49 protein-coding genes, 10 tRNA genes and 1 rRNA gene are annotated in these 55,795 nt (G+C 45.5%); 52 read left to right on the top strand and 8 right to left on the bottom strand.

Annotated elements, in window-relative coordinates:
• The 11 genes from rrf to AC58U0_RS34235 form a co-directional block, all read left to right on the top strand.
• Positions 1 to 104, top strand: a 5S ribosomal RNA gene (gene rrf / locus AC58U0_RS34285); the annotation flags it as partial.
• Between the two features lie 51 nt (positions 105 to 155).
• A tRNA-Glu gene (locus tag AC58U0_RS34280) sits at positions 156 to 227 on the top strand.
• A gap of 7 nt (positions 228 to 234) precedes the next feature.
• Positions 235 to 310, top strand: a tRNA-Val gene (locus tag AC58U0_RS34275).
• A 15-nt stretch (positions 311 to 325) separates the two neighbouring features.
• Positions 326 to 402, top strand: a tRNA-Asp gene (locus AC58U0_RS34270).
• Positions 403 to 422: 20 nt separating this feature from the next.
• Positions 423 to 498, top strand: a tRNA-Phe gene (locus tag AC58U0_RS34265).
• Positions 499 to 572: 74 nt separating this feature from the next.
• Positions 573 to 648: transfer RNA gene (locus tag AC58U0_RS34260), tRNA-Thr, on the top strand.
• Between the two features lie 72 nt (positions 649 to 720).
• Positions 721 to 793: transfer RNA gene (locus tag AC58U0_RS34255), tRNA-His, on the top strand.
• A gap of 12 nt (positions 794 to 805) precedes the next feature.
• Positions 806 to 878, top strand: a tRNA-Lys gene (locus AC58U0_RS34250).
• Between the two features lie 21 nt (positions 879 to 899).
• Positions 900 to 979: transfer RNA gene (locus tag AC58U0_RS34245), tRNA-Leu, on the top strand.
• 58 nt (positions 980 to 1,037) lie between these two features.
• Positions 1,038 to 1,123 (top strand) — tRNA-Leu (locus tag AC58U0_RS34240).
• Between the two features lie 48 nt (positions 1,124 to 1,171).
• Positions 1,172 to 1,250, top strand: a tRNA-Leu gene (locus AC58U0_RS34235).
• A gap of 65 nt (positions 1,251 to 1,315) precedes the next feature.
• On the opposite strand, the gene AC58U0_RS34230 is transcribed toward AC58U0_RS34235, so the two are convergent.
• The gene (locus AC58U0_RS34230) at positions 1,316 to 1,528 is read right to left on the bottom strand and encodes a helix-turn-helix domain-containing protein (protein ID WP_497383181.1); all 213 of its coding nucleotides are present in this window, start codon (positions 1,526 to 1,528) and stop codon (positions 1,316 to 1,318) included.
• Positions 1,529 to 1,841: 313 nt separating this feature from the next.
• Here AC58U0_RS34230 and AC58U0_RS34225 point away from each other — a divergent pair, with 313 nt between their 5' ends.
• From AC58U0_RS34225 to AC58U0_RS34210, 4 genes are all read left to right on the top strand, one after another.
• On the top strand, positions 1,842 to 5,186 hold the full coding sequence (locus AC58U0_RS34225) for a response regulator (protein WP_497383180.1): 3,345 nt from the start codon (positions 1,842 to 1,844) through the stop codon (positions 5,184 to 5,186).
• 253 nt (positions 5,187 to 5,439) lie between these two features.
• The gene (gene nagZ / locus AC58U0_RS34220) at positions 5,440 to 7,101 is read left to right on the top strand and encodes a beta-N-acetylhexosaminidase (protein WP_497383179.1); all 1,662 of its coding nucleotides are present in this window, start codon (positions 5,440 to 5,442) and stop codon (positions 7,099 to 7,101) included.
• The gene (locus tag AC58U0_RS34215; RefSeq protein WP_497383184.1) at positions 7,101 to 8,294 is read left to right on the top strand and encodes an anhydro-N-acetylmuramic acid kinase; all 1,194 of its coding nucleotides are present in this window, start codon (positions 7,101 to 7,103) and stop codon (positions 8,292 to 8,294) included. Before nagZ ends, AC58U0_RS34215 begins: the two co-directional genes overlap by 1 nt.
• Positions 8,295 to 8,355: 61 nt before the next feature.
• Positions 8,356 to 8,898, top strand: coding sequence for a D-lyxose/D-mannose family sugar isomerase (locus AC58U0_RS34210; protein WP_497383177.1), 543 nt, complete (start codon positions 8,356 to 8,358; stop codon positions 8,896 to 8,898).
• A 13-nt stretch (positions 8,899 to 8,911) separates the two neighbouring features.
• On the opposite strand, the gene AC58U0_RS34205 is transcribed toward AC58U0_RS34210, so the two are convergent.
• On the bottom strand, positions 8,912 to 9,625 hold the full coding sequence (locus tag AC58U0_RS34205; protein WP_497383176.1) for a FadR/GntR family transcriptional regulator: 714 nt from the start codon (positions 9,623 to 9,625) through the stop codon (positions 8,912 to 8,914).
• Between the two features lie 114 nt (positions 9,626 to 9,739).
• On the opposite strand from AC58U0_RS34205, the gene AC58U0_RS34200 reads away from it, so the two are divergent.
• The 3 genes from AC58U0_RS34200 (at position 9,740) to AC58U0_RS34190 (ending at position 13,583) form a co-directional block, all read left to right on the top strand.
• Entirely contained in the window at positions 9,740 to 11,155 is a 1,416-nt protein-coding gene (locus tag AC58U0_RS34200; RefSeq protein WP_057304577.1) for an FAD-linked oxidase C-terminal domain-containing protein, read from the top strand.
• A gap of 1 nt (position 11,156) precedes the next feature.
• On the top strand, positions 11,157 to 12,482 hold the full coding sequence (locus AC58U0_RS34195; RefSeq protein WP_497383183.1) for a (Fe-S)-binding protein: 1,326 nt from the start codon (positions 11,157 to 11,159) through the stop codon (positions 12,480 to 12,482).
• 183 nt (positions 12,483 to 12,665) lie between these two features.
• A complete protein-coding gene (locus tag AC58U0_RS34190; protein WP_497383175.1) occupies positions 12,666 to 13,583 on the top strand; it encodes an NAD-dependent epimerase/dehydratase family protein in 918 nt (305 codons plus the stop codon).
• A 6-nt stretch (positions 13,584 to 13,589) separates the two neighbouring features.
• Here AC58U0_RS34190 and AC58U0_RS34185 read toward each other — a convergent pair whose 3' ends face one another.
• A complete protein-coding gene (locus AC58U0_RS34185; protein ID WP_497383174.1) occupies positions 13,590 to 14,420 on the bottom strand; it encodes a glycoside hydrolase family 191 protein in 831 nt (276 codons plus the stop codon).
• A 137-nt stretch (positions 14,421 to 14,557) separates the two neighbouring features.
• Here AC58U0_RS34185 and AC58U0_RS34180 point away from each other — a divergent pair, with 137 nt between their 5' ends.
• Genes AC58U0_RS34180 through pelG form a run of 6 tightly spaced genes read left to right on the top strand, consistent with a single transcriptional unit; the run spans position 14,558 to position 21,944 of the window.
• Positions 14,558 to 14,959 (top strand): response regulator, encoded by a 402-nt coding sequence (locus tag AC58U0_RS34180; RefSeq protein ID WP_497383173.1) that lies wholly within the window; start codon positions 14,558 to 14,560, stop codon positions 14,957 to 14,959.
• An 18-nt stretch (positions 14,960 to 14,977) separates the two neighbouring features.
• Positions 14,978 to 16,213, top strand: a complete 1,236-nt coding sequence (locus AC58U0_RS34175) for a hypothetical protein (protein WP_497383172.1) — start codon at positions 14,978 to 14,980, stop codon at positions 16,211 to 16,213.
• Positions 16,210 to 17,274, top strand: a complete 1,065-nt coding sequence (locus AC58U0_RS34170; RefSeq protein ID WP_497383171.1) for a tetratricopeptide repeat protein — start codon at positions 16,210 to 16,212, stop codon at positions 17,272 to 17,274. The genes AC58U0_RS34175 and AC58U0_RS34170 overlap by 4 nt, the downstream gene beginning before the upstream one ends.
• Positions 17,234 to 19,078: a DUF2194 domain-containing protein gene (locus AC58U0_RS34165; protein ID WP_497383170.1), complete on the top strand. Its 1,845-nt coding sequence runs from the start codon at positions 17,234 to 17,236 to the stop codon at positions 19,076 to 19,078. The genes AC58U0_RS34170 and AC58U0_RS34165 overlap by 41 nt, the downstream gene beginning before the upstream one ends.
• A complete protein-coding gene (gene pelF, locus AC58U0_RS34160) occupies positions 19,075 to 20,487 on the top strand; it encodes a GT4 family glycosyltransferase PelF (protein ID WP_497383169.1) in 1,413 nt (470 codons plus the stop codon). Before AC58U0_RS34165 ends, pelF begins: the two co-directional genes overlap by 4 nt.
• A complete protein-coding gene (gene pelG, locus AC58U0_RS34155; protein WP_497383168.1) occupies positions 20,487 to 21,944 on the top strand; it encodes an exopolysaccharide Pel transporter PelG in 1,458 nt (485 codons plus the stop codon). Before pelF ends, pelG begins: the two co-directional genes overlap by 1 nt.
• Positions 21,945 to 22,021: 77 nt before the next feature.
• Here pelG and AC58U0_RS34150 read toward each other — a convergent pair whose 3' ends face one another.
• Positions 22,022 to 22,879 (bottom strand): helix-turn-helix domain-containing protein, encoded by an 858-nt coding sequence (locus AC58U0_RS34150; RefSeq protein ID WP_497383166.1) that lies wholly within the window; start codon positions 22,877 to 22,879, stop codon positions 22,022 to 22,024.
• 144 nt (positions 22,880 to 23,023) lie between these two features.
• On the opposite strand from AC58U0_RS34150, the gene AC58U0_RS34145 reads away from it, so the two are divergent.
• The 3 genes from AC58U0_RS34145 to AC58U0_RS34135 are packed head-to-tail and all read left to right on the top strand — an operon-like array spanning position 23,024 to position 25,830.
• Positions 23,024 to 23,854, top strand: coding sequence for an amidohydrolase family protein (locus tag AC58U0_RS34145; RefSeq protein WP_497383165.1), 831 nt, complete (start codon positions 23,024 to 23,026; stop codon positions 23,852 to 23,854).
• Positions 23,851 to 24,795 carry an aldo/keto reductase gene (locus AC58U0_RS34140; protein WP_497383164.1) on the top strand — a complete coding sequence of 315 codons (945 nt, stop codon included), beginning with the start codon at positions 23,851 to 23,853 and terminating at the stop codon, positions 24,793 to 24,795. The genes AC58U0_RS34145 and AC58U0_RS34140 overlap by 4 nt, the downstream gene beginning before the upstream one ends.
• 21 nt (positions 24,796 to 24,816) lie before the next feature.
• Positions 24,817 to 25,830 (top strand): zinc-binding alcohol dehydrogenase family protein, encoded by a 1,014-nt coding sequence (locus AC58U0_RS34135; RefSeq protein ID WP_497383163.1) that lies wholly within the window; start codon positions 24,817 to 24,819, stop codon positions 25,828 to 25,830.
• A 354-nt stretch (positions 25,831 to 26,184) separates the two neighbouring features.
• On the opposite strand, the gene AC58U0_RS34130 is transcribed toward AC58U0_RS34135, so the two are convergent.
• Positions 26,185 to 27,072, bottom strand: coding sequence for a LysR family transcriptional regulator (locus AC58U0_RS34130; protein WP_497383162.1), 888 nt, complete (start codon positions 27,070 to 27,072; stop codon positions 26,185 to 26,187).
• Positions 27,073 to 27,187: 115 nt separating this feature from the next.
• Here AC58U0_RS34130 and tkt point away from each other — a divergent pair, with 115 nt between their 5' ends.
• The 4 genes from tkt to AC58U0_RS34110 all read left to right on the top strand — a co-directional run bounded on the left by tkt (position 27,188) and on the right by AC58U0_RS34110 (position 31,010).
• Positions 27,188 to 29,215: a transketolase gene (gene tkt / locus AC58U0_RS34125; RefSeq protein WP_497383161.1), complete on the top strand. Its 2,028-nt coding sequence runs from the start codon at positions 27,188 to 27,190 to the stop codon at positions 29,213 to 29,215.
• 35 nt (positions 29,216 to 29,250) lie between these two features.
• A complete protein-coding gene (gene fsa / locus AC58U0_RS34120; protein ID WP_029197441.1) occupies positions 29,251 to 29,907 on the top strand; it encodes a fructose-6-phosphate aldolase in 657 nt (218 codons plus the stop codon).
• A 178-nt stretch (positions 29,908 to 30,085) separates the two neighbouring features.
• Positions 30,086 to 30,409: a 2Fe-2S iron-sulfur cluster-binding protein gene (locus AC58U0_RS34115; protein WP_060648196.1), complete on the top strand. Its 324-nt coding sequence runs from the start codon at positions 30,086 to 30,088 to the stop codon at positions 30,407 to 30,409.
• Between the two features lie 109 nt (positions 30,410 to 30,518).
• Complete coding sequence (locus AC58U0_RS34110) at positions 30,519 to 31,010, top strand: NanQ anomerase/TabA/YiaL family protein (RefSeq protein WP_497383160.1); 492 nt, start codon at positions 30,519 to 30,521, stop codon at positions 31,008 to 31,010.
• Positions 31,011 to 31,033: 23 nt separating this feature from the next.
• Here the strand turns inward: AC58U0_RS34110 and AC58U0_RS34105 are convergent, their stop codons facing one another.
• Entirely contained in the window at positions 31,034 to 31,414 is a 381-nt protein-coding gene (locus AC58U0_RS34105; RefSeq protein ID WP_497383159.1) for a hypothetical protein, read from the bottom strand.
• A 108-nt stretch (positions 31,415 to 31,522) separates the two neighbouring features.
• Between AC58U0_RS34105 and AC58U0_RS34100 the strand changes: the two genes are divergently transcribed.
• From AC58U0_RS34100 to AC58U0_RS34080, 5 genes are all read left to right on the top strand, one after another.
• On the top strand, positions 31,523 to 33,292 hold the full coding sequence (locus AC58U0_RS34100; RefSeq protein WP_497383158.1) for a cache domain-containing sensor histidine kinase: 1,770 nt from the start codon (positions 31,523 to 31,525) through the stop codon (positions 33,290 to 33,292).
• A gap of 4 nt (positions 33,293 to 33,296) precedes the next feature.
• Positions 33,297 to 34,829, top strand: a complete 1,533-nt coding sequence (locus AC58U0_RS34095) for a response regulator (RefSeq protein ID WP_497383157.1) — start codon at positions 33,297 to 33,299, stop codon at positions 34,827 to 34,829.
• Between the two features lie 179 nt (positions 34,830 to 35,008).
• Entirely contained in the window at positions 35,009 to 35,971 is a 963-nt protein-coding gene (locus AC58U0_RS34090) for an ABC transporter permease (protein WP_497383156.1), read from the top strand.
• A gap of 56 nt (positions 35,972 to 36,027) precedes the next feature.
• Positions 36,028 to 36,921 (top strand): carbohydrate ABC transporter permease, encoded by an 894-nt coding sequence (locus AC58U0_RS34085; protein WP_497383155.1) that lies wholly within the window; start codon positions 36,028 to 36,030, stop codon positions 36,919 to 36,921.
• A 69-nt stretch (positions 36,922 to 36,990) separates the two neighbouring features.
• Positions 36,991 to 38,682: an ABC transporter substrate-binding protein gene (locus AC58U0_RS34080; RefSeq protein WP_497383154.1), complete on the top strand. Its 1,692-nt coding sequence runs from the start codon at positions 36,991 to 36,993 to the stop codon at positions 38,680 to 38,682.
• A gap of 55 nt (positions 38,683 to 38,737) precedes the next feature.
• Here the strand turns inward: AC58U0_RS34080 and AC58U0_RS34075 are convergent, their stop codons facing one another.
• Entirely contained in the window at positions 38,738 to 40,129 is a 1,392-nt protein-coding gene (locus AC58U0_RS34075; protein ID WP_497383153.1) for an MATE family efflux transporter, read from the bottom strand.
• A 205-nt stretch (positions 40,130 to 40,334) separates the two neighbouring features.
• Between AC58U0_RS34075 and AC58U0_RS34070 the strand changes: the two genes are divergently transcribed.
• The 15 genes from AC58U0_RS34070 (at position 40,335) to AC58U0_RS34000 (ending at position 53,983) form a co-directional block, all read left to right on the top strand.
• Positions 40,335 to 40,715, top strand: coding sequence for an ATPase (locus AC58U0_RS34070; protein ID WP_497383152.1), 381 nt, complete (start codon positions 40,335 to 40,337; stop codon positions 40,713 to 40,715).
• A 139-nt stretch (positions 40,716 to 40,854) separates the two neighbouring features.
• Positions 40,855 to 41,430 (top strand): TetR/AcrR family transcriptional regulator, encoded by a 576-nt coding sequence (locus AC58U0_RS34065; protein WP_497383151.1) that lies wholly within the window; start codon positions 40,855 to 40,857, stop codon positions 41,428 to 41,430.
• Positions 41,431 to 41,462: 32 nt separating this feature from the next.
• Positions 41,463 to 42,737, top strand: coding sequence for an HlyD family secretion protein (locus AC58U0_RS34060; RefSeq protein WP_497383150.1), 1,275 nt, complete (start codon positions 41,463 to 41,465; stop codon positions 42,735 to 42,737).
• Positions 42,738 to 42,745: 8 nt separating this feature from the next.
• Positions 42,746 to 43,966 carry an ABC transporter permease gene (locus AC58U0_RS34055; protein ID WP_497383149.1) on the top strand — a complete coding sequence of 407 codons (1,221 nt, stop codon included), beginning with the start codon at positions 42,746 to 42,748 and terminating at the stop codon, positions 43,964 to 43,966.
• Positions 43,967 to 43,990: 24 nt separating this feature from the next.
• Positions 43,991 to 45,286: a TolC family protein gene (locus tag AC58U0_RS34050; protein ID WP_497383148.1), complete on the top strand. Its 1,296-nt coding sequence runs from the start codon at positions 43,991 to 43,993 to the stop codon at positions 45,284 to 45,286.
• A gap of 172 nt (positions 45,287 to 45,458) precedes the next feature.
• Positions 45,459 to 45,746: an Asp-tRNA(Asn)/Glu-tRNA(Gln) amidotransferase subunit GatC gene (gatC, locus tag AC58U0_RS34045; protein WP_057305138.1), complete on the top strand. Its 288-nt coding sequence runs from the start codon at positions 45,459 to 45,461 to the stop codon at positions 45,744 to 45,746.
• A 28-nt stretch (positions 45,747 to 45,774) separates the two neighbouring features.
• The gene (gatA, locus tag AC58U0_RS34040) at positions 45,775 to 47,232 is read left to right on the top strand and encodes an Asp-tRNA(Asn)/Glu-tRNA(Gln) amidotransferase subunit GatA (RefSeq protein ID WP_497383147.1); all 1,458 of its coding nucleotides are present in this window, start codon (positions 45,775 to 45,777) and stop codon (positions 47,230 to 47,232) included.
• 33 nt (positions 47,233 to 47,265) lie between these two features.
• Entirely contained in the window at positions 47,266 to 48,717 is a 1,452-nt protein-coding gene (gene gatB / locus AC58U0_RS34035; RefSeq protein WP_497383182.1) for an Asp-tRNA(Asn)/Glu-tRNA(Gln) amidotransferase subunit GatB, read from the top strand.
• An 83-nt stretch (positions 48,718 to 48,800) separates the two neighbouring features.
• Positions 48,801 to 49,283 (top strand): GNAT family N-acetyltransferase, encoded by a 483-nt coding sequence (locus AC58U0_RS34030; RefSeq protein WP_497383146.1) that lies wholly within the window; start codon positions 48,801 to 48,803, stop codon positions 49,281 to 49,283.
• 75 nt (positions 49,284 to 49,358) lie between these two features.
• Complete coding sequence (locus AC58U0_RS34025; protein WP_497383145.1) at positions 49,359 to 50,066, top strand: MgtC/SapB family protein; 708 nt, start codon at positions 49,359 to 49,361, stop codon at positions 50,064 to 50,066.
• A gap of 60 nt (positions 50,067 to 50,126) precedes the next feature.
• Positions 50,127 to 50,729, top strand: coding sequence for an RNA polymerase sigma factor (locus AC58U0_RS34020; RefSeq protein ID WP_497383144.1), 603 nt, complete (start codon positions 50,127 to 50,129; stop codon positions 50,727 to 50,729).
• Positions 50,680 to 50,988: a hypothetical protein gene (locus AC58U0_RS34015; protein WP_497383143.1), complete on the top strand. Its 309-nt coding sequence runs from the start codon at positions 50,680 to 50,682 to the stop codon at positions 50,986 to 50,988. The genes AC58U0_RS34020 and AC58U0_RS34015 overlap by 50 nt, the downstream gene beginning before the upstream one ends.
• Before the next feature lie 22 nt (positions 50,989 to 51,010).
• Positions 51,011 to 51,589, top strand: a complete 579-nt coding sequence (locus AC58U0_RS34010; protein WP_497383142.1) for a hypothetical protein — start codon at positions 51,011 to 51,013, stop codon at positions 51,587 to 51,589.
• Between the two features lie 100 nt (positions 51,590 to 51,689).
• On the top strand, positions 51,690 to 52,124 hold the full coding sequence (gene perR, locus AC58U0_RS34005) for a peroxide-responsive transcriptional repressor PerR (RefSeq protein WP_171640648.1): 435 nt from the start codon (positions 51,690 to 51,692) through the stop codon (positions 52,122 to 52,124).
• Positions 52,125 to 52,246: 122 nt separating this feature from the next.
• Positions 52,247 to 53,983, top strand: coding sequence for a glycosyl hydrolase family 18 protein (locus AC58U0_RS34000; protein WP_497383141.1), 1,737 nt, complete (start codon positions 52,247 to 52,249; stop codon positions 53,981 to 53,983).
• Between the two features lie 47 nt (positions 53,984 to 54,030).
• Here the strand turns inward: AC58U0_RS34000 and AC58U0_RS33995 are convergent, their stop codons facing one another.
• Entirely contained in the window at positions 54,031 to 54,435 is a 405-nt protein-coding gene (locus AC58U0_RS33995; RefSeq protein WP_497383140.1) for a DUF2614 family zinc ribbon-containing protein, read from the bottom strand.
• 124 nt (positions 54,436 to 54,559) lie between these two features.
• Here AC58U0_RS33995 and AC58U0_RS33990 point away from each other — a divergent pair, with 124 nt between their 5' ends.
• Positions 54,560 to 55,429 (top strand): nucleotidyltransferase-like protein, encoded by an 870-nt coding sequence (locus tag AC58U0_RS33990; RefSeq protein WP_497383139.1) that lies wholly within the window; start codon positions 54,560 to 54,562, stop codon positions 55,427 to 55,429.
• The last annotated feature ends 366 nt before the right edge of the window (positions 55,430 to 55,795 follow it).

Raw genomic sequence — 55,795 nt, 5'->3', positions numbered from 1 at the left:
GCGGAGGGGACCCACGCGTTCCCATCTCGAACACGACCGTTAAGCCCTCCAGCGTCGATGGTACTTGAACCGCAGGGTTCTGGGAGAGTAGAACGTTGCCAAGCAGTACCCACTAGTTGGGTATTTTTTTTGCCGCCTCTTTTGCGCGGAAATAAGGCCCGTTGGTCAAGTGGTTAAGACACCTCCCTTTCACGGAGGTAACAGGGGTTCGAGTCCCCTACGGGTCATTAACATGAACGCTTAGCTCAGCTGGGAGAGCACTACCTTGACAGGGTAGGGGTCGGCGGTTCGATCCCGTCAGCGTTCACCATATCATGTACATTTTGGAGCTGTGGTGTAGTGGCCTAACATGCCTGCCTGTCACGCAGGAGACCGCGGGTTCGAATCCCGTCAGCTCCGCCATCTTTTTCAATATCAAGTAAGGCTCGGTAGCTCAGTCGGTAGAGCAGAGGACTGAAAATCCTCGTGTCGGCGGTTCGATTCCGTCCCGAGCCACCACTTCACCCCAAAAAGTGAAGTAGAGTCTAAGGTGTAGTTTCCGATTACTTTTCGGGGACCCCATAACTTAATAAGCCGTTGTAGCTCAACTGGTAGAGCAACTGACTTGTAATCAGTAGGTTGGGGGTTCAAGTCCTCTCGACGGCACCACAGTACCCCAAAAGTGAAGCGTTGTAATAACGCCGATTACTTTGTTGGGGCCCAGTAAGACTTATTCATATGGCGGTCGTGGCGAAGGGGTTAACGCACTGGTTTGTGGATCCAGCATTCGCGGGTTCAAGTCCCGTCGTCCGCCCATTCTTTTCAAGAGTCATTAGCTCAGTTGGTAGAGCACCTGACTTTTAATCAGGGTGTCGTAGGTTCGAATCCTACATGACTCACTTTGCCTTTTTTTACAGCATGCGCGTATGGCGGAATTGGCAGACGCACTAGACTTAGGATCTAGCGGGCGACCGTGGGGGTTCAAGTCCCTCTACGCGCATCCCAAAGTGACGAACTGGATGGTAGCTTAGTGATTCCAGTTCGGAGCTTTCCATTAAGCCGGAGTGGCGGAATCGGCAGACGCACAGGACTTAAAATCCTGCGGTAGGTGACTACCGTACCGGTTCAAGTCCGGTCTTCGGCATTATCTTAATTGCATGCGCGCCTTAACACATCAAGGCGCGCCACATAAGCCGGCATGGCGGAATGGCAGACGCGCTCGACTCAAAATCGAGTCCGAAAGGGTGGAGGTTCGAGTCCTCTTGCCGGTATCGTAGTATAAAGTAAAGTGGTTGAACAGGAAACTTTCCTGTTCAACCACTTTTTTTTGCATACATTACTTGGTACGGTACTGCATTCTGAATAATTTTGGCCTAGTGCCCGTATGTTTGGTAAAACAGCGGATGAAGTAGGGAAAAGAACCAAAGCCCGTTTCTTCAGCAATCTTACTGATGGCCTCATCCGTGTGAATGAGCAAAAGCTTCGCCTGTTCCAAACGATAGCTTGTGACATATTGAGTGGTGTGCAGCCAAACGTTTTTTTCATACATAAGGCAATATAATTGATGTGAAAATATAGCGCTTCTGCTAACTCTTTATACTTAACTTGTTCTTGATCATTCATCCGCAAGAACGCCGCGGCATCCTCTGCGATCTGAAGATATGGGTTGTTGTTTCCGGAGAAACCACCCTCCTCTTGAAGGTTTAGAAGTATGACATTCAAATATCGCTCTCCCCCAGCCCCAAAAAGCAGGAGGATGGTCGATCTTTTTTTACCACAGATTTACATGGCAATCAAGGATAACGTCAAATCATGTCGAATAAATGAATACACAGACGTTTTTTCATTTGGAGGCATTACCGATGATAAAGAGCTTTGCGCGTACATATAGTCGTTTAAGTCTACATAAACAAATCATTTTTCCATTTATATGTATACCCCTTATATTGGGAGCTATTTATTATCTTCAAGTCAATGGATTTACATCTAAAGTCACTGACAAAACCAATTTACGCGTCATCCATCATTTACAATCCGATATATTTAATCAGTTGGACAGCTATTTTAAACCGGCGGAGTATGTGAATAGTTTGAATGTCACATTAGAGGGAAATGGTTCTCTGAACTCAGAAGATGTCGATAAGTTGGGGAAGGTTTTTCTAGAAGAAGTTCGCAATAATGACTTTATTGACTATGCTTACTATGCGAATGAATCAGGCAAATTTGTATCATCTGGGGTAAATAATGGTGTTTTGGAAATTGCTTCATCGACGGGTGAACCTTCCAACAAAGTTATTGTTAATCGAGTAAATCAATTTGGTGATTTTATGAAGGAGCTTAAGGTTGTTCCGAGCTTTGACGCTCGAAAACAATCATGGTATGAGCAAGCGAAATGGACGGGAACTACGTATTGGTCAAAAGTGTATGGGGGTGTATTTGAAACTGGTCTTGGAATTACAACGTCCAAACCATTAATATCGGTTGATGGCAAAGTTATTGGGGTCTTTGGTACGGATATTTCTCTAGATAAGGTAGCTAGGCATATGCGAAATATTAATATTAGTAAAAATGGTCTGGCTTTCCTCATGGAGCCTACAGGAGAATTAATTGCAACTTCAACTGGAAATACCTTATTTACGAAAAAAGGGGATAACTACGAGAGAGTCAGAGCTGGCACATCAGAAAATAAAGTGATTAAAGAAAGTAATGGGTTGATCAAAGAGAAAGCTAATAATGAACTTCAGATTCGTTCGGGTAAGTTTCAAATTCAGGGTGAGAATTATTTTTTAGATGTTAGTAGATATTCGTTTAATGGGAATTTTGATTGGTACTTAGTCATTGCGATACCTGAGCACGATTTGACAGAAGACATTCATACTTTGCTTCTCAAATTTGGTATAGAGGCTCTGATTGTGCTAGTTATTTTGATCGCGCTAAGTCTCTTATTAACGAAATGGATCATTACACCTATTAAAATATTGAATGAAAAAGTGATTGATATCCGGAATGGGAATTTCGGAATTGTTATAGATAACTACCGCAAAGATGTTATTGGCGAGCTCACCAATGCATTTAATGAAATGTCGTCTAAGCTCAAGGAACGAAATCTAGAAGCACTTGATTTAGAAAAAGCAAATGTAAGTCTGATTCAAGAGTTATTGCAAGTGAATGAAAGCTTAGAGGAACGCATTGATAATCGCACTACGGAGCTTGAGGGCAATAATAAATTACTGATAGAGGCAAAAGAAGCGGCTGATGCCGCAAATCGCGCCAAAAGCGAATTTATAGCAAATATGAGCCACGAAATCCGTACACCCATGAATGCGATTCTTGGCTTTAATTACTTACTGCAGCAAACAGAGTTGACGGACCAGCAAAAGGATTACTTGGACAAAACGGTGCTATCCGCCAAGAGCCTGCTCTCCATCATTAGCGATATCCTCGATTTCTCGAAGATAGAGGCGAAGAAGATCGTCTTGGAACAAATCGATTTCGATTTGTATGAGGTGCTTAACAATATTTCGACGATGATGAGCTTTAAAGTGTTTGAAAAAGGGCTTAAGCTCCACTTCTCTGTTCATCACGCGGTTCCTCAGATGCTCAAGGGAGACCCGTTCCGATTAAATCAGGTACTGCTAAACCTGTGCAATAATGCGATTAAGTTCACGGAATACGGGGAAGTAGCGATTTCCGTCCAATTGCAATCGAAAAACGACCAAGGGATTGTGCTTCGTTTTAACGTTAGCGATACAGGGATTGGTATGACTAAGGAGCAGCAAAATCAACTTTTCCGAGGATTCACGCAAGCAGACATGTCGATGACCCGCAGATACGGGGGCACGGGCCTTGGGCTGGTCATTAGCCAAAAGCTGATCGAGCTTATGGGAGGGTCAATCGACTTAGAAAGCGAGCCGGAGAGCGGGTCATGTTTTACCTTTACCTCACGTTTTGATCACAGCACGGATGTATTTTTTGAAGTAGAGAAAGACTTTCATTTGAAGTTCCTTCGCGTATTACTGGTGTGCGATAGCCTCGAGATGCAATTGATTTTGAAAAGCCAACTTGAACAGCTGCAATTCATTGTCTGTGTCATCGGGTCGTTGGACAATGAGATTACCAATATTCATAGTGATTGTCGGTTTGACTTGGTACTTATTGATTGGCAGTTGGAACATGCGGATGCCGTTCAACTTGTGGATAATATCAAAACGAACTATTCAACGCCGTCTCAAGTTCTTGTGATTATCAGTGCTTATCACGAATCCCAATTGCAAGAGCTTGCTCATACGTCTGTTGTTAAGAAAGTTATGTACTTTCCGATTAGCCAGTCACAGCTGTATAACGAAATTGTGGGTTTATTTGAGCCTCAGACCTCTCATTCTTTGGAAAAGAGCATCATGAAGGACCAGGATCAAACAGAGAAATTCACTGAGCTTCGCAACGCCAACATTTTGCTAGTAGAAGATAATGAGATCAATCAAATGGTAGCCAAAGAGTTTCTAAGTGAGAAGGGGATGTTTGTCGATGTGGCGGAGAATGGTGCTGTAGCAATAAACATGGTCGAAAATAAACGATATGACGCCATATTAATGGACTTGCAAATGCCTGTGATGGACGGATATGAGGCTACGCGTCAAATCATCGAGACGGGCTACAAAGTTCCTCCTATTATTGCGATGACGGCTGATGCGGTGAAGGGTGTTAAGGAGCAAGTGCTTGAAGCAGGAATGAAGGCTTATATAACAAAACCCTTTGAACCCATTGAACTGTTCAGTGTGCTGCAGCGTGTGATTCAAAGCTCGAAATTGCAAGGCATGTCACAGGCCGCTGCCACCGTAGAAACGTATGAAACCTTGCCTGTTTTACAAGTAAAAGAAGCGCTGGAGCGTTTGGGAAATAAAACGGAATTATATCATCGGATTTTGCAGCTATTTGTACAAAATCATGCTGAAACAGCTGTTGAAATTCGGGAGGCGCTTCAAGCAGACGACATCAAGAAAGCTAATTTGCTTGTCCATACGTTGAAAGGGATTGCTTCCAATATTGGGGCGATAGATCTTTCCAGTTCAGCATATGACTTGCAGGATGCGATTCAAGAAACAACTCGTGAAACACAAAGTGACTATGAACAGCTGGAATCTAAGCTGACAGAAGTTAATCGCAAATTACAAGAGGTTTTGGCAGCGATAGATAACTATATGGGTTAGTAAAAGGAGGCAGCGGATGTGGATACATTCGTTTGCCTCTTTTTCTTTGTATAGGAAATTTTATGATTTTCGCAGTCTGTGGATAAGCTTTGCATAAGAGTGTAAAATTAAATTTCATATTTCATATTTTATATTGAAATATTATTTTGTTATTCCTATAATAATAGATATTCGGTTCACTTTGTAAACACTTACATGACAGCTTGGAGCTGCGGAGATCATTTTGGCTTTACGAGGGGAGTTAGAAAAAGAAATGAGTAAAAGCAGCATGAGCAGGAGCCATACAGACCTCAGTGAATGGACGCTTCGGCAAAAAATCGGTCAGATGATCCTCTGTGGATTTGAAGGCACCGATATGACCGAAGATCTGGAGAATTTTATTGAACAAAACCACATAGGCGGGGTCATTTACTTCGCTCGTAATGTACAGGATACACAGCAAGTTGCTCGGCTGTCCGAGCAGCTCCAACAAGTTGCAAGACGATCTCAGAATCTGCCGCTATGGATATCCATTGATCAAGAGGGCGGCATGGTGGCTCGCTTGACGGAAGGCGTGGCGCTAATGCCAGGGCAGATGGCACTAGCTGCGGGAGCTCTTGAAGCAATTGACGGTTCAAAATCTGCCTATGAGTCTTCCTTTATTTCAGGGCAGGAATTGCGAACACTGGGCGTTAATATGAACTTCGCGCCTGTTTTGGATGTGAATAATAATCCGGATAACCCCGTTATCGGCGTTCGATCATTCGGGGAGTCTCCCGAGCTTGTCGCTGAATTCGGACGTCGGTCGATGCAAGGTTACCAGGATGCTGGGGTCGTTGCAACGGCCAAGCATTTCCCGGGTCATGGTGATACGAACGTGGATTCGCATCTGGATTTACCAACGATCGAGCATGCTGAAGCGCGCATTCGCGCGGTTGAATTGGTACCTTTCGTTGAATCGATCAAGAACGGTGTGGATGCAATTATGTCAGCGCATATTTATTTCCCCGCTTTAGAATCGGCTAAGCTGCCAGTCACTCTTTCGAAGTCGGTACTTACTGGACTGCTACGTGAGGAGCTCGGCTTTGAAGGAGTTATCATGACCGATTGCATGGAAATGAATGCAATCTCCGAGCACTACGGCACCGCGCCGGCGGCTGTCATGGCGGTCGAGGCAGGGGCTGATCTCGTGCTGATCAGCCACAGCCGTGACCGCCAGCTCGCGGCCATCACCGCGCTGGAGCGCGCGGTGCGCGAAGGGCGGATTACCGAAGCACGTATTGACGCTTCGGTCGCCCGTTTGCTCGCGCTCAAGGAGCGGCGCGGCTTGTTTGAAGCGCGGCCAAGTGCGGCAGCCGCGGATGAGGTCGGGACCGCGGCGCACCGCGCGGTCGCGCAGCGCCTCAGCGAGGCGAGCATCACGCTCGTCAAAGACGAGCAGAAGCTGCTCCCGCTGAAGCGGGTGAAGACGCTCGCGGTCACTGTGGCCGCAGCCGTTTCGTCGGGTGTCGACGAAACCTACGCGGGCCCCGCGAGCTTGGGGGCTGCGCTGACCGAGCACGGCCTAGACGTGCTCGATCGCGTGCTGCCGCTGCCGGAGGTGGCAGCGAGCAGCGCTGGGCTGCTCGCCGAAGCGCAGCAGGCGGAGCAGATCGTCATCGGGACGTACAACGCCCGATTCCATCCCGCGCAGGTCGAGCTGGTGCGTGCCCTGCAGGCGCTCGGCAAGCCGCTTGTGGTCGTCGCACTGCGAGTGCCGTACGATTTGCTGGAGCTGCCGGAGATTTCAACCTTCATTGCGGCCTACGAAAGCCGGCCACTTGCCCTGCAAAGTGCGGCCAAGTGCTTGTTAGGTCAGCTTACTCCGCAAGGCCGGCTGCCGGTCTCGCTTGGTCTAGACTTTCCAGCAGGATGGAAATGGGAGGGTGGTCTATGATGCTGCGATCCTTATTGAATCAAACGTCACTGACGGTTGCTGGAATCATGTCAGGTACTTCCCTCGACGGCATTGATGTCGCGCTTGTTCGAATTGACGGCTGCGGCTTTGATGCAAAGGTTGAGGTGCTCCATTTTGAGAGCTTTGCCTATGAAGATGAATTACGAGAAAAGCTCAAAGAATTATGTTCCATCGAACATTCCGATGTGTCTTTGCTATGCGGGATGAACTTCGCGATAGCGGAACGCTTTGCCGATGCCGTGTTACATGCGGCGTCAGCGGCTAATATCCCCATGGAGCAAATTGATCTCATCAGTTCTCATGGTCAGACGGTATGGCACATACCTGTAGCGGATGAAACGAATCCATATCAGCCGAAATCAACCCTGCAAATCGGCGATTTATCCGTCCTAGCTAAGCGGACGGGAAGACCTGTTGTTGGCGATTTCCGTACAGCGGATATGGCGGTTGGAGGTCAAGGTGCACCGCTAGCCCCATACGGGGACTTTATTATGTTCCGCCACGAGGAAAAGGGGCGTATTCTCCAAAATATCGGCGGGATTGGCAATTGCACCGCGATTCCGGCTTCAACATCGACCGATGCTCATGATCTTATCGCTTTTGATACGGGACCAGGCAATATGATTATGGACCAAGTTGTCTTTGAGCTTTCGCAAGGCCGGTTGACTTATGATGCGAACGGTGCGTGGGCCTCTATCGGCTTTGTTGATGTCGAGCTGCTTAATAGCATGCTGGCACATCCTTACTTCAAACTTCCTCCACCCAAAACTACCGGGCGTGAGCTCTTTGGTAAAGCTTATGCCTCTTCTTACTTGGCAACTGCTCTTGAGCGAGGATTACCGCCTGAAGACATCGTTGCGACAGCGACATCATTTACCGCGCATTCCATCGCCCGTGCTTACAACGACTTCGTTTTCCCGGAGTATAATATTGCGGAAGTAATTGTTAGCGGCGGCGGGGCGCATAATCAGACGCTGCTCAGAATGCTCCGAGAGCTGCTTCCGGAGCAATCCATTCTTACATCGGATGAACTCGGCTTATCGGGTGATGCCAAAGAAGCTGTCCTCTTTGCTTTGCTAGGCAACGATTGGATTCATGGCGTACCTAATAATCTGCCATCTGCTACTGGAGCAGAGCGGCCCACAATCATGGGCAAGTTAGCCCTGCCTTAGATTCTTTTGAGTTATGTTATGATATGCATTTCCGATGGTACTTTTGGGAGGGTGAGAAGAGATGAGAAGAAGTGAGATCACGAGGGCTCAAGAGCGCACAGCAGAAGTACTGAAGCTCTGCGGTATTGTGCTGACAGACAACGAAATCAGGAACATTGAAGTGGCTGACTTTGGGCTCAATCAACTAGAAGTTCAAGGGCTTGAATTAATTACCTATGTGAACACAGAACGTTATTGTGCCAAGGAATTGGTTCTGTTCCCAGGTCAAACATGCCCGGAGCATTTACATCCGCCAATCGGCAGTGATCCTGGTAAAATGGAGACTTTTCGCTGCCGATCAGGGAGCGTCTTGCTCTATGTAGAAGGAGAACCGGCTTCCAGCCTTAAAGGAATAATACCTGCTGGGAGTGAGGCTTACTACACCGTGTATCACGAGATTGAATTGCATCCAGGTGAACAATATACGATCGAACCTGGCACTAAACACTGGTTTCAAGCAGGGGATCAAGGCGCGGTTGTTTCTGAATTTTCCAGTACTAGCCGGGATGAGTATGACATCTTCACCGATCCCCGAATCGAGCGGATACCAGTTATAGAAGAATAAGCAGTGAAGTTCCTCAAAGCGCATCCGTTGAGATTTTGGCAAGCTTTTGAATTACTTGGTCCACTTTATGAATATGCTGTGACATCTTTTCCGCTGCAAGCTGCTCATCTTTCATCTCGATGGCATCAACGATATCGCGATGTTCCTGAAGGAGCTTCTCAGCGGAAGCACGTTCAGCAAAAAACCATAGACGGCGAGAAGCCTTCATACTTTGCTGCAACCGCTCCGTCAAGGACTCCATCATCCCGATCATGAGGGAATTGTGGGAGGCTTTGGCGATTTCTAGGTGCAAGCGAATGTCGGCTTGCTCGCTTTCTTCTTCGTTTTCTAGCGAGGCTTCCATCGTGCTTAGAATCTGCCTGAGTGCCGTCAAATTTTCTTCCGTACGGCGACTTGCAGCTAACGAAGCACAACCTGCCTCTATGAATCTTCGTACCTCCTGCACTTCCTGCAGCGTTTGGCCGTGATCGAAGAGGCTGCTGCTATCTATTGGCAAAGGGTTCGTAACGAAGGTGCCTCCGCCATGTCGAATATCTACCCACCCCATTGCTTTTAATCCGCTAAGCGCTTCTCTAATCGTAGAACGGCCAACCTGAAAGCTAGCTGCAAGTTCAACAACAGTTGGAAGTTTCGAACCTGGTGCATAAGTACCCGTCTCGATTTGCAATTTAATTTGCTGAAGGACGATTTCCGAGCCCTTTTGCGGTCGAATCTGCTGAAATGTCATATAATTCCCCCATGAAGTATCTATACATCTATTCAATCATAAGTTAAAATAGAAAAAAAGTCATCTGATCACATGATCAATTTGAAATGAGTGAGTAGTCCATGGGAGGTATTTATGCTGGAAAGCCGCGTAAGACAAAAACTGCAGGATATTGTAGGCGAAGCATTTTTCAAAGATGATATGGAATCTCTTGTTACGCATTCCTACGATGGAACACCAATGCTCCAAGCGCTGCCTGAAGGTGTGATCTATCCCAAAGATACGGCGCAAGTATCTGCAATTATGAAGGTGTTAAATGAGCATCGCATACCATTGGTCAGCAGAGGTTCAGGCACGAATCTTTGCGGCGGTACGGTCCCCGTTCAAGGAGGCATCGTGATGGTTATGCATCGCATGAATGCGATACTTGACATTGATTTGCAAAATTTAACGGCAACCGTTCAGCCGGGTATCATTACGAAGCAATTCATTGAACATATTGAAAATCTGGGCTTATTTTATCCACCAGATCCAAGCAGTATGTCGATCTCGACGATAGGCGGAAATATAGCAGAATGCTCCGGAGGTCTTCGCGGCTTAAAATACGGCACGACCAAAGATTATGTGATCGGATTAGAATGTGTCCTAGCCTCAGGCGAAATTATGCGTACTGGCGGGAAGCTGATGAAGGACGTGGCCGGCTATGATTTAACGAAGCTGCTTATTGGCTCGGAGGGTACATTAGCAGTTATTACTGAAGCCACGCTTAAGCTAATACCGCCTCCCAAATATAAGAAAACGATGCTCGCCATGTACAAAGATTTATATGGAGCAGCTCGTACGGTATCCAAAATCATTGAGAATCGCATCATTCCGGCTACCTTAGAATTCATGGATAATCCAACGATTCGTGTTGTAGACGATTTCGCCAAATTGGGACTTCCGCTCGATATGGCAGCTATTTTGTTAATCGAGCAGGATGGAGATATGGAAACCGTTGAGCGGGACATCGAACGGATCTCGGAAATTTGCCGCGAGGAGCTGGCGGATGAAGTTAGCATTGCGAGCAATCAAGAGGAAGCCTTGAAGCTGTTAACGGCTAGGAGAAGCGCCTTTACCGCACTCGCTCGTCTACGCCCCACAACGATATTAGAGGATGCGACCGTTCCACGCTCTAAGATTGCTGATATGGTCCTAGAGATTAATCGCATAGCCGAAAAGCACCGCGTGCAAATTTGTACCTTTGGACATGCAGGAGATGGCAACCTCCATCCAACCGCGACGACAGATGCCAGGGATCACGAAGAAATACATCGTGTCGAACTAGCCTTTGAAGAAATATTTGAAGCCGCTATCGGGATGGGGGGGACGATTACTGGCGAGCATGGCGTTGGTTTAGTCAAAGCCCCTTTCTTGGAATGGAAAGTGGGGAGCGCCGGAATCGCTATGATGAAAGGGATTAAGGAAGTTTTCGATCCTCACCATCTGTTAAATCCCGGTAAAATGTTTGCCAAAGAGTCCCGACGCAGGGTGGTGATTGATCGTGGCTAAGATCGCAGCAGCAACACTTCAAGAAACACTGGTACAGAAGCTGGACTACGAGCAATTAACCAATTGTATGCGCTGCGGTTTTTGTCTGCCTGCTTGTCCGACATTCAAGGAAACCGGTGTGGAAGCCGAGTCCCCACGTGGACGAATTTCGCTTATGAAAGCGGCCGTGGATGGTATTATGGAACCAGGTATCAGCTTCGAAGATCAAATGAACCATTGCCTGGGATGCCGCGCCTGTGAACCAGCCTGTCCGGCAGATGTGAAATATGGACAGTTAATTGAGCAGGCCCGTGATGCGATTGAGACGCATACGAAGCAGCACAGATGGTGGGTAAGCGGTGTACGTAAGCTGGTGTTCAAGGAGCTATTCCCTCATCAAAAAAGAATGAGTTTGTTGGGATCGGGCCTTCATTTTTATAAAAAGTCAGGGTTGCAAACTGTCGTTAGGAAAACAGGCGCTGTAAAGATGTTTTCCAAGCACTTATCTGATATGGAAACAATACTCCCTGACGCTTCCAGCAAAGGGATCGTGGAGCAATTGGGTACCTACATTCCGGCAAAAGGGGAAAAGATTGCTACGGTCGGCATGTTCCGCGGCTGTTTAATGGATGTTTTGTTTACCGAAACGAATATCAAAACGGTAAAGCTACTTTCTGAAGCGGGATTTGACGTAGTCATTCCAGAGACGCAGAATTGCTGCGGGGCCCTTCATGCCCACAGCGGTGAGAGTGATCAGGCGAAAGCTTTGGCCAAGAATAACATTCGCGCTTTCCAAGAAGCTGGTGTAGATTATATCGTGTCCAACGCGGGGGGCTGCGGCGCCATTCTAGTAGAGTATGATCATTTGCTTCATGAGGAGCCGGAATGGAAAGAAGCCTCGACTTGGTTCGCTGCGCGAGTGAAGGACATCAGTACGATTCTTGTTGAGCAAGGACGTCCACTCCAGTTCGCAGAGACAGTTGACGGTGGAGCCTCCACCCGCGTTACGTATCAGGACTCTTGTCATCTGCGCAATGTCATGAAAGGCAGCAATCCTTCCAGACAGCTTCTGAAAGAGGTAGGCAACGTTGCCTATATCGAAATGAAAGATGCAGGCTCCTGCTGTGGTTCGGCCGGCATTTATAATGTCACGCAGCCCGTAATGGCGAACCAAATTCTTGAACATAAGATGGAAAATGTGAACGCTACTGCCGCTCAATATCTGGTTACAAGCAACCCAGGTTGCTTGCTGCAAATGAAGCTGGGTATTGAAAAGCACGGGCAAAAAGACCGCATGGAGGCCGTCCATATTGCCGATTTTTTATATGATAGAGTCGTGAAGAATTAAATCTCAGCCAAACAAAAATAGAGACATTATCTGGAGCTAGTTCATCTAGTTCGAAATAATGGCTCTTTTTATTTGTTATTTTTTCATTCTAACTACACGGAGGAGATCTATAATATAATAAAACTCAAGTGGAGTGATCTGCTTTGTAGCTCATTTACGCTATCATGATGGGGGCGTGCGCTTATGAATATTTTAGTAACCGGGGGAGCCGGATTTATCGCTTCACATATTGTAGATCAATTGATCAATTCGGGGCATCACGTACATATTTTTGATAACTTATCAACAGGTCGTAAGGAAAATTTGAATCCCCTTGCTGTTTTCCACCATGGAGATTTGTTAGATAATGAATTAGCAGAGGCTTTCACCGCTGCACGCCCAGAAGTCGTGATTCATCATGCTGCACAAATCGATGTTCAAACTTCGCTCAGTAATCCTTTACTAGACGCTAAAATAAACATTCTCGGTACCCTTGCCGTTTTGGAACAATGCAGGGAGCACGGCGTCCGTAAGCTGATTTACGCTTCATCTGCAGCTGTGTATGGAACCCCGCACTATTTGGGCGTTGATGAGAAGCATCCGATAAAGCCGCTATCCTTCTATGGTATTTCTAAACATACACCGGAACACTATATAGAGAGCTTCTCTTCTCTTTACGAGCTGGATTATACGATTTTGCGATATGCGAATGTATATGGGATTAGACAGGATCCAAAAGGTGAGGGAGGCGTAGTCTCCATTTTCGTAGATAAACTTCTAGCGGGCAAACAACCATTGATTTTTGGTGATGGGGAGCAAACAAGAGATTTTATTTATGTGAAAGATATCGTTCGCGCAAATATGGCTGCACTGAGTAAGGGCAGCCGAGGGATATACAATGTCAGTTGGAACGAGCAGACGAGTGTTAACGCTCTTCTTAAGGAAATGTGCGACATCAGCGGGATGAGCTTCAATCCTTCCTACGCACCCTCTCGAGCTGGGGATATCGTTCACAGCCGATTGGATAATCGCGCTGCGCTTGCCGGTTTGGATTGGAGTCCGGTATATACATTACGAAGTGGCTTGCAGGAGACCTTTGACTATTACAAAGAGCAAAATTAGTTATATCTAGTTGACTATTTCCGTATAACCATTAGGTGCGTCTATATGTAAAAATTTTAGTTTACGGGCTTCTCTACCAGGGGAGCCCTCTTTATTTAGATGGATGGAAAATATGGTTAAGCCCTTTTTTTGTTCCTTTCGCAGTCTGTCCACTCTTGTTTTCATCCAGGCATCCTCTTTCCAATTCGCCCTCCAGTCCTCCCATAGCAAACCATCAATATAAGGCAGCGCATAGTCGAGTGTATCAAAGCCGCGATTCTGAATCATGGAAAGCTCAGGGTATTGGTCGCTGACTTCTTGTAGGAAAGAACGGTAAGCTTCTCTTGTTTGGTTTTGAGTAGCTGGATCTTGAATCCAGTCATCGATATCCCCAACGGTATCGAGGAACAAACCATCCAAACCTTTGTCTGAGATCGAAGTTTTGATTTCTGACAACAGCAGCTGACGATAGTGTGATTGCCGCAAATCCATCAAATACGAGTCCCATTGCTTGAAATGGACACGCTCACCCTGTTTCAATAAATAGTCCGAAGACATTAGTTCTTTCAAACGCAGCTGATTCCAGACAGGGGTTTCCATAACGCTTATATAACCTATAACCATAGTGCCATTGGATTGAATGTCTTGTATCTGCACTTTTGAGAACAATTGAGGTTCAATAATGATAAGATCTTTGGACTTTAAGTGAATGATCGCTTGTTCAGTAGGTACACCATAGTAGAGGGAGTAGTTTTTCACGTTTTGAAAAGGTTTAGAAGCTTGGACTTGCTTCTTAAATGGGAAAGAGAAAAAGACCATGGAGACGATAATGGCAGTTGTTAAACGAGATGTCTTCATCGCTTTTCACGGACCTCCCTGAAATTTGGATTAGCTTCATTATATGATAAAATATAACCTAACAACATTCAAACTTATCCTTTAACATACGTAAATTTATGACTTATGCAGCTAGATAAATGTAAGGAGTTGACAGCATGAATCACCTAGCTATCGTGGACGACGATATTGTCCTACTGCACATTTTGCAGGATTTATTCGAAGTGAGAGGTCTTCAAGTATCTGCCTTCAATGACCCTGTTGCTGCGTTAAAAGCGATAAAGGAATTGAAACCAGACGCTGTGCTGTCGGATGTTCTGATGCCGAATTTAACGGGATTTGAACTATGCCGAGAGCTTCGATCAGACAAATCCTTTGCAAAAACACCTATTTTTCTGATGAGTGCCAAGCATTCCATCGGCGAATTATCGAAGTCTATGATGGCTGGAGCCGATGAGTATATTATTAAGCCTTTTCAAATAGATGAAATCTATGAGCAATTGAAACAGTTTTATAAGAAGAAAAACAACCCCATTATTATCAGACCTTTGGATAGTTAAAGTTTGGAGGAAACGTGATTGATTTTTCGACAAAACCGAAGCTGGTTAGCCTGGTGTGAACTGGCTATATTACTGGCCGTTTTATTTATTATCCATATGGTGTACAACATGGATTGGTTGAATTGGTCACCCAATCCATTTATATTTGTTGTTCTTTACTTTTCGCTCCGCTATGGAACACGTATAGGTGCAGCCTCGGCGGTAGGAGCCAGCTTGCTGCATATTCTAACGTACCTCCAGATTAACGGTGATTTATATGGGTTATTTGATCAATGGGGTCAGGCAAAATGGTTTGTGTGTTATTGGGGGATCGCTTTATTTGTAGGCCACGTTTCCTCCGATTTACGTTTTCGATATGCCATTCTGGCGGATGAATTTGAGGACAATAAACAGCAGCTAGCGAAAATGGATACCAGCTATCATGATCTTCTCCTTGTTAAGAAAGCTTTGGAAACGAAGGTAGTCGGTGCTCAAGAAAGCATGTATACCCTCTATAAGATTGCCAAGGCATTAGATTCCGAAGACTCGGAAATTATTTTCACGGATGCTGTGCGCTTATGCAAAGATTTAATTCAAGCGGGTTCCATCGTCATCTATCGAATGAGTCCAGGCGGTGATGTACTGAGGTTGAAAGTCTATTATGGTGCAGAAACACATTATCCGTCCACCGTATTCCTAGATCAACCATCTTTGTATACCCAAGTATGTAAGGAGAAAACGGTTCAAATACGACAGGAGGGAGAGTCGGCAGATATTCCTATGCTCGCAGGACCTCTTTTGGATGAGAACAAGCAAATTATAGGCATTATAGGTTTGAACGGGCTTGATTTTGTTGCCTTGAACAAGCATACGATGGATCTGTTCCGACTTATTCTCACTTGGATGGGTGAAAGCTGCGTGAAAGCGTTCCAGAAGGAACAGAAGTTGAATGAGCAGCGTTATTTCCCCAATACCCGCGTAATGAAGCCGGATTATTTCTACGCCAAATTGAATGAAGAAACGATACGCGCAACCGATTTTGCTCAAAAATTCCTATTGCTGCAGATTCCAATCGAGTTTAGCGACATGGAAGAGACAGATGCGCTGATAGAAATCAATGGTTTGACACAGCAGATGCTGCGTGAAGAAGATGCGATGGCCTACGATTCATTCCGCGGAGAGCTGTTGTTTTTGCTTCCTGCCACGTCACCAGAGCTGGCATCACGTATTGAAGACAGGATAAGGGATCGTTTCAATAGGGGGGCTTTGGAATGAGAGTCTCTCGGAATGTCCGGCATTTTGATGTTTCTCCTCACGCATGGATTGCCGTGGCAGTCAGTCTACTATTTGCAGTGTTAGATGGACTGCAGATCTTTGGGCTTTCATTTCATTGGACAAGCTTGCTGCTTCATCTCGTCCTTGTGCTCATGTATAATAGGCTGTTCCATATGATCTCCTTCAGAGTCGAAGATCGACTAAGTGCCGGGTGGGTGCAAACCATCATCCTTTTCTTTCCTGGCGTTGGATTTCTGATAGGATCATTTGTTTTTATAGGATTGTTGCTTTTTCGCTTTCGGCACGACTTTTACGAAGAATATGAGAACTACGTCTATTATTCTCCGCATTCGATGGAAAGCTATAATATAAATGTGGAAGCGGAATCGAACCGTTTGCCATTCCGGGAAATCCTGATGTCAGGCGAACCTGTGGGCAAGAAGGAGGCTTTATTTTCTCTCCTCCAATATGAAGGCAATAATAAAGTGCAGTTGTTTAACGAAGCCCTGCGCAATGAGGATCCCGAAGTGGTTCATTATGCAGCAACTAGTTTGAACTATTTAAATGAGCAATATATACGAAATATCAAGAAATGGACCTTACTTCTGCAGCAGGACGAAAAAAGCTGGGAGTCATGGAAAGAATTATTAGAAACCTACCGACTATACTTGGGGAGCCACTTATTGACCGAAGAACTCGCTATGGAAGTTAGACAGACGTTCAAACAATGGATAGGACGAGGACTTATTCAATTTCCTGATGAACCCCGGTTTATCGCAGAGCTATGCAATCTGGCACGAATGGAAAAGGATTACCAGACGGCCATCCGCCTCGCTGGGCAGCTTTCCCATGTAGGAGATTATCGTTATATGATTTATTTAACTCAAGCAGAAAAAATGTATGCAGAAGGAAAACTTAACGATCTTAGTCTATTTGCACAGCAATGGTTGGACAGCAGCATTGAGGTTCCAGACGAGCATCTGCCTGCGATCCAATTTTGGAAGGAGCTGAAGGAACAAGGTGTCCCGCAAGCTGATCATCTTTACATGCGTTATCGTTAGTGTGCTGCTGCTCGGTGTCGGGCTGCAAACCGTACGCACCGTCGACTTGTTTCCTTTATCTTCAGCAAGAAATATATACCAAGAGGCGCAGTTTCCAGTGAAGAGCTCGGCCCAATCATCCGTAGCAGGTGATAAACTCAGTCTGTATATGTATACAAATCCAAAAGATTCAGAAGGCAATAAGGTCAAAGTCAACCTACAGACAGCACTGGGGCTTGCCAAATTGCAGGCGGATTCCATAACGGCCGACGAACTGAGGACAATTAAACCAAGCCCGTGGACTGTCATTCTACTCACTGGCGAAGATATAAGCGAACTGGATCAGACCGTTATTCAGTCCTATTTGATTGAAGGCGGTCGGCTTCTTGCCTATACGCGTTTCTATGCTCCAGAATGGAATGACATGCTGGGGATAGAAAGTAATAACGGATTCATTGAAAGAACGATACATGGCATAGAAGTCAACCAAACTGTATTTCCCGGCTATCCTAATCTTCCGGCAAGCAATGCGCTATTTTCAAATAGTATGTTGGATATTAAGCTTAAGCCGCAGGTTAATATTTATTTATCGGCCGAAGGAACGCCTATGCTCTGGAAAAATAACTATGGGCAGGGAAGCGTCGTGTTCTGGAACTCAACCAGCAGTATCCAGAAGGTAGGTCGAGGGCTTATGGTACAATCCATTGGTCTGGCTCTAGACAGCCTGGTAACTTCACAAGTAGCAGTACGAAGTCTGAATATTGACGATTTCCCGTCCCCCGTACCGCTTGTTGTTAATCCGCTGATTCGTCAGGAGTACGGACTTAGCACACCTGCATTTTATGAGCGGATTTGGTGGGCGGATATGGCACGTTTCGCTAAGCTCTATGGGTGGAAGTATACGGGCCTCATGATTGGGAATTATCAGAATCAGACGAGTTCGCCTCTCCCAACACTTCTCGGGAACTATCCGAAGATCATGCCGTATTTTGGCAGTAAGCTGCTGGGTCTAGGTGGAGAGATTGGTCTGCATGGCTATAATCATCAATCTCTGGTCACTCCAGAGGAGCCAATTAACAGTAATCTCGGCTATGTTCCTTGGTCTGATAAAGCATCCATGGTCGAAAGTCTTCAGCGTATGGTAGAGCTCGCGAACACCTTGTTTCCCGGGCATGAGTTGAAGACATATGTGCCTCCGTCCAATGTGCTGAACAAGACGGGGAAGGCAGCGATCGCTGAAGCAGTGCCCTCCATTGATATCATTGCTTCCCTTTATTATGCGGGGGAAGAAGAGGGCTTTCTGGAGCAGGAATTTGGGGTGGACAGTGAATTTCCGCAATTCACGAATTTCCCCCGTATTTCATCCGGTTACTGGCTGGACGACAGCACGAGGTTTTACGTCAATGATGTTATTGCTAATTTTGGTTTGGTGAATCACTTTGTACATCCGGACGATGCACTCGATATCAAACGTTCCTCGGGAAAAGGCTGGAAGTTCTTGAGTGAGCAATTCGAAGCATGGATGGCATCACTCAATAAAAGCTATGCGTATCTTCAACCTTTAACGGTTAGGGACGCGGTGAAGAAGCTAAGTATCTACTCGGCCGGGAAGGTTGACGTTCATTACAGTCAAGACGTAATAACGATTACAACCAAGGATGAACTGGTCCCCATGCATTACACCGTCCGTGTGCCAAATAACCGAACACCAGAGATTTCCAAGGAAGCCGGCGTACTGACACGTATGGAACATACGGATGGACTGTGGCATTTGGAGGCTCATCAACCTACTGTGACCCTACAATTGAAGGAAATGAAGCCATGAAAATCGCATTGATAGTGGAAGGAAGTTACCCTTACGTGTCAGGCGGGGTAGCGAATTGGATTCAGATGTTGGTCTCGGCCATGCCAGAGCATGAATTTGAAATCATCGCGATTTCTTCATCTCGTAAAGAGGCCTCAAGCTATAAGTACAAGCTTCCGCCCAATATTTCAGGCATTCATGACGTTTTCATGATGGATTACCTGAGTCTAGAGGAGGGTAAGCCTCCACGATTAACCAAGAAAGAGGCTGCATCCTGTCTGGAGTGGTTTGCTTTTCAGAAAAATTCCGAGCAAACTATTCCCTGCATTGCTGATCCTATAAGGCTGGGAAACCCGATCTCTTTTATGAAAAGTGAAATATTTTGGGATTTCCTGGTTGCATCCTATGAGCAAGAAATGCCGAATCATTCGTTTAATAGCTATTTCTGGACGTGGAGATCCATGTACCTCCCCGCCATTTATCTGCTGCAGCAATCCTATCCGATAGCCGATGTATATCATGCTGTTTCAACCGGATATGCTGGCTTGATCGCCACCTATCTGCGATTGAAGCATAAGAAGCCATTCCTGCTTACGGAGCATGGCGTTTACGCACGTGAAAGGGAAGAAGAGATTTTGAAATCAGTGTGGGTAGATCCTCCCTTCAAAAAAAGATGGATCGCCTATTTCTATCATATGTCTCAAGGCGCTTATCACACGGCTGACCGAACCATTTCTCTATATAAAGGTACGCATCAAATTCAGCTTGAGCTCGGACTTCAGGCTGAGAAAGCAATGATTATCCCCAATGGCATTGATTATCACAGATTGTCAGTGCTTCCAAGACATCCAGGTACCTCCGGTGGAGGGATCGTCTTCGGCGCCTTAGTACGTCTCGTACCCATTAAGGATATTAAGACGATGCTCTATGCTGTTCGGCTTGCCAGTCATGACATCCCTGACATGCGTCTTTGGATTATGGGGCCTACGGATGAAGATCCTGATTACTATCAAGAATGCGTAGCCTTAACTCGCAATCTCCATTTGGAGGAGATTGTTACTTTTATGGGAAAGGTAGCCATTGACGAATATTTACCCAAGATTGATGCGCTCATACTGAGCTCGATTAGTGAAGGTCAGCCCCTCGCCGTTCTGGAAGGAATGGCCGCAGGCATACCATGGATCTGTACGGAGGTAGGCAGCTGCCGCGAGCTGCTGGAGGGGAAGGATGAGCACGATGTCGGAATAGCCGGCTATGTCGTTCCTCCTGTTAATCCAAAAGCCATGTCTGAGGCTATGGTGAAAATGTATACACTCCCGGATGAGCGAACATACATGGGACAAGTAGGACGCAATCGTGTGGAAACCTACTATCAGATTGATCATTTTATTGATGCTTATCGGCAGTTATATGATGAGGTGGTTACCTAATGGCGGGAATCGGATTTACCCTACAGAAGTTGTTCCGCGATGACTATCTTACACTTAGAGTTAGGGCTTATGCCTACGCTTCTTTCATTGCTGCTGGTCCATGGATGCTATCTGTCGGCAGTATTGCTTTGATAAACTTTATTCTTGTTCAATTCGGTCATGTAGATGATGCTCAGCGTCAATTGTTTATTGTTACGGTATCGTATTGTTTCATTTTCTCGCAAATACTTTCCGGGGGCTGGCAGCTGAGTGTTACAAGGTATTTGGCCGATCATTTTTTTCAAAATCGTCTTGAGGTCGTCACACCGACCTATGTGGGTATAAGCAGGATCATACTCGGTATTTCGCTCATTGTTGCTGTGTTTTTTTATTGGTCGTCCCCATTATCCATGGTTTATAAAGTGACGAGCGTTTTATTGTTTTTTATGATTGGACAAATTTGGCTGGCCATGGTCTTTTTAACCGCGGCTAAGGATTATAAGATTATTTCATATTCGTTTTTGGCGGGTGGACTGGTCTCGATTATCGGTGTTAATGTTATGCTGAGGTACCCGATTGCTTTCGAGCAACATGAGCAGGCAACCAACATTTTAATTGGTTTTAGCTGTGGTATTCTACTTACCATGAGCATGCTGGTATTTGTGCTGCTGCGCTCGTTTCCGGCTAAAGAAGCGTCTAATCCATATGGTTTTTTACATTATGTTGATAAATATCCTTCACTCCTTTGGATCGGATTTTTGTATAACATGGGCGTCTGGATGCATAACATCATCATTTGGTTAGGACCATCGGGAGTCCGGATTGAAGGGACGTTTATGTATAGCCCTATCTATGATACCCCAGTCTTTCTAGCAAATCTGACGATCATTCCGTCACTCGTTCTGTTCATCGTTTCCGTGGAGACGCAATTTTATGATAAATACAAAACGTTCTACGGCTATGTGACCCATGGCGGAACGCTGGAGATGATCACCAAGGCGAAGAAGCGAATGGTTGAGGTGCTCTGGCGTGAATTGTATCGTCTGACGAAACTGCAAGGCATTTTGACGTTATTTATCATTTTAATCAGTGATTTGCTCTTAGAAAGGCTTGGCTTACAAGAAATCGTAATTGACATTTTTAAGATGTGTGCGCTAGGAGCACTGATGAATTCCATCATGCTCATTAATATCTTAATCATGCTGTATTTCGAAGATCGTAAAGGGGCAGTCATTACCGGGGGAATCTATTTCACCTTCAATGTGATACTAACTTTCGCACTTCTGCCTCTGGGTTTCGATTATTATGGATTTAGCTACTTTATGGCTGGGCTTGCTGCTTATAGCTGGAGCGGGTTTCGACTGCTGACGTTCTTGAAACGGATCGAGGTTCATACCTTTATCTCACAAAGTATTATTTATAAGGAAGTACGAGGATTCTTCACTCGATTAAGTGAAAAAGCTTACTGGCGATCCTAAAATTAATAGGCTGCGGCTTAGACTGAAACAACTTCTATAGATATCTATGGAGGTTGTTTTTTTAATTGTTTCCGCATCTATCTAGCCGACCTTCTAGCTGCCGCGGGAGTCATCCCGAGTACTCTTTTGAACATGGCATGAAAATGAGGTAAGCTCTCGAAGCCGCACATTTCTGCGATGATGCTAATGTTGAGGTCGTTTTCGCTAAGCAGCTGCTTCGCTCGGATAATTCGTTTGGTCATGATATAGGCGGTAATATTCATCCCAATTAACTGCTTAAATACCCGGCTGAAATGGGCAGGTGTTACGGAGGCTTGCTTCGAAAGCGTCTTAAGGCCGATGTCCTCACAGAAATGCTGATCGATATAGAGCAAGATTTCCCTCATCCACATAGGGGGAGCAATGGAATCCCCTGTGTTCGTGCCAGTTCCCAAATCACGATTCAAAAAAAGCAGGAGTTGAAGGAGCTGCAGCAAGATAGCTTGACGGTGACCCCAATTGGGATGGTTGCATTCATATTGAACAGATTCCAACCACACATCTAGGTGTTGACGCTGCGGGAGTAGCGTTTCAAACTTGTAATTGCGGTGTTCTGCGGCTTGCTCGAAGCAATGCAAATAAGTGAAAGAGTCACCCAAGTGAGGAGCCTGTACGATGCTAGGGCTGAAATAAATCGCTGTGGACGTAACAGGCATCTCTCTATCCGGCGTTGCCCGGTGAATCGTATTGCCAGGGATGAGGAAGAGATCGCCTTGCTTCATTTCATAAAAAGTATGATCGATAAAGAAGGTTCCTTTTCCTCGATACACATACACAATTTCATACCAATCGTGGAAATGCTCAGGGAGCTCGCTTTGCGAGCTCTTTGTATTTTTATAGGCAAATGAAAACGGGAAGGCATCGTTCGCATCAAACACTTTACGTACGGGATGCATAAGCTTCCTCCTTCAGATAATTCGTAATTCCATGATATCAAAAAACTGTATAAAGATGCTAGATATCGTTATTTCATATGATTTATTTGGTGATACAATAGAAGAAAGCGATACCAAATATGGATGATGAAGAGGAGAATCTCAATGCGGATCGATGCACATCAGCATTATTGGAAGATGGATCGGGGTGACTATGGGTGGCTTACACCGGAGCTGTCGTTATTGTATCGGGATTTTCTGCCGAACGATTTGTTTCCTCACCTGCTCAAGCACAACTTGGATCAAACCATTGTTGTTCAAGCGGCGCCGACATTGGAAGAAACGGATTATCTATTATCTCTAAGCGAGGAATCAGATACGATTGCCGGTGTCGTAGGTTGGCTCAATCTGAATGATCCGGACTTTCATATTCATTATAAAAGGTTTAGCCAGCATCCCAAATATGTAGGCTTTAGGGTCATGATTCAAGAAATGCCGGATGCTAGTATTATACTTGAGCCGCATTTTGTAGATGCGTTCCGTTATTTTGCTGAAAAAGACGTACCCGTTGATCTGCTTGTCGTTTCCCATCAATTAGATCCGGTGGTTCAGCTTTTGAATTTGGTTCCGGGTTTGCGAGCTGTTATTGATCATATAGCTAAGCCGCGAATTGCGGATGGCGTTCTTGAGCCTTGGAAAAGCCAAATGGCGGCCATTGCGAAGCATCCAAATATATATTGTAAGCTATCTGGCCTGGTAACAGAAGCCAATCATACGGAGTGGAAGCGGGAGGATTTTACGGCTTATATCCAGCATGTGCTAGAGGTATTTGGTACGGAACGCGTTTTATTTGGCAGTGATTGGCCGGTTTGTTTGCTCGCAGCCGAGTATGATGACGTTATTGATGTGCTTACTCAAGCATTGCCAGGAAATTGGTCGGAAGCAGATAAAGCTCGCTTATTCGGATTAAATGCAAAGGAATTTTATAAATTATGAAATATCGTAAATTAGGCAAAACCGGGCTTGACGTCTCCGTGCTGAGCTTTGGCGCATCCTCGCTAGGATCTGTATTCCGTGAAACGAACGAAGAAGAAAGTATTCGCACCGTTCATACCGCGATTGATATGGGCATTAATCTGATTGATGTATCTCCTTTTTATGGGTTAACCAAGGCAGAGACCGTACTAGGTAAAGCGATAGCCCAATTGGAGCGGGATCGTTTCATCCTGACGACGAAGGCAGGGCGGTACGGAGCAGAAGCGTTCGATTTCTCGAAGCAGCGAATTCTGGATAGTGTCGATGAAAGCTTACAACGGCTTCAGACGGATTATATCGATATCTTATATTTACACGATATTGAATTTGTCCCATTCAACGAGATTCTTGAAGGCGCCTTTCCTGCGCTGGATGAATTGAAGCAATCAGGCAAGATTCGTTATTTTGGGGTATCCGGTTTACCGGTAGCTATATTTGAAAAAGCATTGGCTCACAAAGAACTAGATTCCGTCTTGTCGTACTGTCACTATTCTTTGAATGATACTTCATTGCTGGATCTAGTTCCGCTTCTGGAACAGCATGGGGTCGGTTTGGTGAATGCATCACCATTGTCGATGGGGCTTCTGAGCACTAGACCGGCAGCGGAATGGCATCCAGCCTCAGGCGAAATTCAGCGTCTATGTAAACAGGCAGCTGAACACTGTGCAAGCAAGGGAACTGACATTGCCAAGCTGGCTGTGCAGTATGCAACGGCGAATGAACGCATCCCTACGACGCTAGTTAGCACAGCGAACCCTGACAACATTCGCAATAATATTGCGTGGACAGATGAACCCATCGACATCGAGCTGCTTCATGAGGTGCTGGAGATCCTGACACCCATTCACAATAAGTCTTGGATTAGTGGAAGACCAGAATATAACGAGAAGACCTATATGTAATCGGACAGGGGGAAACCAAGTATGAGAGCAATTTTATGTGAACAGATCGAGAAGTTTAAGCTAGTAGAAGTACAGGAGCCTAGTCTAAGTGCAGGTGAAGCTATTGTTCGCATCAAAAGGATTGGCATTTGTGGAACGGATTTGCACGCTTATAAAGGGAATCAGCCGTTTTTTAGCTATCCGCGTGTTCTCGGGCATGAACTGGCTGGTTACATTGAACAGATCGGTGAGGGTGTCACAGGACTGCAAATCGGTGATCAAGTAAGCATCGTCCCTTATATGCACTGCGGGACTTGTATTGCTTGCCGTAACGGCAAGACGAACTGCTGCACAGATATGAAGGTTCTTGGCGTACATATCGACGGGGGGATGAGAGAGCTGATCTCCTTGCCAGTCAGCCATCTCATCAAAACCGATGGGCTGACGCTGGACCAAGCAGCTATGTTAGAGCCGCTCAGCATCGGAGCTCATGCAGTGAGAAGATCCGAACTTCGCGCCGGTGAAAACGTGCTCGTGATTGGGGCTGGTCCAATCGGACTCGGCGTTATGATCCTAGCTAGGCAGCGCGGAGCAAACGTTATTGCGATGGACGTTAACGATGAGCGCTTGGCCTTTTGCCGTGATTGGGCAGGCATCGACCATACGGTTAATGCTTTGCAGCAGCCGAAGGAGCAGCTAGCCGCGCTTACGAACGGCGAATATCCTACTGTCGTCTTCGATGCGACAGGGAACGCTAGGTCGATGACCGAGTCGTTCGGACTTGTCGCACATGGCGGCAAACTCGTGTATGTCGGACTTGTTAAAGCCGATATCACCTTCCATGATCCCGATTTTCATAAACGGGAGCTGACCTTAATGAGCAGCCGCAATGCGACCATGGAGGATTTCAACACCGTACGTGCCGCCATGCAAGACGGCCTCATCGACATCGCGCGCTACATCACGCACCGCGCGACATTCGAGAGCATGATCGAACAGTTCGAGACCTGGCTGAAGCCAGAGTCGAAGGTCATTAAGGCGATCGTTAGTTTGTGAAAAAGGCGTGCTCAGTTTGGGCTGGGCGCTCCTTTTTTTGCGTTCGGATGGGGTTTCCTTGCCAACGCCCAGCCCGTGAGCCGGCAGAACCCAGAGCACCCCAGCATCCCAGTGCACTCAGCACCCGAGCTGATAGCACCCTCAGCATCTTATAAGCACCCCAGCCCAGCCTCATTTACCTGTTGTTTTAGGGTGGTCCATCAAGTTCTGGAGCCTGAAAGGGCACTAAGGTTGTAGGTTTGGAGTTTTTGTTCTTGTTAGGAGCTGAAAAGCGAGCTGAGAGCGCCTTTTTGGCGCTCTCAGGCAGCGTTGAGGTTTGTTCAGGTACCGACTCCAAGTTATGCTCACCTCGGCTCAATCCCCGGGGCTCTCCAGCTCTGCAACGAAAGCAGAGGCTGCGGTTGATAGCGGCATATTTTTCAAAGTGATAATACCGATCTTAGTCGACGGAATGGTAGCGTCAATATTCACCTCAAACAAGCTTCCGTCTGCCAGCTCCTTCGCTACAAATTCTTTGGTTACGAAGGAAACGCCAAAGCCGATCTTAGCGAATTCAATGAGCAAATCCACGCTGCCGAGCTCAATTTCCGGTTCCAGCAGCAAGCCGTTTTCACTGAACAGTCGGGTGACGAATTTCCGTGAGGAGCTATTACTCGAAAATAAGATGATCGGATAGGTTAGCAGCTTAGCAAGGGAGACTTTTCCCATTGACAGCTCGCGGTATTTTGGCCCCGTCACAAAGCAATCCTGAATAGTAATGCCTTCTCGCACCTGCAATTGATCATCTAGAATCGGCGTCCTGACAATGCCAATATCAATCTTGCCTTCCTTCAGATGCTTCACAATTTCCGGTGTCGTTCCGTGGACTAAGTTTATCTGCACATGCGGATACTGCACGTGGAATGACTCCAAGAAAGGGAGCAGATAGTGTTTACACAAGGAGTCACTGCCGCCAATTTTTATTTCTCCGCTAGAGAAATTTCGCAGCTCACTTAATTTCTCTTCCGCGAGTGAAATGAAATTGTACGCCTGCTCGATGTAGGAATACAGCACAGAGCCTTCCTTGGTAAGTTCGACACCTTTGGACGTCCTTGCAAACAGCTGCAGCCCAAGAGTTTCCTCCAACAATTTGATCGAGTGAGAGACGCTGGGCTGGGTAATGTACAGCTCTTTTGCTGCTTTAGATAAGCTGCCAGTTTTGGCAGTCAGATAAAATACTTTATAAAGCTCAAAATTCACCATATAGACACCTTCTATAGCGAGTATCGAAACTATCAATTATTTGAATGCTTCATCTATCCTTATAATAAAGAGTAGATGAAAGTAATACAACCAAATTGATGGAGGCGAATCTCTTTTGAATCAGACAACTGTTGGCATTGAAGAGTTAAGCATCAATACAATTAGAACGCTTACAATCGATGCAGTCGAGAAAGCGGCTATGGGTCATCCGGGTATGCCGATGGGCGCGGCGCCTATGGCGTATGCACTTTGGACACGGCACTTAAAGCACAATCCGACGAATCCCAAATGGGTTGATCGTGATCGATTTGTTCTATCCGCAGGACACGGCTCAATGCTGCTTTATAGCCTACTGCACCTAAGTGGTTATGATGTAACCCTTGACGACATCAAGGAATTCCGTCAATGGGGAAGTCGCACACCCGGACATCCGGAGTATGGTCATACGGCAGGTGTTGAAGCGACAACGGGACCACTTGGCCAAGGGGTTGCAATGGCTGTCGGTATGGCAATGGCCGAAGCTCATCAGGCATCCGTTTACAATAAACCGAACTTTCCAATCGTTGATCACTTCACGTATGCTATTTGCGGAGATGGCGATTTGATGGAAGGTGTTTCCTCCGAAGCTGCTTCATTGGCAGGTCATTTGAAATTGGGCAAGCTAATCGTACTGTACGATTCAAATGATATTTCGCTCGACGGCGAGTTGAACATGTCGTTCTCTGAAAATATCCGGACGCGTATTGAATCCTATGGTTGGCAATACTTACGTGTGGAAGAGCAAAACAACGTCGAGGCAATTTCCGCCGCGATCGAAGAAGGCAAGGCGGATTTGGGTCGTCCAACCCTGATTGAGATCAAAACAACGATCGGCTTCGGCAGTCCGAACAAAGCCGGCAAAGGCGGCCACGGCGGCACGCATGGCTCGCCGCTCGGCAAAGAAGAGCTGCTGCTGACGAAGCAGGCTCTGGGCTGGCCGCTCGAGCCGGACTTCTACGTCCCGGCCGAGGTCTACAAGCACTTCGCCCAGCACAAGGAACTGGGCGCTCAAGCCCAAACCAGCTGGGAGCAGCTGTGGAACAGCTACCAGGCTGCGCACCCCGAGCTCGCTCAGCAATACGAGCTCGCGAACCGCGGCGACCTTCCAGCAGACTGGAACGCCGATGTGCCGCGCTTTACCCCAGAGAGCGGCGCTATCTCAACGCGCACAGCTTCGGGCAAAGTGATTAACGGCTTGGCGAAGCGGGTACCTCAGCTAGTAGGCGGATCCGCCGATCTAGCGAGCTCCAACTTCACCATGATTAACGACGCCGCGGCATTCAGCGCCGCCGATTACAGCGGCCGCAACTTCTGGTTCGGCGTCCGTGAGTTTGCCATGGGAGCAGCACTGAACGGCATGCTGCTGCACGGCGGATTGCGAGCTTTCGGCGGAACATTCCTCGTGTTCAGCGACTACTTGCGCGGCGCGATACGCTTGTCCGCGCTCATGAAGCTCCCTGTTGCGTACGTGTTCACGCATGACAGCGTCGCTGTCGGAGAAGACGGCCCTACGCATCAGCCGATTGAACAGATCCCATCCCTGCGGATGATTCCGGATCTGACACTGTTCCGTCCTGCGGACGCTAATGAAACCGCAGCAGCTTGGGAGTATGTTATCCAAGCGAAAGAAGGCCCGTTCGTATTCGCGCTTTCGCGTCAGAATTTGCCGGTGCTTCCCGGCACGGATCATCTTGCTTATGCTCATATTCATCAAGGAGCTTATATTTTATCCGATGTTGATGCATCAGCCACCCCTGATATTCAACTCATCGCAACGGGCTCTGAAGTGAGCTTAGCACTTGACGTGAAGAAGCAGTTGGCGCAAGATGGTATTGGGGCTCGTGTTATTTCCATGCCAAGCCGTGAATTGTTCGAGCAGCAGCCTGAAGAGGTGCGCAATGACATTCTTTTACCACAAGTAAAAGCAAATGTTGTCATTGAGATGGCCTATCCTGCTGGATGGGAAGAGATTACGGGAGGCAATGGCTTCGTTGTTGGCATCCGTAAATTTGGTGCATCAGCGAAGGCAGATCGAGTAATTCGTGAATACGGCTTTACAGCAGATGCAATCGTTCAACAAATCAGACAGAAGTATTTCCAATAAGAGCCCACAAAAGGGAGAAAAGGTAGGGATACAGGATGAAATTGTTTATCGACACAGCCAATGTAGACGAAATTCGCAAAGCTCACGCGTTAGGTGTTGTAGCGGGAGTAACGACCAACCCTTCACTTATTGCTAAAGAAGGTAGAGACTTCTTCGAAACAGTAAAAGAAATCATCTCCATCGTCGGTGATGTACCGATTAGTGCAGAAGTCGTGTCACTGAAAGCAGACGAAATGGTTGAGCAAGGCAAGAAACTTGCTAAACTAAGCCCGAATGTTGTCATTAAGCTTCCAATGACATTGGATGGACTTCAAGCGACTAGCGTATTTAGATCACTCGGCATCCCTACGAACGTAACCTTGATCTTCAGCTCGACGCAAGCTTTACTTGCTGCACGCGCAGGAGCAACTTACGTATCACCATTTATCGGACGTTTGGATGATATCAACCAAGTGGGTATGAATCTAATTAAAGAAATCAGCCAAATTTTCCAAGTACACGGTATTAAATCCGAAATCATTTCTGCTAGCGTTCGTCACTCCGCTCACGTGATTGAAGCTGCGCTTGCAGGCTCACATATCGCTACGGTGCCTTACAAAGTTATTGAATCCATGAGCAAGCACCCGCTGACAGATGCGGGGATCGAGAAGTTTTTGGCAGATTGGGAAGGCGCAAACCAAGAAAAGTTTTAAACTTTAGTAATAAAACAGCTAAGTAACGTTCACACTGTTCGGGGGATAATTCACCGTCAATGGTGTGAACTTTTTTCTAATTTGTCACGTTATCATGTCATTCTTTAACGGATTAGCTTAGCTTCGTGTTTGGTTTGACACCAATTTGGCAACAAAGGTTAAAAAGGAGGAATTTGTGATGCCGACAATTCAAGTTGAAGGAAAAGGTGCATTCGAGGTTGAAGAAGGGAAAAAGCTCGTTCTGTCCCTCATGGACCAAGGAGTAGACATTCTGCACCGCTGTGGGGGTAACGCCAGATGTGCAACCTGCCGTGTTGAAATCATTGAGGGGGATGCTGGTCCCATGAATGAGATAGAGACTGCGATCCGAGAGACCAAAGGAATTACAGAAGACAATATCCGCTTATCCTGCCAAATTCATGTACATGCGGAGCTCACGGTTAAACCGTTAATGACTGCATCTGAAACAGGTATGGATCCTGGCCCTCGTCCTGCGGATTAATCTCATTATTTTCAAGACTCGCTTTGTAAAAAACGGGTCTTTTTTCTTTTCATAGGCTATAGTAAATGTAGCATTTTATTCCGTTTATCCAAAAGGAGTCATGTATCGAATGATCATTAGCGACGTGAAGCATTTTGAAAAAGAACGCCATCTGTGGCCCCCAGCGGTTGGACGGGGTATCGATTACATTTTGAATCGCAACTTAGGTGAAGCGGAAGCGGGCAGATATGACCTAGAGGGTGATAACGGCCATCTGATGTTCGCCAATGTGCAGGAGGTCGTGACCCGACCATCTGAGGAGCAAATACCTGAATCCCATGTGATATACACGGATATTCAGTTTCTAGTCAGCGGAGAGGAAAAGCTTTGTTTTTACAAGCTGCATCCAGACGCCAAAGTGGTCGATAATAAGTTCGACTCGCATGATATCGCCTTTTATGAATCGGACTCTTCACAGCAAGAAACGGGAATTCTTCTGAAGCCCGGCATGTTTGCGGTTTGCTTTCCTTCCGATATCCATCGTCCGAACTGCTCTATTACGGAGGAGACGACGAACAAGAAGATTGTTATTAAAATACATAAAGATCTCTTGCAGCTTTAGTCAATCAGTTCAACTGAACTTTCCTAGCCTCTCATAAGCTTGGAAAGTTTTTTTAGTACCCAGAGGTTCCCCTTTACTACAGGTGATATAAGGCCTGATATCCGCGCTGGGTGTGGCTTGTAACGATGTTTTACATCGTTACAAAAGTCTCCGCCGTGGCTGTCGCGCGCTAGAACGATGATTTTCATCGTTGCAGATGAAAAAAGTGCTGGCACCTTAATGTTCGGCTGTGTGTTCATTAATGATGAAGCCCATCGCACGCTTACGCCCGGCATCACCCTGTTTAAAGGGTTATACATGACCGATTGGGGAAGTATCATGGCTGCTTCTGTCTTATCTGTGCTGCCGGATAGACCTTCCCAAGTCATCACGAATGGCTTCGGAAGGTTTTTCAATTTTGACATGATAATCTGCCTATTCACTCCTGTAGTCCGTTATCATGAAACTGTATTATAATTAAAAGTACGACAAATTTCTCGCGCTGAGTGGTGATGACGATGCTCCAATACTTCATGAAGAAGACGAACAATATTCGGATTAAAAATAAAATTATTCTCGCGTTCCTTTTGGTCGTGGTCATTCCCGTACTGATCGTGGGTGTGTTCTTGACGAACGCCTTTCGGCAATCGGTGCTGGGCGATGCGATTGGACAGACGTCCAATAACGTGGAGAAAATTAACAAGCGTGCATCCGATATTCTCCGGATTCCGATTGAGATTTCGAACAAACTGATGATTGATCCGCGGTTGGAGCGTGTAGTGAACACGCAATATCAATCCATTTATGAAGTTGTAAGCGCTTATAAAGAGTTCCAGGATTTCACCGATTTTGTGAAGCTGTATAAAGAGGTTTACAATATCCGGTTCTACACAACGAATCCAACAACGCTAAACAACTGGAATTTCATACAGCCTTCCCCCGTGGTTTTGGATTCTTTTTGGTACCAGGAAGCGATGAGCAAAAAAACAGAGAAGATCAGCTGGTACTTTATCGAGGATGAAACGAAAAATAATCGAAAAGTGCTTAGTTTGGTTAAAAGAATTTATTTCCCTAATTATCGAACCAGTGGTGTGTTGGTGATTGATGTTAACCCTGACGAAATGAATGCGATCGTTAGTCAAGAGCTTTTTGATACGATGATTTTGGATGGCAAAGGTAATATCGTGGCTGCCAAGAACACAGAATGGGTAGGCAAAAATGTAAGCGAATTGGATTTCGCCAAAGATTTTCTCAATAAGCCAGAAGGCACGTACCAGACGCGGTTCAAAGAAAGAGATTCTAAAGTTCTCATCAATGACCTCATCCCGACGTTAAGCGATAGGGGCTTACGAATAGTATCTGTATTCACAGTAGAGAGTATCGTTGGCAAAGCCAACAAGATCAGCTATATGGGTTTGTACATTACGTTAGCGAGTTTACTCATTGCCTTTGTCCTTATTTATTTCTTTTCCAACATGCTGACATCCAGAATGCTTCAGTTGAACAAACAGATCAATAAAGTGGCGCTAGGAGATCTGCATGTTTCTTCGGAAATTGATGGGTATGATGAGGTTGGCATGCTCGCAAGACAGTTCAATAACATGGTCCGGAGCATTCGGGAATTGATGACCGAGGTCCATGAATCTAACCGAATGAACCATCAGTTAGAACTGCGGCAAAAAGAGATTAAGTTGAAGATGATGGCGAGTCAAATTAATCCGCATTTTCTGTTTAACGCGCTGGAATCGATTCGCATGAAAGCCCACCTGAAAGGCGAATCAGAAATTTCCGGCATCGTTCGAACGCTGGGCAAGCTAATGCGCAAAAAGCTTGAAATCATGGGGAGTCTAATTCCACTCAAGGATGAGCTTGACATGATTCGTTGTTATTTAGATATACAGCAGTTCCGGTTTGGAGATCGGTTGACGTATGAAATTCATTTGGATCAGGGAGTTAGCGACATTATGATTACCCCTCTGATCGTACAACCACTTGTTGAAAATGCGGTCATTCATGGTTTGGAATGTATGGAAGATAACGGAATTTTGAAGGTTCATGCAACGATTGAAGGTCAACATTTGCGTATAGAAGTTGTCGATAATGGGGCTGGTTTCAGCGAGTCGAGACTGAGGGAGATTAAGGAGTCGATGAGCGACACCCAGGACAAACAAGAGCATCGCATTGGCATGCGTAATGTGCACCAAAGGCTTAAATTAATGTATGGCGACACCTATGGCTTAACGATTATTTCCCAAGAGGGCATGGGGGCGCGCATTTACTTTTCGATACCGATTCAGGGGTGAGATCATGTACAAAGTATTAATTGTTGACGATGAACCTATGATTCGCGCGGGTCTGCAGACATTAATCGATTGGGAGCATTATGGCTTCCAGGTTGTAGGCGATGCGATGAACGGCCGAGAAGCAATGAGCAAGTACGCGGAGTTGGGGCCGCATTTAATTATTATTGACATTCGTATGCCGGTGATGGATGGGCTGCAGGTCATTGAGGAAATTCGCAAAACGGATGCTTCGTGCCGGTTTCTTATCCTCACTGGATATGCGGATTTCGATTACGCGAAGAGAGCAATTGTCGGACAGGTGGATGGCTATGTGCTTAAGCCTGTGGATGAGGAAGAGATTGTGGTTGAATTAATGCGCATTTATAAGTATCTTCAGAAGCAAGAGGAGTTAACCCAATTAGGTGTAAAAAGTGATTCGCAGCGTAGAGAGGAATCCATACAAGCTTTATTAGCAGCGGATGTTGATCAGCAATCTATTCCTCATGATGTTGAAACTCTAATTGGAGCATCTGCGGAAGGGTATCAAATACTGCTGCTCCAGCTTGCCCAGTCACAAAGGGCTGATCTGCGTATATACGCCGTGATCCAACAACGTTTAACTGTTTTGTTTGAGACTAATAAGCATAGAGGTATTGTCTTTGCAGCGAACCCCTATATCGGTGTTCTCCTAACGGAGCCCATAGTGGATGAAGGAGCAAGGAGTCGTGTTTACAGTGAGATTAAGGCAGCTTTGCCTGATTATATCTTCCATGGTGCCATAGGTCGTGTAGTTAAGCAGAGTAAAGAAATTAGCACTTCCTTCGGAGAAGCAGTGAACTTGCTAACGAGCCATTTTCTCTTTGGTGATGAACTTATTGCCAAGAATGATATCAATCGATCTAGTGAGCAACCGGCTAATTTAGATATCGTCTCCTTAGCTGAGAAGCTTTACTACTCGATGGATATGGGGAATAAAGAAAGCTTGGTGTACTGGCTCCAAGTTGCAGGAACAGAGTTCATCGCCTGTGATAGCAGCGAACATGGCTTAAAAACGAACTATGCACAGCTGATCTCGATGGTATTGAACAAGCTGGCTGGACAGAATGATAAAACGTATACAATCGTGCAGAATACTATGTCCATCATTGCGCAAATTTATGAGCAGCCGAACTTGTCCGCCATCCAAAATCATATCCGTCAGCAGTTGTGTGATTTAACGAACCAGATAAGCGTCTCTAGTAATGAACCTCTATTAAAGCAGATCATGGATTTCGTCGAGCGGCATTATGCTGAAAATTTGAAGCTGGATACGTTAGCGGAGTTGTTTAATTATACGAGCGGATACTTGGGTAAAATCTTCAAAAACTATACCGGCGCACACTTTCACACCTATCTGGATCAAATCCGCATCCAGAAAGCGATCGAGCTGTTGGGCGAAGGGCACAAGGTGCATCAGGTTGCTACGCGTGTTGGATACCCTAACGTAGACTATTTTCACAGCAAGTTTAAGAAATATGTAGGCGAATCGCCTTCCTCGTATAAAGGGAAGAAGAATTGAACGGATTGCCTTCCTTTCTAGCCTGAGAGCTGGATAGGAAGGCAATCTCTTTTATTTCTTCCCTGTTAAACCAACGATTTGAAAGCGCTGTTTTGACATGATTTGAAGCTGAATTTGGATGGTTTTTTGAATGGGAATGATCCAGTATGATAGAAATATAAGACAAACGGAGGGATTCTATGAAAACGCTATCTACGGAGACGACCATCCCCCTTACGGATCGGAAGAAGTCTACGAAGTTTTGGAAAACGATGGTTCAACAGCGTTATCTCTATATGATGTCGATCCCTTTTGTCATCTACGTGATCATCTTTAATTATGTGCCTGTGTGGGGTTGGCTTATGGCTTTTCAGAAATTCAAGCCTGGGAAATCGATTCTGCAGCAGCAATGGGTCGGATTCGATAACTTCAAACAATTGTTTATGGATGAGCGGTTTTACAACGCATTAAAGAATACGCTAGGTATGAGTATCATGGGGCTTGTCGTTGGTTTTACAGTACCTGTCGTGTTTGCCATTCTGATGAATGAGCTCAAGGGGCAATTGTTCAAACGTTCCATTCAAACCGTTTCCTATTTGCCTCACTTCGTATCTTGGGTTGTTGTAGCCAGCTTGGTAACCAAGATGCTGTCTATTGACGGAGGTGCAGTTAATGAACTGCTTATGAAGTTTCATATCATCGATCAACCTGTGCAGTTTATGGCCAAAGGCACTTGGTTTTGGGGGATTGTAACCGCTTCGGATATGTGGAAGGAAACCGGGTGGAATTCAATCATTTTCCTTGCCGCCATGGCGGGTATAGATCAGGAGCAGTATGAAGCAGCCACCGTGGATGGCGCGGGTCGATTTCGTCGCATTTGGCACATTACGTTGCCAGGTATTCGTAGCACATTCATGGTTGTATTCATTTTGTCGATTGGCAATTTGATCAGCATCGGTTTTGAAAAGCAGTTTCAGCTGCAAAACTCGCTCGTTTTCGACTATGCGGAAGTGTTGGAATTGTATGCGCTTAAATATGGGATTCAATTAGGACGATTTTCGTTTGGTACCGCGGTTGGTATTTTCAGTTCAGTCGTAAGTATTGTTCTTGTCATAACAGCCAATACCATCTATAAGAAAGTTACTAAAGAAACTATTATCTAGATCTTATGCTTAAAGATGCAAATTGTACGAAAGAAAAACCAACTGGAGGTGGGAGCATGCAGGCATTACTCAGGAGAAACTACTTCGATATTGTTTTCGATCTGTTTCTCTATATGGTTATGATTTTAGCAGCAATTGCTACCTTATATCCTTTCTTGAATGTATTAGCTATATCTTTTAATGATTCTGTTGATACGGTGAGAGGCGGTATACATATTTGGCCTCGCGCTTTCACCTTGCAAAACTATCAGTCTATCTTTCGTTTTCCAGGTCTAATCAAAGGCTTCGAAAACTCCGTGCTGCGTACAGTAATCGGTTCCATTCTAGGTGTAGGTAGTGCATCGATGGTCGCTTTTGTTTTGTCACGTAAAGATTTCCAAGCTCGTAAACCGGTTTCCATGTTGTTTGCACTTACACTCTATTTTTCAGGCGGCTTGATTCCTAGCTATATGTTGATGCGTGATCTGCACATGATTAATACGTTCTGGGTCTATATCATCCCTGGTATCCTCGGAGTTTGGAACGTATTCATAATCCGATCTTATATGGATGGGCTGCCTTATGCTTTGCAAGAATCGGCAAAAATCGATGGAGCCAATGATTTCACTATTTATTGGAAGGTTATATTGCCGCTCTGTCAGCCAGTACTAGCAACGATTGCTTTGTTCATTGCTGTAGGACATTGGAACTCTTGGTTTGATACATTTCTATATAACAGTTCGAATGAAAATTTGACCACCCTGCAGTATGAATTAATGAAAGTACTCCAGAGTACACAAAGCGGCAACGAATCACACGATCCCAATGTTATGCATAATGTGGCGAAGGTTTCACCAGAGTCCGTTAAAATGGCGATTACGATGGTTGTCTCCGTGCCCATTTTACTTGTCTATCCATTTTTACAAAAATATTTTGTTAAAGGGATTACGCTTGGTGCTGTAAAGAGTTAAATGGTTGTGGTAATAACAGGGTTTCCTGTGATTCAATAGATTGTACATATAAAGGGAGGACAACAAACCATGAGAAAGAAAGCCGCGACAATAACAGCAGTCTTGCTTACTGCAGCTATCGTAACCGTGACGGGCTGTTCCAAAGACACTTCAGATCTTGCATCTTCAGCACCAGGCAGTACGAAGGATGCTGGTTCAAATGAATTGGCACCGATAACTTTTTCTATGTTTAGCGCTGATCCGAATGCAGATTGGGACGATATGCAATCCGGAGTTGGCAAGAAAATTAAAGAAGAAACCGGAGTAACGCTTAAACAAGAATTCCCGGTAGGTGCTGCAGATCAAAAAATTGCTCTAATGGCTTCCAGCGGTGAATACCCTGATCTGATAAGTGGGAAAGGTGATGTGCAAAAGCTAATCGATGCCGGTGCTATGGTGGATCTTGCGCCTCTCATCGACAAATACGGTCCGAACATCAAAAAAGTGTATGGCGATTATTTTAAAAGGCTCCGTTACAGCAATGATAATCACGCTATTTATGTGCTTCCATCCGCAGGAGTGAACCAAAAGTATTTTGATGCTGGAGGTGGATTTGAACTTCAGCATCAGGTTTTAAAAGAGCTTGGTTATCCGAAAATCAAGACCGTGCAGGATTATGAGAACGCTTTAAAAGCTTACAAAGAAAAGCATCCAACCATTGATGGAAAACCAACAGTCGGACTGTCTTTGCTTGCAGACGACTGGCGTATTCTGATCTCTGTGACGAACCCGGCGGTCACCACAACAGGAGCTACAGATGACGGCGAATTCAATATCGATCAAAATACGTATGATGCCAAGTACCATTTCCTGCGTCCTGAAGAAAAAGAGTATTTCAAATGGCTTAATCATATGAACAGTATTGGACTGCTCGATCCGGAAAGCTTTGTGCAAAAATACGATCAATATAAGGCGAAAGTAGCCAGCGGCCGAGTGCTTGGTCTGATTGACCAAAATTGGGAGTACGGCGACGGCGAAAACGTCTTAAAGAAAGACGGTAAGTTGGATCAAACCTATGCGCATTTCCCAGTAACTATGAATGAAAATATTAAAGATCACTCCTTCCAGGATACAGGTTATTTAGCAGGCTGGGGAATCGGTATTACAACGAAAGCGAAAGATCCCGTTCGTGCGATCAAGTTTCTGGATTGGTTGGCGTCGGATGAAGGCCAAGTATTGGTTAACTGGGGCATTGAAGGCGTCGACTACAAGGTGGAAAATGGCAAGCGTGTACTTACACCTGAAGCTCAGGATAAAAAAACCAACAATCCGAGCGGCTATAAGAAAGAAAATGGAATCGGAAACTACTTTCTGTCCGCACGCTATGGTGATGGAGTTAAAGATCCTACCGGCAACTACTATACGACTAATTTCCCTGAACAAATCCAAAAGAACTATACAAAAGCAGACCTTGAAACATTGAAAGCTTATAATGTTACAACTTATAAGGATCTGTGGCCAAAAGATGGTGAATTCCCAGTTAGAAAGTACGGCGCTGCTTGGGGAATTTCGATGCCAACAGGCTCCGACATACAAGTCACATTCCAAAAATCCGAAGATATTATGAAAAAACGGATCCCAGAGGCGATTCTAGCGAAGCCGGAAGACTTTGATAAAGTATGGGATGCTTTCATGGCAGACCTGGAGAAAGTCGGCGTGAAGAAATTGGGTGAACAATTCACACAGTTGGTGAAAGATAGAGTGAAGCTCTGGAACGAATAGATTTTCGTGACAAAAAAAGTCTGCCTAAGCCCTAAACTGGCTCAGCAGACTTTTTTTAGCCCCTATTCGTAAGCATCCTCGCCTGCTTCCATTTACCAAAGCGATAATAAAGCAAGTTCAATGCAGCCGCTACACTGAAACTAACCGGAAAGCTCCACCAGATCACATCAAATCCATATTTGTTCGCCAGTATAGTAGCTAGCGGAATTCGTACAAGCAGCAGAGCAATAAAGGCAACAATAAGCGGGAACACAACGGCCCCTGCAGAACGAACTACGCCAGCAACAACGTTAAATACGCCAAATATAATAAATGACCATAGCGTTATATTATTAATATGTACCCCAATTGCGATCGCTTTGCCCTCAGGAGGAAGGAAGAAACTGACGACCTCACGGTTGAACAAATGAAGAAGAGCAACAATCAGTCCCGTCATCATGATATTAACCCCAACACCGGTCCACGTAATTCGATTCACCCGATCCCATTTCCCAGCACCAATATTTTGCGCGGCCATGGAAGTTACAGCCCCTCCAATCGCCATAGCTGGCATTTGCACATAACTCGATATTTGCATCGCAACGCCGAAGGCAGCGGTCGATTCAGAACCATAGGAGTTCACCAGATGGATGAGAATTAAGTTGCTTAGGGAAACCACGACCATATTTAATCCCATCGGCAGTCCTTTTTGAATCAGCGTCCGTATGATCATCCAGTTAATGCGGAGCAGGGGAATATCCTTTTTCGTAATCCGCAGAAAATACTTTTTCTGATACAAATACACAATCAACAGCACGAAGCTGATTAGTTGTGCCACAAAGGTAGCGACAGCCGAGCCGGCTATTCCCATTTTCGGAAAAGGCCCCATGCCTTGAATGAGCAATGGATTCAACGCAATGTCCAGAACGGCAGACAATAACAGGAAATAGAAAGGAGTCTTGGCGTCGCCTGAACCCCGTAATATGGCCATAATGAGATTAAAGCCGAACATAAATGGAACACCGGCGAAAATGATTCGCGTGTACGTAACGGCAAGGTCCTTAACATCCGCAGGTGTATTCATCCACCCCAGAATGGTATGGGAGAAAAGCAGCCCGAATAAGGCAACGACGATGGAAAGAATGAGGAAAAAGACGGCGCTGGTGCCGACAACTTTTTTAGCTTCTTCTACCTTTTGTCCGCCGAGATTTTGACCAATCATGATAACGGCGGCCATTGCAATGCCGAAAATAGAGCTAATTAAGAAGAACATGATAATGTTGGCATTGGATGTCGCCGCAAGCGCACCTTCACCAAGGTACTTGCCTATCCATACGGCATTGATAGAACCATTAAGCGTCTGGAGCACATTACCTAACAGAATCGGTAAAGAAAATAAGATCAACGTCTTGGCAATCGGGCCTTCCGTCAAAGACGGGCGTGGCTTCTTAGTGGTATTCTCGCTCATGTGGAATCTCCTTGTTATTCATTCAGATACAAGCATTTAAAGTCCTTCATTTATTATACCTTCTTCCATCTCATTCCAAAAATAATTGCGTATTTTACTAATGATCCCTCTATCAATTGGACACAAACTATTTTTTTTAGTAGAGTAGAGGATAAGTCTGGTTGACATATAGATTGTGGGCTTATATAGGTGGGGGGGAATTCAGATGCTTCGTCTTGGTGAAAAAATAATAGTAATTGCCGATAGTTTAGAACAGAATCTGCCAATAGGCGGATATGGATATATTATTGCTTACGACCGGAATAACGATAACATTTTCGATTACGTCGTACGTGTCCCCAAGGATAATAAACACTATTACGTACCTGCGTCAGATATCGAGCTTGAAGAAGTTCTTCTCCATCAGCAGGCGGACCAAGTCGAGAGAGAAGCGTTAATTGATTTCGCACTTGCAACGAAGAACGAAGAACTGTTTCGTAGAATTATGAACGGTGAGACAAATGGACAACAGGAAGTAGAACGAGACAAAGATGTCCAATCAACTGAAGACTTCATTAAACAAATCGGCCTGAAGGCCTGGATTTAATACATGTTTCATCAAACACCCGCCTAGTGCTGACTAGTGCGGGTTTTGTTTTTTAATGATGTTGCTAAAATCATGAAATGGTGGTACATTAATATCCGAACACAAAACTATTTTAGTATTTTAGTTCTGAGGTGCGCATATGGATGCCAAAAAATTGTTGATTATGGAAGCAGCGAAGAAATCTTTTTCACTTTTTGGGTACAAAGGTACAACGATGGATCAAATCGCCAAAATTGCCGGTGTCGGCAAAGCGACGATCTATACGTTTTTCTCCAATAAGGAAGATCTTTTGCATGAAATTGTACAGTCATTAATTGCCGAAATGAAAGCAGTCGCCGATAAAGCAATTGCAGAAGGGGCTACACCCTTCGAGAAAATTCATAGTGCGATTTATGGAGTTCTCGTTTTTCGCAAAGAACATGAGCTGCTCATCCAATTAGCTCACGAGGTTCAACAATTTGGCAGTCCGGTAACGATTGAAGCGATGGCCAGTATCGAAACAGAAGTGATCCAGTTCATGAGTGAACATATGGAACGCGCGATACATAACGGCACGATGAAGAACTGTGACCCGAAAATGACTTCTTTCATTTTATTCAAACTGTATGTCGCTTTAGTTTTTGATTGGGAGAAGCAGAAGCAGAACACGCCATTAACCGACGAGCGGATTATGAGCACACTGCAGTTGTATTTTGCTAATTTTCTGATCCAGTAATTTTTTCATTTTTATTTCATGGAGGGGTAATTATGCGTTTTATTAGACCAATGGTTTATTCCGCGATGGCGATTGTCATCGGAACGAGTGCATTTCTTTTAACAACCAAACAGGCAACTAGCCAAACAGATGTCGTTAACCAGCTGCATCCTACGGCTTATATTGAATCGAACGAAGTAAGCGCCAGCTTCAAAGTAGGCGGAAGAGTCACCGAAATCCTCGTGAAAGAAGGGGATGTCGTGAAAAAAGGGCAAGTGCTGGCCCGTTTGCAAAGCACCGAGATTGAGGCTAAAGTCGAGCAGGCCAAAGCGGCCGTCGCGCTCGCACAAGGCAAGATCGCAGAGGCGCAAGGAGCCACCGCGACAGCTCAAGCGAAAAAGCAGCAGGGCATTGCCGGTGTCAACGTGACGGCTGATACAGCCGAGCAGCAAGTCGAACAGGCGAAAGCGGCAGTTAGCGCGGCACAGGCCAAAGTTGACGGGCTTCATAATGGGGCGCGTCCGGAAGAGAAGAAGCAAGCGGAGATTCAGTTCCAAGCGGCTTCCGAAGTATACACCATAGCTGAGCAAAACTTGAATCGGATGAAAGCGATGCTGGAGCAAGGGCTTGTTGCTCAAGCTGATGTGGATAAAGTGAAGGTGAGCTACGAAGAAGCCAAAACGAAACGCGATCTGGCACAGCAGCAGCTAAACATGGCGAATCAAGGACCGCGGGAGGAAGAAATTCGCGGAGCGGAAGCTTTGCTAGCCCAAGCGCAAGCGACCTTGAAGCTGGCTGAGGCCAATCGCGGAAATGTGCAAGTGAGACAGGGCGATGTAGCGGCGGCAGCGGCAGCTGTACAGCAAGCTCAAGGTGCAATTCAATCGGCGCAATCCGGTGAACAGCAAGCGAAAGCGGCTCAGCTGGAAGCGGAGACTTATTTGAGCTACACAGAGTTGGTTGCACCAGCCGATGGAGTCATACTTACTCAATCTGCACAGGTGGGCGAGCTTGTAGGCTCCGGATTCCCCGTTCTCTCGGTGGAGTCGACGGAGAAACGTTGGGCTAAGTTTTACTTGCCGGAGACATCTATAGCAGGACTGAAAGTAGGCAACAACATTAGCATGACCATGCTGTCAACGGGCGAGAAAGTCGTTGGTACCGTTAAAGCCGTAGCGGCTGCGCCGGATTTCGCAATCAAGAAAGCGACACAAACCTCAGGCGAAACGGACATTCGTTCGTTTGGGATCAAAATCGAGCTGAACACATTGCCAGACACAGCAACAACAGGGATGACCTTGCAATGGAACGGTAAAACGGAAGGATGATGAAGGAGATGGATCTTCAGATTGGCAAGCTAATTACAGAAGAATGGAAGCACATTCTGAAGGACCGACGTCTTTTTCTGATCTTGTTCTTCGTTCCGATTCTTTATACGGTGCTGTTCGGATCGATTTACTTACACCATAAAGTGACCGAAATGGCCACTGTTGTTATCGATGAAGACCAAAGTCCTCTTAGTCGTCAAATTATTCAAGCCTTCGAACAAAGTGAAACGTTCCAGATCAAGAAGGAATACCACTCGGAGGAAGAGGTGAAACAGGCGCTTTCAACGGGAGAAGCCAAGGTAGGCCTTGTCATTCCCTCTAATTTCGAAGCGAAGCTGAAGCATGGCGAAACGCTGCCGCTGCTTACACTGATCGATGGCAGCAACATGATGATTTCGAACTCCGCTACCAAAGGAGCCAACGAAGTGATCACAACTTTCAGCATGGGGTACTCACAAAAAAAGCTCCAACTAAAGCAAGGTCTTCAGAATGAAGAAGTGATGAACACACTCTCTCCAATTCCTTTCCGCTATCGCATTATGTACAATTCAGCTTTCAACTACAGCGACTTTATGTTGTACGGACTAGTTGGTGCGATTTTGCAGCAAGTTCTGTTTCTTGGTATTGCCTTAACCATCACTCGCGAGAAAGATGCAGGAACGTGGCAGCGGTTCGAGGCATGGAGAAGAAATCCGTGGCGCATCGCTTACGCGAAGACAGCACCTTATTTCTTAATCAATTTCTTTAACACAGCTGTTACCTTTGTCATCGCATTGTATGCCTTTGGTGCACCCATGAGCGGCAGTTTGCTTGTCGGCTTGGCCATCATTGTAAGCTTTACTTTTGCCGTCAGCGGTATCGGTTATTTAATCAGCTTATTCTCGAGCAATCAGCTTGGGGCGACGCAAACAGCGATGTTAATTGCGGTACCTTCGTTCATGCTATCGGGATTCACTTGGCCATTCGAAGCCATGCCTAAGGTGCTCCAGGTGCTCGGGCATATGCTTCCGCTCACTTATTTTTTAGATGGCGTACGCAACGTATTTGTTAAAGGAAATGACTTTTCTGTCATTTGGCATGATTGCGTTTCATTGATTTTGACCGGTGCACTCACTTATTTCATTGCTATGTTGTTAACTCGTTTCGTTATCTTCTCTAAAAAGAAATCAAAAGATGCCGCTCCGGGCACGCAAGCTGTATTGCCATCCGGATCGAATATCACGTTATAATCGAAGAGGAAGGAAGCGATTTTTTTGAAAAAAACGCTCATAAGTTTATCTGCAGCCCTGTTACTCCTTTCAAGCACAACGCAAGCTCTCGTATTCGCCGATAATGTCCAAGATCCAACTCAAAATGTATACGTCAACGTAGACGTTCTGGAAACCGTATCTTCCGTAGATTTGACATATGTGCTGGATAAAGCACTGAAAGATTCTCATAACCTTGCACTGCTAACGCTAAAATACGCTGCTCAAGGCAGTAAAAAGGGTGACCTGGAACAGCAAATGAACGAAATGGGTTCAGCCTCGATGACGCCAGGTCATTTACCGAGCACTCCAGCTGAGGTGACCAACACGGGGAATCCACAGCTGCCTAATCTAACAGACCCAACCGATATCGCCTGGACTATCATGCAAAATAATGCGATGAATCAGATGATGCAGGGGATGGGGGCTCTCGCTGGCGGTATGAATAAAATCATATCTTCCCAACGTGCGCAAATGAGCACAGCAGCGCATCAGCTCGGAACAGATGGGCGGAACTCGCTGCTGCAGTCAGATGAAGCTAAGGCGGGCATCCGCCTGCAAACCATCGCGCAATATGTGCAGCTATTAGCACAGAAGAAGCAGCTGGATTTCATGAATGAATACGAAGTCGTGATAGAGAAGGATCTACTTAAAGCTACACTTTTCGCGCAGCAAGGGTTAGCTTCACCTGATGATGTGCAAACGGTGCAGAAAGCGATCAATAAGCAAAAGGACGATATCGCAACGCTGCTTAATAACTATCGATTGGGGCTAGTACACCTTTCGACAGACATTGGGATTTCCTACGACCCGAATCTAGTCATCAAGGATATCGAGTCCATGTCACTGGATCCCATTTCGGAAACAGATACGACCACGTTATTGAAGGCTTCCTATCAGATGAAAGCTTCCGGCAATAACATCGACGAAGCCGTATGGGAAACGGGTCACACGGTTACCCAGAACACGTATGGTGAAATGTATCAAGGCGTAAATCTAGCCATTAATGGGCAGAAAAATGAGCAAACCAAGCTTGAACTAACCAAGAAAATACAAGCGACGTACAACGATGCTAAGAATGCGTATCAAGCCGTTCTCACAGAACAGCGGAACTTGAATGATGTACAGGTCGATTTGACTAAAATGAACTTTCGCTATAGCGTTGGCGTCATCTCCAAGCATGACCTGAATAAGTTCGAGATCAAAGTCCGTCAAAACGAAACGGCCTTAGCTGCAGCTAAGCTCAAATATTACGTGTTAAAAGAAAAAGCGAAAGCAATGGATACGGGATTTATCCAATAATTCTTGACCATAAATTCAACCACAGCTTCTTTTTAGCAACGGCCTCCAATCCAAGCTGAAAAGAAAGCTGTGGTTTTTGATTTGTGGTTTTTTCTGGATTGAGTTCGTAAAATATCTGGGATATAATGAAAAGAATGACTAAATGCTGATTAATTAAAGGGGTGTAGAAAACTTGAGCATAACGAAAACAGATGTCGAGCACGTTGCGAAGTTGGCTAGACTCGACCTGAGTGATAATGAGAAAGAACTATTTACCGAACAGCTAAATGCCATTTTAAAATATGCCGAGCAGCTGAATGAACTGAATACCGAAGGTGTTATTCCGACAAGCCATGCCATGCCGTTAGTCAACGTCATGCGTGAAGATGTCACGAAGCCATCGCTGCCTATTGAGAAAGTGATGCTGAATGCGCCCGATCACGAAGACGGGCAATTCAAAGTCCCAGCTGTTCTAGAATAAGAACCATTATGAAAGGAAGTGCCTGTCGTTGTCTTTGTTTGATTTAAACCTACAGCAAATTCACGCGAAGCTTCAAGGCAAAGAACTTAAAGTTGCCGATCTCGTGGATCAATCCTATACAAGAATTCAGCAAGTGGAAGACAAGGTTCGCGCCTTTCTTACCTTAGATGAAGAGAACGCCAGACAAGCTGCCGCCAAGTTGGACGAGCAGTTCGCGAGCAGCAGTGAACGTGGCCATTTATTCGGCCTTCCGATTGGGATCAAAGATAACATGGTCACCGAAGGCTTGAAAACGACCTGTGCAAGCAAAATCTTATCCAATTTCACGCCGATCTATGATGCAACAGTGGTTAGCAAGCTCAAGGATGCTCAAACCGTTACGATCGGCAAGCTCAACATGGATGAATTCGCCATGGGCGGCTCCAATGAGAACTCCGCTTTCCATCCGTCCCACAATCCGTGGAACACGGATTACGTGCCAGGCGGCTCCAGCGGCGGCTCCGCTGCCGCAGTAGCTGCAGGCGAAGTCTACTTCGCGCTGGGCTCAGACACAGGCGGCTCCATCCGCCAGCCTGCCGCTTACTGCGGTATCGTCGGGCTGAAGCCGACATACGGTCTCGTGTCCCGCTATGGCTTAGTCGCGTTCGCATCCTCACTCGACCAGATCGGGCCGCTGACGAAGAACGTTGAAGACTCTGCCTACCTGCTGCAAGCCATCGCCGGCTACGACCCGAAGGATTCCACGTCTGCGAAAGTGGATATCCCTGATTACCTCAGCGCATTGACCGGTGATATCAAAGGTCTGCGCATCGGCGTACCCAAAGAATACATGGGCAATGGTATCGACCCTGCCGTCAAAGAGAAAGTGCTTGAAGCGCTCAAAGTGCTTGAAGGCTTAGGCGCTGTATGGGAAGAAGTGACGCTGCCGCATTCTGAGTATGCGGTAGCGACTTACTACTTGCTCGCCTCTTCCGAAGCGTCCTCGAACCTTGCGCGCTTTGACGGCGTGCGCTACGGTGTGCGTTCAGACAACGCTCGCAACTTGCTGGACTTGTACCACATGTCGCGCAGCGAAGGCTTTGGCCCCGAGGTCAAACGCCGCATCATGCTCGGAACCTATGCGTTAAGCTCAGGCTACTATGATGCTTACTACTTGAAAGCACAACAAGTCCGCACCCTGATCAAGCAAGATTTTGATCAAGTGTTCGAGAAATTCGACATCATCATTGGACCAACGGCTCCGACACCTGCTTTCAAAATCGGTGAGCAAAGCAGTGATCCACTCACGATGTATTTGAACGATATCATGACCATTCCGGTCAGTTTGGCGGGCATTCCTGCGATCAGCGTACCTTGCGGATTCGTGAACGAACTTCCCGTTGGCCTGCAAGTCATCGGCAAAGCGTTGGATGAAGCTACCCTTCTGCGTGTAGCCCACGCTTTCGAGCAGCATACAGATCACCATAAGCAGCGCCCGCAATTGTAGGTTAATAGTTCATGAGTAACGAAGGAGGCATTCATTTTGTCGGCAACAGATATCCAATTTGAAACTGTAGTCGGTCTTGAAGTTCACGTAGAGCTTCATACCGCTTCCAAAATATTTTGCGGTTGTGCAACCTCATTCGGAGCACCTCCGAATACGAATACATGTCCGGTTTGTTTAGGTCACCCGGGAGTACTTCCGGTACTTAACCGCCAAGCAGTCGAATATGCGATGAAAGCCGCTATGGCACTCAATTGTACGATTTCTACACATAGTAAATTTGACCGTAAAAACTACTTTTACCCGGATTCACCGGACGCATACCAAACTTCGCAATATGATCAGCCGATCGGATTGAACGGTTGGATCGATATCGAAGTGAATGGAGTAAGCAAGCGGATTGGTGTGACTCGCGTTCATCTAGAGGAAGATGCAGGAAAGCTGACACACGTTGATGGTGGTTACACCTCACTTGTAGACTTGAACCGTGCGGGAACACCTCTGATTGAAATCGTATCCGAGCCTGATCTGCGGTCTCCGGAGGAAGCGCGGGCTTATTTGGAGAAGCTCAGAGCGATCATGATCTATTGCGACGTTTCCGATGTGAAAATGGAGGAAGGGTCGCTGCGCTGCGATGCTAACATCAGCTTGCGTCCTTTCGGGCAAGAGAAATTTGGCACGAGAGCCGAACTGAAGAACATGAACTCGTTCCGCGGCGTCCAAAGAGGACTCGAGTACGAGGAATATCGCCAAGCCGAAATTCTCCGCAGCGGTGACGAAGTTGAGCAAGAGACCCGCCGCTGGGATGAAGCGCAAGGCAAGACGTTACCCATGCGCGGCAAAGAGGATGCGCATGATTACCGCTATTTCCCAGATCCGGATCTCGTTAGCCTGCATATCGACGATGCTTGGAAAGCTAGTGTCAAAGCCTCTATCCCTGAATTGCCTGACGCGCGTAAAGCGAGATACAGCAGTGAGTACGGGTTACCGAGCTATGACGCTGATGTAATCACTTCATCCATGAAGCTGGCTAATTTCTTCGAAGAGAGCTTGCAATATACTCAAGATGCCAAAGCGGTCTCGAACTGGATCATGGGCGATCTGCTCGGTTATTTGAACGCGAATAGCCTGGAACTATCCGATGTGAAAATCACAGGTAAGGGCTTAGGCGAGATGATTGGTCTGATTGAGAAAGGCACAATCTCCACCAAAATCGCCAAAACCGTATTCAAGGAAATGATCGAATCCGGCAAAGAGCCGCAAAAGATCGTTGAAGAGCAGGGACTTGTACAAATCAGCGACGAAGGTGCTATCAAGGCCATTGTTGAGCAAGTTGTGGAGAACAGTCCACAATCGGTAGCGGATTTCAAAGCGGGCAAGGAAAAAGCCGTGGGCTTCTTAGTCGGGCAAGTTATGAAAGAAACCAAAGGCAAAGCAAATCCGGGACTCGTCAACAAATTAATTGTGGAGTGCCTGAACAGTAAATGATTAAGTTTGAAGTGGTGATCCGATGTTATGGACGCCACTTTTTTCAGTTAATTAGCATGTATCATGAGAGGGGAGAACTCTGCATGTCCATTCAACGACTTCTATTGGAAACTAACGAGGATATTTTGGTCCTATTATCTCTACAAATCGCTTCCTATCGCGTGGAGGCTGACCTTATTGGCTTCGATGACATCCCGCCGCTGAAGGATGGGATCCACTCCATACGCGAAGCGGAGGAAACATTTTATGGCTTTTACGTTCAGGTGAATGATGAGCCCACGCTTGCTGGAGCCATCTCCTACTCCCGAGAAGGCTGTATCGTCACGATCTGCCGCATGATGGTGCATCCGAATTTTTTTCGCCGTGGGATTGCTAGGTCACTTTTACAACATATACTAATGGATCAACAGTTAAATGGAGCAACGCGTTTTATTGTATCCACCGGAACGGAGAATTTACCTGCGATTCAGTTATACGAGAGTTTCGGTTTCGCCGTACGTCGAGTATTCACAGTCCCACCGGGAGTTAGCTTAACCACTTTCGAACGGCCGGCCATCATCTCCTAAATATTAATTCCGTAGTTCTCACTATCATGTGTGATACAAGGTACTATCAGTATGAGAAAAGGGAGCGATTACATGATGAGCAATCCTTGGGTTATTGATCAACTTCATATTACGATACGTTTAGTTCTGGCACTTTTTCTAGGCGGCTTAATCGGGTTTGAGAGGGAAGTTAGCAGTCATGCAGCAGGCCTACGTACACATATTTTAGTATGTGTGGGCTCTGCCCTTGTTATGTTGCTTTCCATGTATGGATTTAGTGCTTTTGTGAACGAAGTGAATGTCCGTATAGATCCTTCGCGTTTAGCTGCACAAGTTATTAGCGGTATCGGATTCTTAGGTGCTGGAACGATTATTTTTAACGGGAGATCGATTACGGGTCTGACGACAGCGGCATCCCTTTGGGTTGTTGCGGGGATTGGCCTTGCCATTGGGGCTGGTTTCTATTACCCGGCTGTTCTTTCTTGTTTCATGGTGCTCATCTCCTTATGGATATTGAATAAAGTGGAACATAAATATTTTAATGGGAAGAAAATTCGTATTCTCAAAATACTGGCGATTGATCAACCAGGGACGCTTGGACTTATTACGGCCCTACTTGGTAAACAGAAAGTTGACATCCGTAAGATCTCAATGGAAGAACAAGAGAGCGACAATAAACCGAATCATGTTCAAATTACATTCCACGTCACTATTCCTAAGCCGTCCATTATCGGGACGGTTCTTGAAGAAATCAATCAAATGAAAGGGGTTACAGGCGTTACCCTCGAAAAAAGTAAAAATTGAAGGGGTCCGCCCATAAGAAGCGTCTAAGCTTTTGGACGAACAGAAAGGGGGAAGTCAGGCATGGACAAAATGACGGATGAGCAGCTAATCGACCGGGTCCGTCAAGGTCACTCCGATGCTTACCGTGTATTGGTAGAACGGCATAAGAGCTACATCTATACACTGGTATACCGCATGGTCGGGCATAAGGAAACTGCTGAAGACTTAACTCAAGAAGTGTTCGTTAAGCTGTTTCGTTCATTAGCTCATTTTCGGGGCGATGCGAAGTTCACAACTTGGCTGTATCGTATGACAACGAATCTAGTGACAGACTTTCGGCGTTCTCAGAAGCGTAAGCCCTATGAAGCACTGCTCGATAAAATGAAGGGCTGGTTTACAGATGCCCGTGAGCAGCCCGAGGAAATGGCTATGCTGAAGGATGAGCAGGAGCGTATGCAGGCTCTGCTTTCCGAACTTCCAGACAAATATAGATTAATTATGTATTTGTTTCATTATAAGCAGCTCTCCTACCAAGAAATGTCTGAGGTGACTGGGTTGCCCATGAAAACGCTGGAAACTAGACTCTATCGGGGAAAGGCAATGCTAAAAGAAAAATGGTTGGAGGTGAATGCATATGAATCCCAAACATCAGGAAGACACTCGGCTCACGCAATACCTAAATAAACTGCTGGACGAGATGCCGCTTAGCGAACCAAGCCCGATGTTGACGGATCGTGTGATGCGCAGGGTACAATCTGCTGAAACTCCTGAGATTGTAGAGAATCCTCAAGTCGGCAGAAGAAAACAATGGGTGAACAGTTTTGTTGCGATAGCAGCGACTGTACTCCTCATGCAATCAGGGATTATAAACAAAATTATGCATATAAATTCGGGGATCACTCAGATCACAGCGTATATCCAGCAAATAACACAATACTTGTAAAAAATAGATAGGAGGCTTTCACATGAATCTACCCCAAGACAATCCGCACATTCCAGAGTATTCGCCAAATCCATCTTTTCAGCACTATCCTCCGTATTATCCTGCTCCAAGAAAACGCAAATGGGTCGCAGGCGTACTATCGTTCATTGTCCCGGGAACAGGACACTTTTACTTAGGTCTTATGCAGCGCGGTCTATTTATTATGATGCTTCTCATTCTCGACATTTTTATTATTACATCATTCACTACTCGGTCCGACACAAGTGTCCCAATGGTAACGCTTTTTGCATTGTTCATTCCGGTGATTTACTTCTATAATCTATTCGATGCGCTTCAAACCACAGATAATGTGAATCGGCGCAATGAGCTTGGCGAGTTTGCAGCTGAACTCTATAACAATGAAGATCCTTTACAGAAACTAATCAAAGGCACAAACTTAGGTGTTATTCTCATTGCCGCAGGTGTATTGTTTTTTCTTCTTAGCAACAAACCTCGTTGGTTTACAGGGCTCTTTGATCTCATGGGCTCGTATATTGGATCAGTGATCCTCGTCCTTGCGGGTTTGGCTATGTATGTACTAGATTCCCGTAAAAATAAATAACCAAAGGGTGCTATATGCGCAACCATCATTGACAAAAGTCAATTAACACACGTACAATATAATGTAAGGTTTTAATGACTAACATCAGGTGGTGAGTACCATGGCAGCACAATTAGAACAGGCTTTAGCTAAGTTGAAAACAACAGGTGTTCGGATGACGCCGCAGCGGCATGCTATTCTATCCTTTTTGCTGGACTCCATGACTCATCCGACAGCAGATGACATTTACAAGTCTCTTGAATCGAAATTTCCTAACATGAGCGTTGCGACTGTTTACAATAATCTTAAAGTATTTATTGAATCGGGACTCGTTCGGGAACTGACCTATGGAGACAGCTCGAGTCGCTTTGATGCGGATATGACGGACCATTATCATGCTGTTTGCGATATGTGTGGGAAGATTTCGGATTTTGAGTATCCTCCACTTTCGGATATAGAGACTACCGCTGCTGAGCAAACAGGTTTCCGTGTTGGCGGTTATCGACTAGAGGTTTATGGCGTTTGCCCGGATTGTACAGGGATTACCAAGCATTAACTTAAGCAGAATTCCTCATTATCTGTGCCTATGATGTATAATGAAACGTGATCCTACCTTTCAGATGTAGAGAGGTAAGAACACGTTTTTTTCTTTTTATATCGCATAAAGGAAGTGAAACCTTGCATTCAACACCTATAGATCAGCAACCGAAACGCAGAAGATCTATGAAGAGAATTCTCTTATTATTTGGTCTTTGTATTGGCATGTTTGCCGCGGGTGCAGCTGCTTTCTTATGGCAGCAGTTAGCGCCTAACCGGACGAAGGTAGAGCTGGAATATCATGAGTTAAGCAAGCCGGTTTTTTATCAAGGGAATTATTATAAGACAAGCGCGATTGGGGAAAAAGAGGGACTGAAACTTCCGCTGGAGCTCATACAGGAGTGGATGGACCCATCGATTATATATGAAAAAAGCAGTGATTCCGTTATTATCACAACAAAAGATAAAGTATTACGGTTAAAGACTACGGAGCTTTCAGCTCTAATGAACGAGAAACCAATCACCTTATCTTTTCCTGTTGAAAAGAAAGGGAATGACATTTACGTGCCTATCGAGCCTCTTCGTCAGCTGTATCCTTTTGAAATAAGAGAGTCCGAGAAGTCAGGTGCCATTCTTTTATTCAAAAAAGGCGACCTCGTCAAGTGGGGGAAGCATGTGGGTACCGAAAATGCTCAGCTGCGGACATTTGCTTCTATAAAAGCACCGATAGTCTCCACGATCACAAACAATGAGCAAGTGATGATCCTATCCGTAGAGGGAGAATGGTATCGCGTACAGCAGCAGAGTGGTCCTATAGGCTTTGTACGTAAAGCTGATATTTTGGAGGATCATGAAGAAACGATACCAGCTCAGGAACAGGCGTCAACTTATGTACCTTGGAAGCCGCTTAACGGTAAACTAAATCTCACTTGGGAGCATGTCATTACGAAGAATCCCGACACTTCTAAACTTGGAGATATGCCCGGCTTACATGTTGTTAGCCCTACCTGGTTCTCTCTGGCTGACGGTGAGGGGCGCATTAAGAACTTGGCTGACGCTTCCTATGTCAAATGGGCGCAAACACGCAATTATCAAGTTTGGGCGTTGTTTAGCAATGGCTTTGAACCCGACCGAACGTCTCAAGCGCTATCGACTTATGATCGTCGTATGAAAATGATCAAACAGTTGCTCGGCTTTGCACAAACGTACAATTTGCAGGGGATCAATATTGATTTTGAAAATGTGCATCTCAAAGATAAAGAGAATTTGGTCCAATTCGTCCGCGAATTGACACCTTTTATGCATGAACAGGGTCTTGCTGTTTCCATTGACGTTACACCGAAATCAACGAATGAGATGTGGTCCATGTTTTATGACAGACCTGCTCTTGCCGAAGTTGTTGACTATATGATGCTGATGGCTTATGACGAATACTGGGCTTCTAGCCCCAAATCCGGCTCCGTTTCATCGCTGCCATGGACAGAGCGGTCTGTTACCCAGCTCTTAGGAAGCGAAAAGGTGCCACCATCTAAGCTTGTCCTAGGTGTGCCATTCTATACGCGTCAGTGGACCGAAGAGACGAAAAGTGGTAAAACAACAGTTACCTCCAAAACTTTAACGATGGAAGCCGCCCAGACGATTATTAAAGATAAAAAACTAACTCCTACTTTCTTGGCCGAAACAGGGCAGAACTATGTGGAGTACAAAGATGGAGAGAAGCTCATACGTATTTGGTTAGAAGATGAAACATCAATAAAAGCTAGGCTTGAACTCGTGAAAAAGTATGATTTAGCAGGAGTGGCCTCATGGAGAAGAGGCTTTGAACAGCCGGCAACGTGGAAAGTCATACAAGATTCTTTGCAACAAACTAAGCAATAACAAAACAAAAAGCCGAACCCAAGAGGGTTGCGGCTTTTATTTTTCAATCAATGAGGCTTATGTTCGTGAGCTCTGTCCACTTCGACTTGAACTGCTTGTGTGGCGGCTGTTTCGTTTTCGGCCGTTGTGTCGTATTGTGGATCAACAGTTAAAATAGTTTTACAAAACATACAACGATCCGTTTTCCCAAGCATCTTCGTTCTTCTTCCGCATTCCGGACAATCAATGACAGTCGCCGATGTGGAAAGCATTCCTGCCCAGAAGTATATACCCATACTTACCATCATACTTATCATACCGATGATCATGAAGACCACAGCGACGATTCGCCCAGCCTTCCCCCAGTCAAAAACGATGCCCGCTAGTCCTATAATCATAAGCAGCATTCCACCCATGGTCATGGCGAGACCCCATAAGCGGAACTCATTTACTTTACTTGATCTGAAACGCACGCGTTGTTCCTCCCCATTTAATAGCTATCATGTTTGTATGAATTGTCACAGAAATCAGCAGGAAACTCCTTCTACGATGTAGAAATAGATATAAACAATTTGGAGACAGGAGCTTCGGATACCCATGGGAATCGATAAAGAGCAGTTTTTGCTTAAGTTCCGAAATGACCAGAGAATCATTAGTGTCATGGCGGTAGATAATCCTAAGCAACTTCCTTCACTGACAGATGGTTTTGATACGCTACTTCTAATAGTAACGAACGACCTGAGCCTGAACAATCATACGACTAATTATATAAGAGACGATTCGAGGATACAAGAAAGATGGGTAGATCCGTCTTCCATAGAGCAATGGATACGTCATGGCGTCAACCGAAATATCCTTCACTGGCTGCTAAAAGGGGAGATACTTCTGGATCAGAATACTTATTTAGAAGGCTTGCGTCACCGAATACTCGAGTTTCCGGGGGACTTACGTGAGCACAAACTACTTGTTGAATTCTCCCTTTTTCTACGTAAATATCTTCAGAGTAAGGAATACATTTTAGATGAGCATTTGCTGGATGCGTACAATAATATTCTAGAAGCGCTTCATCACTGGGCTCGTATTGTTATTATCGAAGATGGCTATCACCCGGAAATTACTGTATGGAGGCAGATCCGTGCGATTAATCCTGGCGTGTATAAGCTATATGAGGAACTGACAATGAGTAAGGAAACGTTGAAACAGAGAGTTCAGCTCGTTCTACTCGCGTGTGAATTTTCGGTTATGTCGAAAATGGAGCGTTGCTGTGAGGTGTTTATTCAAATACTAAGAGAAAATGAACAACCATTAAGCACGGATGAACTGCAACAGCATCCTCAGTTAGTTGAACTTAGAGCAGAGCTTCCTTTGCTGTTGAATAAGCTTGTCAAAAAAGGATTGATTAAAGAAGTTGCCGTTCTTATTGATGAAGAGAATTCAGAAATAGAGTTAAGATATACGAGCGTTTAATCGAACCAAACCCATGAAGAATCAGGTATTATTCTGGTTCTTTTTTTATTCTTATTTTATTGCTTGACTTTGATTGCGATTCTATGATAAATTAACTCTCGCCGCTAAAAACGGTTCGCATTCGAAAGCCAACGCAGTACCAAGACGTAAGCGAAGTAAGAAAAAAAGAAAAATAAAAAAAGCTTGCATTGAGTAGCCTAGATGTGATATATTATAAAAGTCGCCGCTAAACGGATGGCGAAGAAATACGAAAGAAAATTGATCTTTGAAAACTGAACAACGAGTGAGTAAGCACGAACGAGAAATCGTTCAAAAAAGAGATTGCAAAATCTCGCTAGCAACGCAAATGAGCAATTAAGCTTTCAG

The organism is Paenibacillus sp. J31P190 (assembly GCF_059692075.1).
The sequence above is the reverse complement of the archived record's forward strand: the minus strand, read 5'-3'. Positions and strand labels throughout refer to the sequence as shown.

Bases quoted from the DNA above. Each gene is read 5' to 3' on its own strand.
- AC58U0_RS34230 (WP_497383181.1), bottom strand. From the start codon at position 1,528: ATGTATGAAAAAAACGTTTGGCTGCACACCACTCAATATGTCACAAGC.
- AC58U0_RS34225 (WP_497383180.1), top strand. From the start codon at position 1,842: ATGATAAAGAGCTTTGCGCGTACATATAGTCGTTTAAGTCTACATAAA.
- nagZ (WP_497383179.1), top strand. From the start codon at position 5,440: ATGAGTAAAAGCAGCATGAGCAGGAGCCATACAGACCTCAGTGAATGG.
- AC58U0_RS34215 (WP_497383184.1), top strand. From the start codon at position 7,101: ATGCTGCGATCCTTATTGAATCAAACGTCACTGACGGTTGCTGGAATC.
- AC58U0_RS34210 (WP_497383177.1), top strand. From the start codon at position 8,356: ATGAGAAGAAGTGAGATCACGAGGGCTCAAGAGCGCACAGCAGAAGTA.
- AC58U0_RS34205 (WP_497383176.1), bottom strand. From the start codon at position 9,625: ATGACATTTCAGCAGATTCGACCGCAAAAGGGCTCGGAAATCGTCCTT.
- AC58U0_RS34200 (WP_057304577.1), top strand. From the start codon at position 9,740: ATGCTGGAAAGCCGCGTAAGACAAAAACTGCAGGATATTGTAGGCGAA.
- AC58U0_RS34190 (WP_497383175.1), top strand. From the start codon at position 12,666: ATGAATATTTTAGTAACCGGGGGAGCCGGATTTATCGCTTCACATATT.
- AC58U0_RS34185 (WP_497383174.1), bottom strand. From the start codon at position 14,420: ATGAAGACATCTCGTTTAACAACTGCCATTATCGTCTCCATGGTCTTT.
- AC58U0_RS34180 (WP_497383173.1), top strand. From the start codon at position 14,558: ATGAATCACCTAGCTATCGTGGACGACGATATTGTCCTACTGCACATT.
- AC58U0_RS34170 (WP_497383171.1), top strand. From the start codon at position 16,210: ATGAGAGTCTCTCGGAATGTCCGGCATTTTGATGTTTCTCCTCACGCA.
- pelF (WP_497383169.1), top strand. From the start codon at position 19,075: ATGAAAATCGCATTGATAGTGGAAGGAAGTTACCCTTACGTGTCAGGC.
- pelG (WP_497383168.1), top strand. From the start codon at position 20,487: ATGGCGGGAATCGGATTTACCCTACAGAAGTTGTTCCGCGATGACTAT.
- AC58U0_RS34150 (WP_497383166.1), bottom strand. From the start codon at position 22,879: ATGCATCCCGTACGTAAAGTGTTTGATGCGAACGATGCCTTCCCGTTT.
- AC58U0_RS34145 (WP_497383165.1), top strand. From the start codon at position 23,024: ATGCGGATCGATGCACATCAGCATTATTGGAAGATGGATCGGGGTGAC.
- AC58U0_RS34140 (WP_497383164.1), top strand. From the start codon at position 23,851: ATGAAATATCGTAAATTAGGCAAAACCGGGCTTGACGTCTCCGTGCTG.
- AC58U0_RS34135 (WP_497383163.1), top strand. From the start codon at position 24,817: ATGAGAGCAATTTTATGTGAACAGATCGAGAAGTTTAAGCTAGTAGAA.
- AC58U0_RS34130 (WP_497383162.1), bottom strand. From the start codon at position 27,072: ATGGTGAATTTTGAGCTTTATAAAGTATTTTATCTGACTGCCAAAACT.
- fsa (WP_029197441.1), top strand. From the start codon at position 29,251: ATGAAATTGTTTATCGACACAGCCAATGTAGACGAAATTCGCAAAGCT.
- AC58U0_RS34115 (WP_060648196.1), top strand. From the start codon at position 30,086: ATGCCGACAATTCAAGTTGAAGGAAAAGGTGCATTCGAGGTTGAAGAA.
- AC58U0_RS34110 (WP_497383160.1), top strand. From the start codon at position 30,519: ATGATCATTAGCGACGTGAAGCATTTTGAAAAAGAACGCCATCTGTGG.
- AC58U0_RS34105 (WP_497383159.1), bottom strand. From the start codon at position 31,414: ATGTCAAAATTGAAAAACCTTCCGAAGCCATTCGTGATGACTTGGGAA.
- AC58U0_RS34100 (WP_497383158.1), top strand. From the start codon at position 31,523: ATGAAGAAGACGAACAATATTCGGATTAAAAATAAAATTATTCTCGCG.
- AC58U0_RS34095 (WP_497383157.1), top strand. From the start codon at position 33,297: ATGTACAAAGTATTAATTGTTGACGATGAACCTATGATTCGCGCGGGT.
- AC58U0_RS34090 (WP_497383156.1), top strand. From the start codon at position 35,009: ATGAAAACGCTATCTACGGAGACGACCATCCCCCTTACGGATCGGAAG.
- AC58U0_RS34085 (WP_497383155.1), top strand. From the start codon at position 36,028: ATGCAGGCATTACTCAGGAGAAACTACTTCGATATTGTTTTCGATCTG.
- AC58U0_RS34080 (WP_497383154.1), top strand. From the start codon at position 36,991: ATGAGAAAGAAAGCCGCGACAATAACAGCAGTCTTGCTTACTGCAGCT.
- AC58U0_RS34075 (WP_497383153.1), bottom strand. From the start codon at position 40,129: ATGAGCGAGAATACCACTAAGAAGCCACGCCCGTCTTTGACGGAAGGC.
- AC58U0_RS34070 (WP_497383152.1), top strand. From the start codon at position 40,335: ATGCTTCGTCTTGGTGAAAAAATAATAGTAATTGCCGATAGTTTAGAA.
- AC58U0_RS34065 (WP_497383151.1), top strand. From the start codon at position 40,855: ATGGATGCCAAAAAATTGTTGATTATGGAAGCAGCGAAGAAATCTTTT.
- AC58U0_RS34060 (WP_497383150.1), top strand. From the start codon at position 41,463: ATGCGTTTTATTAGACCAATGGTTTATTCCGCGATGGCGATTGTCATC.
- AC58U0_RS34055 (WP_497383149.1), top strand. From the start codon at position 42,746: ATGGATCTTCAGATTGGCAAGCTAATTACAGAAGAATGGAAGCACATT.
- AC58U0_RS34030 (WP_497383146.1), top strand. From the start codon at position 48,801: ATGTCCATTCAACGACTTCTATTGGAAACTAACGAGGATATTTTGGTC.
- AC58U0_RS34025 (WP_497383145.1), top strand. From the start codon at position 49,359: ATGAGCAATCCTTGGGTTATTGATCAACTTCATATTACGATACGTTTA.
- AC58U0_RS34020 (WP_497383144.1), top strand. From the start codon at position 50,127: ATGGACAAAATGACGGATGAGCAGCTAATCGACCGGGTCCGTCAAGGT.
- AC58U0_RS34015 (WP_497383143.1), top strand. From the start codon at position 50,680: ATGAATCCCAAACATCAGGAAGACACTCGGCTCACGCAATACCTAAAT.
- AC58U0_RS34010 (WP_497383142.1), top strand. From the start codon at position 51,011: ATGAATCTACCCCAAGACAATCCGCACATTCCAGAGTATTCGCCAAAT.
- perR (WP_171640648.1), top strand. From the start codon at position 51,690: ATGGCAGCACAATTAGAACAGGCTTTAGCTAAGTTGAAAACAACAGGT.
- AC58U0_RS33990 (WP_497383139.1), top strand. From the start codon at position 54,560: ATGGGAATCGATAAAGAGCAGTTTTTGCTTAAGTTCCGAAATGACCAG.